Origin of the sequence: Spongiibacter tropicus DSM 19543 (assembly GCF_000420325.1) — a bacterium.
Lineage (GTDB): Bacteria > Pseudomonadota > Gammaproteobacteria > Pseudomonadales > Spongiibacteraceae > Spongiibacter > Spongiibacter tropicus.
Genome location: NZ_ATUS01000006.1, coordinates 174,578 through 218,170, shown reverse-complemented (window position 1 = coordinate 218,170; position 43,593 = coordinate 174,578). Strand labels below are relative to the sequence as shown.

The 43,593-nt window shown below is 59.4% G+C and carries 45 protein-coding genes and 1 pseudogene (1 of these 46 running past the window's edge); 11 read left to right on the top strand and 35 right to left on the bottom strand.

Features of this window, described 5'->3' with window-relative positions; genetic code table 11:
• Positions 1 to 30 precede the first annotated feature (30 nt).
• Positions 31 to 1,008: an IS1595 family transposase gene (locus tag G411_RS0118675; RefSeq protein ID WP_022959703.1), complete on the bottom strand. Its 978-nt coding sequence runs from the start codon at positions 1,006 to 1,008 to the stop codon at positions 31 to 33.
• Positions 1,009 to 1,128: 120 nt separating this feature from the next.
• Here G411_RS0118675 and G411_RS22485 point away from each other — a divergent pair, with 120 nt between their 5' ends.
• Positions 1,129 to 1,404 (top strand): site-specific integrase, encoded by a 276-nt coding sequence (locus G411_RS22485; RefSeq protein WP_245542402.1) that lies wholly within the window; start codon positions 1,129 to 1,131, stop codon positions 1,402 to 1,404.
• Between the two features lie 53 nt (positions 1,405 to 1,457).
• Positions 1,458 to 2,060 (top strand): annotated as a pseudogene (locus tag G411_RS22480) (integron integrase).
• Between the two features lies 1 nt (position 2,061).
• Here G411_RS22480 and lipA read toward each other — a convergent pair.
• The 16 genes from lipA to mpl form a co-directional block, all read right to left on the bottom strand.
• On the bottom strand, positions 2,062 to 3,054 hold the full coding sequence (gene lipA / locus G411_RS0118660) for a lipoyl synthase (protein WP_022960709.1): 993 nt from the start codon (positions 3,052 to 3,054) through the stop codon (positions 2,062 to 2,064).
• Between the two features lie 22 nt (positions 3,055 to 3,076).
• Positions 3,077 to 3,733: a lipoyl(octanoyl) transferase LipB gene (gene lipB / locus G411_RS21200; RefSeq protein WP_022960708.1), complete on the bottom strand. Its 657-nt coding sequence runs from the start codon at positions 3,731 to 3,733 to the stop codon at positions 3,077 to 3,079.
• A complete protein-coding gene (locus G411_RS0118650) occupies positions 3,733 to 4,002 on the bottom strand; it encodes an HP0495 family protein (protein ID WP_022960707.1) in 270 nt (89 codons plus the stop codon). The genes lipB and G411_RS0118650 overlap by 1 nt, the downstream gene beginning before the upstream one ends.
• Positions 4,003 to 4,010: 8 nt before the next feature.
• Positions 4,011 to 5,168 (bottom strand): D-alanyl-D-alanine carboxypeptidase family protein, encoded by a 1,158-nt coding sequence (locus tag G411_RS0118645; protein WP_028968603.1) that lies wholly within the window; start codon positions 5,166 to 5,168, stop codon positions 4,011 to 4,013.
• Positions 5,169 to 5,222: 54 nt separating this feature from the next.
• Positions 5,223 to 6,032, bottom strand: coding sequence for a septal ring lytic transglycosylase RlpA family protein (locus G411_RS21195; protein ID WP_022960705.1), 810 nt, complete (start codon positions 6,030 to 6,032; stop codon positions 5,223 to 5,225).
• Positions 6,032 to 7,051, bottom strand: a complete 1,020-nt coding sequence (gene mltB, locus G411_RS0118635; RefSeq protein WP_022960704.1) for a lytic murein transglycosylase B — start codon at positions 7,049 to 7,051, stop codon at positions 6,032 to 6,034. The genes G411_RS21195 and mltB overlap by 1 nt, the downstream gene beginning before the upstream one ends.
• 73 nt (positions 7,052 to 7,124) lie before the next feature.
• Complete coding sequence (rodA, locus tag G411_RS0118630; RefSeq protein ID WP_022960703.1) at positions 7,125 to 8,270, bottom strand: rod shape-determining protein RodA; 1,146 nt, start codon at positions 8,268 to 8,270, stop codon at positions 7,125 to 7,127.
• On the bottom strand, positions 8,263 to 10,140 hold the full coding sequence (gene mrdA, locus G411_RS21190) for a penicillin-binding protein 2 (RefSeq protein WP_022960702.1): 1,878 nt from the start codon (positions 10,138 to 10,140) through the stop codon (positions 8,263 to 8,265). The genes rodA and mrdA overlap by 8 nt, the downstream gene beginning before the upstream one ends.
• A gap of 2 nt (positions 10,141 to 10,142) precedes the next feature.
• A complete protein-coding gene (gene rlmH / locus G411_RS0118620; protein ID WP_022960701.1) occupies positions 10,143 to 10,610 on the bottom strand; it encodes a 23S rRNA (pseudouridine(1915)-N(3))-methyltransferase RlmH in 468 nt (155 codons plus the stop codon).
• Positions 10,600 to 10,944 (bottom strand): ribosome silencing factor, encoded by a 345-nt coding sequence (gene rsfS / locus G411_RS0118615; protein ID WP_022960700.1) that lies wholly within the window; start codon positions 10,942 to 10,944, stop codon positions 10,600 to 10,602. The genes rlmH and rsfS overlap by 11 nt, the downstream gene beginning before the upstream one ends.
• A gap of 30 nt (positions 10,945 to 10,974) precedes the next feature.
• The gene (gene nadD / locus G411_RS0118610) at positions 10,975 to 11,628 is read right to left on the bottom strand and encodes a nicotinate-nucleotide adenylyltransferase (RefSeq protein ID WP_022960699.1); all 654 of its coding nucleotides are present in this window, start codon (positions 11,626 to 11,628) and stop codon (positions 10,975 to 10,977) included.
• 9 nt (positions 11,629 to 11,637) lie between these two features.
• A complete protein-coding gene (locus tag G411_RS0118605) occupies positions 11,638 to 12,933 on the bottom strand; it encodes a glutamate-5-semialdehyde dehydrogenase (RefSeq protein ID WP_281168413.1) in 1,296 nt (431 codons plus the stop codon).
• A gap of 81 nt (positions 12,934 to 13,014) precedes the next feature.
• A complete protein-coding gene (locus G411_RS0118600) occupies positions 13,015 to 13,617 on the bottom strand; it encodes an LON peptidase substrate-binding domain-containing protein (protein WP_028968602.1) in 603 nt (200 codons plus the stop codon).
• Positions 13,607 to 16,174: an efflux RND transporter permease subunit gene (locus G411_RS0118595; RefSeq protein ID WP_022960697.1), complete on the bottom strand. Its 2,568-nt coding sequence runs from the start codon at positions 16,172 to 16,174 to the stop codon at positions 13,607 to 13,609. The genes G411_RS0118600 and G411_RS0118595 overlap by 11 nt, the downstream gene beginning before the upstream one ends.
• A gap of 53 nt (positions 16,175 to 16,227) precedes the next feature.
• Positions 16,228 to 16,827 (bottom strand): flavin prenyltransferase UbiX, encoded by a 600-nt coding sequence (locus G411_RS0118590; protein WP_022960696.1) that lies wholly within the window; start codon positions 16,825 to 16,827, stop codon positions 16,228 to 16,230.
• Positions 16,824 to 18,191, bottom strand: coding sequence for a UDP-N-acetylmuramate:L-alanyl-gamma-D-glutamyl-meso-diaminopimelate ligase (gene mpl / locus G411_RS0118585; RefSeq protein ID WP_022960695.1), 1,368 nt, complete (start codon positions 18,189 to 18,191; stop codon positions 16,824 to 16,826). Before mpl ends, G411_RS0118590 begins: the two co-directional genes overlap by 4 nt.
• Before the next feature lie 162 nt (positions 18,192 to 18,353).
• Here mpl and ppa point away from each other — a divergent pair, with 162 nt between their 5' ends.
• The 3 genes from ppa to G411_RS0118570 all read left to right on the top strand — a co-directional run bounded on the left by ppa (position 18,354) and on the right by G411_RS0118570 (position 20,490).
• Positions 18,354 to 18,881 carry an inorganic diphosphatase gene (gene ppa, locus G411_RS0118580; protein WP_022960694.1) on the top strand — a complete coding sequence of 176 codons (528 nt, stop codon included), beginning with the start codon at positions 18,354 to 18,356 and terminating at the stop codon, positions 18,879 to 18,881.
• Between the two features lie 155 nt (positions 18,882 to 19,036).
• Positions 19,037 to 19,468 (top strand): Zn(2+)-responsive transcriptional regulator, encoded by a 432-nt coding sequence (gene zntR, locus G411_RS0118575; RefSeq protein ID WP_022960693.1) that lies wholly within the window; start codon positions 19,037 to 19,039, stop codon positions 19,466 to 19,468.
• On the top strand, positions 19,465 to 20,490 hold the full coding sequence (locus tag G411_RS0118570; protein ID WP_022960692.1) for an SO_0444 family Cu/Zn efflux transporter: 1,026 nt from the start codon (positions 19,465 to 19,467) through the stop codon (positions 20,488 to 20,490). Before zntR ends, G411_RS0118570 begins: the two co-directional genes overlap by 4 nt.
• A 3-nt stretch (positions 20,491 to 20,493) precedes the next feature.
• On the opposite strand, the gene G411_RS0118565 is transcribed toward G411_RS0118570, so the two are convergent.
• From G411_RS0118565 to G411_RS0118555, 3 genes are all read right to left on the bottom strand, one after another.
• A complete protein-coding gene (locus G411_RS0118565; protein WP_028968600.1) occupies positions 20,494 to 20,973 on the bottom strand; it encodes a hypothetical protein in 480 nt (159 codons plus the stop codon).
• Between the two features lie 159 nt (positions 20,974 to 21,132).
• Positions 21,133 to 21,891, bottom strand: a complete 759-nt coding sequence (gene cysE, locus G411_RS0118560; protein ID WP_037510072.1) for a serine O-acetyltransferase — start codon at positions 21,889 to 21,891, stop codon at positions 21,133 to 21,135.
• 29 nt (positions 21,892 to 21,920) lie between these two features.
• Positions 21,921 to 22,658 carry a M15 family metallopeptidase gene (locus tag G411_RS0118555; protein WP_022960689.1) on the bottom strand — a complete coding sequence of 246 codons (738 nt, stop codon included), beginning with the start codon at positions 22,656 to 22,658 and terminating at the stop codon, positions 21,921 to 21,923.
• 88 nt (positions 22,659 to 22,746) lie between these two features.
• Here G411_RS0118555 and G411_RS21185 point away from each other — a divergent pair, with 88 nt between their 5' ends.
• Positions 22,747 to 23,796, top strand: coding sequence for a patatin-like phospholipase family protein (locus G411_RS21185; RefSeq protein WP_022960688.1), 1,050 nt, complete (start codon positions 22,747 to 22,749; stop codon positions 23,794 to 23,796).
• Positions 23,793 to 24,128 carry a Rieske (2Fe-2S) protein gene (locus G411_RS0118545; RefSeq protein WP_022960687.1) on the top strand — a complete coding sequence of 112 codons (336 nt, stop codon included), beginning with the start codon at positions 23,793 to 23,795 and terminating at the stop codon, positions 24,126 to 24,128. The genes G411_RS21185 and G411_RS0118545 overlap by 4 nt, the downstream gene beginning before the upstream one ends.
• Here G411_RS0118545 and sfsA read toward each other — a convergent pair.
• The gene (gene sfsA / locus G411_RS0118540; protein ID WP_022960686.1) at positions 24,125 to 24,829 is read right to left on the bottom strand and encodes a DNA/RNA nuclease SfsA; all 705 of its coding nucleotides are present in this window, start codon (positions 24,827 to 24,829) and stop codon (positions 24,125 to 24,127) included. The genes G411_RS0118545 and sfsA overlap by 4 nt on opposite strands.
• Before the next feature lie 115 nt (positions 24,830 to 24,944).
• On the opposite strand from sfsA, the gene G411_RS0118535 reads away from it, so the two are divergent.
• Positions 24,945 to 27,653 carry an AsmA family protein gene (locus G411_RS0118535; protein ID WP_022960685.1) on the top strand — a complete coding sequence of 903 codons (2,709 nt, stop codon included), beginning with the start codon at positions 24,945 to 24,947 and terminating at the stop codon, positions 27,651 to 27,653.
• Here G411_RS0118535 and G411_RS0118530 read toward each other — a convergent pair.
• The 4 genes from G411_RS0118530 to G411_RS0118515 form a co-directional block, all read right to left on the bottom strand.
• Positions 27,650 to 28,690 carry a class I SAM-dependent methyltransferase gene (locus G411_RS0118530; RefSeq protein ID WP_022960684.1) on the bottom strand — a complete coding sequence of 347 codons (1,041 nt, stop codon included), beginning with the start codon at positions 28,688 to 28,690 and terminating at the stop codon, positions 27,650 to 27,652. The genes G411_RS0118535 and G411_RS0118530 overlap by 4 nt on opposite strands.
• The gene (gene rsuA, locus G411_RS0118525; protein ID WP_022960683.1) at positions 28,690 to 29,418 is read right to left on the bottom strand and encodes a 16S rRNA pseudouridine(516) synthase RsuA; all 729 of its coding nucleotides are present in this window, start codon (positions 29,416 to 29,418) and stop codon (positions 28,690 to 28,692) included. Before rsuA ends, G411_RS0118530 begins: the two co-directional genes overlap by 1 nt.
• Positions 29,419 to 29,570: 152 nt before the next feature.
• Positions 29,571 to 30,122: a hypothetical protein gene (locus G411_RS21180; RefSeq protein ID WP_022960682.1), complete on the bottom strand. Its 552-nt coding sequence runs from the start codon at positions 30,120 to 30,122 to the stop codon at positions 29,571 to 29,573.
• A gap of 185 nt (positions 30,123 to 30,307) precedes the next feature.
• On the bottom strand, positions 30,308 to 31,894 hold the full coding sequence (locus G411_RS0118515) for a peptide chain release factor 3 (RefSeq protein WP_022960681.1): 1,587 nt from the start codon (positions 31,892 to 31,894) through the stop codon (positions 30,308 to 30,310).
• Between the two features lie 231 nt (positions 31,895 to 32,125).
• Between G411_RS0118515 and G411_RS0118510 the strand changes: the two genes are divergently transcribed.
• Positions 32,126 to 33,409 (top strand): DEAD/DEAH box helicase, encoded by a 1,284-nt coding sequence (locus G411_RS0118510; RefSeq protein WP_028968597.1) that lies wholly within the window; start codon positions 32,126 to 32,128, stop codon positions 33,407 to 33,409.
• Positions 33,410 to 33,451: 42 nt separating this feature from the next.
• Here G411_RS0118510 and G411_RS0118505 read toward each other — a convergent pair whose 3' ends face one another.
• From G411_RS0118505 to G411_RS0118495, 3 genes are read right to left on the bottom strand one after another with little or no spacing between them, the layout of a single operon-like run.
• Positions 33,452 to 33,874, bottom strand: coding sequence for a group II truncated hemoglobin (locus G411_RS0118505; RefSeq protein WP_028968596.1), 423 nt, complete (start codon positions 33,872 to 33,874; stop codon positions 33,452 to 33,454).
• A 20-nt stretch (positions 33,875 to 33,894) separates the two neighbouring features.
• Positions 33,895 to 34,629, bottom strand: coding sequence for a sulfite exporter TauE/SafE family protein (locus G411_RS0118500; RefSeq protein ID WP_022960680.1), 735 nt, complete (start codon positions 34,627 to 34,629; stop codon positions 33,895 to 33,897).
• Positions 34,626 to 35,783, bottom strand: a complete 1,158-nt coding sequence (locus G411_RS0118495; RefSeq protein WP_022960679.1) for a hypothetical protein — start codon at positions 35,781 to 35,783, stop codon at positions 34,626 to 34,628. Before G411_RS0118495 ends, G411_RS0118500 begins: the two co-directional genes overlap by 4 nt.
• Before the next feature lie 195 nt (positions 35,784 to 35,978).
• On the opposite strand from G411_RS0118495, the gene G411_RS0118490 reads away from it, so the two are divergent.
• On the top strand, positions 35,979 to 37,079 hold the full coding sequence (locus tag G411_RS0118490) for an Rv3169 family protein (RefSeq protein WP_022960678.1): 1,101 nt from the start codon (positions 35,979 to 35,981) through the stop codon (positions 37,077 to 37,079).
• A 55-nt stretch (positions 37,080 to 37,134) separates the two neighbouring features.
• Here the strand turns inward: G411_RS0118490 and G411_RS21730 are convergent, their stop codons facing one another.
• The 7 genes from G411_RS21730 to G411_RS22235 all read right to left on the bottom strand — a co-directional run bounded on the left by G411_RS21730 (position 37,135) and on the right by G411_RS22235 (position 42,344).
• On the bottom strand, positions 37,135 to 37,503 hold the full coding sequence (locus tag G411_RS21730) for a nuclear transport factor 2 family protein (RefSeq protein WP_022960677.1): 369 nt from the start codon (positions 37,501 to 37,503) through the stop codon (positions 37,135 to 37,137).
• 62 nt (positions 37,504 to 37,565) lie between these two features.
• Positions 37,566 to 38,216, bottom strand: coding sequence for a YoaK family protein (locus tag G411_RS0118480; protein WP_022960676.1), 651 nt, complete (start codon positions 38,214 to 38,216; stop codon positions 37,566 to 37,568).
• Between the two features lie 24 nt (positions 38,217 to 38,240).
• Positions 38,241 to 39,629: an ATP-dependent RNA helicase DbpA gene (dbpA, locus tag G411_RS0118475; RefSeq protein WP_022960675.1), complete on the bottom strand. Its 1,389-nt coding sequence runs from the start codon at positions 39,627 to 39,629 to the stop codon at positions 38,241 to 38,243.
• Positions 39,630 to 39,769: 140 nt separating this feature from the next.
• Positions 39,770 to 39,976, bottom strand: a complete 207-nt coding sequence (cspE, locus tag G411_RS0118470) for a transcription antiterminator/RNA stability regulator CspE (protein WP_028968593.1) — start codon at positions 39,974 to 39,976, stop codon at positions 39,770 to 39,772.
• Between the two features lie 216 nt (positions 39,977 to 40,192).
• A complete protein-coding gene (locus G411_RS21170; protein ID WP_022960674.1) occupies positions 40,193 to 40,468 on the bottom strand; it encodes a hypothetical protein in 276 nt (91 codons plus the stop codon).
• Positions 40,465 to 42,045: a PepSY-associated TM helix domain-containing protein gene (locus G411_RS21165; protein ID WP_022960673.1), complete on the bottom strand. Its 1,581-nt coding sequence runs from the start codon at positions 42,043 to 42,045 to the stop codon at positions 40,465 to 40,467. Before G411_RS21165 ends, G411_RS21170 begins: the two co-directional genes overlap by 4 nt.
• Positions 42,042 to 42,344: a hypothetical protein gene (locus G411_RS22235; RefSeq protein WP_211218375.1), complete on the bottom strand. Its 303-nt coding sequence runs from the start codon at positions 42,342 to 42,344 to the stop codon at positions 42,042 to 42,044. Before G411_RS22235 ends, G411_RS21165 begins: the two co-directional genes overlap by 4 nt.
• Before the next feature lie 259 nt (positions 42,345 to 42,603).
• Between G411_RS22235 and doeB2 the strand changes: the two genes are divergently transcribed.
• A protein-coding gene (gene doeB2 / locus G411_RS0118450; protein ID WP_022960671.1) for a N(2)-acetyl-L-2,4-diaminobutanoate deacetylase DoeB2 crosses the window boundary here: on the top strand, positions 42,604 to 43,593 show its 5' portion. Its footprint extends 177 nt past the window's final position; 990 of the gene's 1,167 nt are visible here — the first part of the coding sequence; it begins with the start codon at positions 42,604 to 42,606; the stop codon falls past the right edge of the window.

Below are 43,593 nucleotides of genomic sequence, written 5' to 3'. Positions count from 1 at the left end.
AAGGGGTATCCATTTAGCTCCACCTCTCATTTATTCCTCCTTAGCCTTCCTCACAACGACGTTCTCGTAAGTCACCGGTTCAGTTGCAACAGCCTGCTGCAACAATCGGTAAAACAACATCCCTCGCGATCTTGAAGAACGGCGATTAAATCGGAACACGAACTCATCAAGGTAAGCGTCAAGTTGTTCGGGCCGAACAGCCCCATGATGGGTGCCAAGTAGCCAGCGTTTAATCAGTGAAGCGACACGGTGTACGCCCGGCATTGAGGTATGTGCAGGCGTTTCCGAACCCAGCATGACTTTTCGATCATGCTGGTAACCGAGCTCATGTAGCTTCACATACATACCCGCGCCATCGGTGCGGACATGGCTGCCGGTTTCTATTGAGTTCTGGATAAAGGGCAGGACATTACCCTTCGTGTCATCATCAATGCGACGCAAGCGAATCCGACCGAAGCCTTGGGGCTCCTTTATCTCCACCGCAAGAATGATAAGTACGCGCTGTGTATGGCTTTTCCGCTTGCTTCTATCCCCCGGCCGGCCATCAGTCATATCCAGATAGGTCTCATCGACCTCGACCAAACCGTGCAGTTTTTCTCTACCCGGCCTGATCATCGCCCGGCGATACCGATGCAGAATCATCCAGGCTGTCTGGTAGCTTCCCAAGCCTAATACCCGCTGCAAGCCAAGCGCGCTTACACCTTGCTTCTGATTGGTCAGATACCATGCTGCCGCCAGCCACACTCGGAGTGGTGTTCTCGTCTTGCTAAAAATCGTACCGGCAGTAACAGAGCTTTGATAACGACAGTGGCGACAAATCAATCGACCGCGATTCGCTCTATGCGGCTTCCCCGCCAGGGCACAGGATGGACACACGAAGCCTTCTGGCCAACGGAGTTTTTCGAGATAAGCAAGACAGGCATCCTCAGTGGAAAACCAGTCCAGGAATGCATTCCAATTTTGGGGGTAGTCTTTGCCGGCAATCGGGGATAAAGTATGGATATCCATCCAGTAGTTATACGCTATGTGGAGCTAAATGGATACCCCTTATATACATACATACTACTGACAGGGATTGTCATTATGAGCGCTTCACCATTCCTTCGGTCATTGCGGGAGCACATGCTAGTGCGTCGCTACAGTTTACGTACAGTAAAGTCGTACAGCTATTGGATCAAGTTTTTCATTCTCTTTCATGGCAAGGTCCATCCGGCTGAGCTAGGTGGCGCAGAGGTCGAGGCTTTTCTTAGTTATCTCGCCTGCGAACGCCGCGTTTCTGCGGCAACACAAGCCATCGCGCTCAACGCATTGGCATTTCTCTATAACCAATACCTTGAACAGCCCCGGGGAGTATCGGTCGATTTCGTCGTGCTCAGCCGCAACGCAAGCTGCCAGTGGTATTGACCCGAAATGAGGTTGCAAGCCTGCTCAATCCGCTGGAAGGCACACCGAAATTGATGGTGTCGATGCTCTACGCTTCTGGACTTCGCCGTATGGAGCTATTGCGCCTGCGCGTTAAGGATATCGACTTCGATAATTTGCAGCTTCAGATATGGCAGGGCAAAGGTGGAAAGCACCGTCTGGTGACTCTGGCGCCTGAGCTGATACCGGCGCTGCGCCGACAGATGGTCGTTGTTGAACGCTAATTAATCGCCGATATAGCCGACACGCGTTTTGCTGGCGTTTGGATGCCTGATGCGTTGGCAAGAAAGTACCCCAACGCCAACAAGAGCCTGGCGTGGCAGTATCTGTTTCCCGCCAGCAGACTCAGCATCGACCCCTACGAGAAATTGATTCGGCGCCACCATTTCGACGAGTCGGCCCTCAACAAGCATATTCGCGCTGCCGCGTTGCGCGCCAAATTGCGCAAGAATGTAACTTCACACACGCTGCGACATTGTTTCGCCACCCATTTATTGCAGGCAGGTGCGGATATTCGCACGATGCAACAACAGCTGGGCCACAGCGACGTTAAAACTACGGAAATCTACACCCATGTATTGAAACAGGGCGCACACGGTGTGCGCAGCCCCTTAAGCGGCCTGTTTACAGAAGCTTGAGCTATTTCAGCAGGCTGAGGTCGACTTGTTTGTCGGCGTGGTAAGACGAGCGCACCAGCGGGCCGCTGGCCACGCTTTTGAAGCCGAGTTCTTCGGCGATACGGCCAAATTCGTCGAATTCTTCCGGGGTGACAAAGCGGTCGACGGGCAGGTGATCGCGACTGGGCTGGAGGTACTGGCCGAGGGTGATCATGTCGATGTTGTGAGCGCGCATGTCTTTCATGACTTGAATCAGCTCGTCAGCCGTTTCACCCAGCCCCAGCATCAGGCCGGATTTGGTCAGCACATCGGGGCGACGCTCTTTGTATTTTTTCAGCAGGTCGAGTGACCACTGGTAGTCAGACCCTGGACGGATTTTTTTGTAGAGACTCGGCACGGATTCCAGGTTGTGGTTGAACACATCCGGCGCTTCTTTTTCGAGAATATCCAAAGCGACATCCATGCGGCCACGGAAGTCTGGTACGAGCACTTCCACGCGAATACCGGGGGTACGGGCGCGGGTTTCGCGAATGCAGTTGGCGAAATGCTGGGCACCACCGTCGCGCAGGTCATCGCGGTCAACCGAGGTGATTACCACGTATTTAAGCTGCATTTCAGCAATGGCTTCGGCCAGCTCAACGGGCTCGTTTTCATCCAGGGCGTTGGGGCGCCCATGGGCAACATCGCAGAAGGGGCAGCGGCGGGTACAGATTTCCCCCATGATCATGAATGTGGCGGTACCGCCACTGAAGCACTCACCCAGATTGGGGCAGGCAGCCTCTTCGCACACCGAGGCGAGCTTGTGCTTGCGCAGAATTTGCTTGATGCGGCTGATTTCCGGGCTGGCAGGCAGCTTGGCGCGAATCCATTTGGGTTTGGCGGGCAGTTCAACGGTGGGAATGACCTTGACCGGGATGCGGGCAACCTTGTCGGCGCCGCGCAGTTTTTCACCCTGTACGACTTTTTTTACGGCGGGGCGTTTGCTTACGGCGCTGTCTTGGCCTTGCTCACTCATTGCTTGCCTCAGTGCCTGGGTATCAGGCGGGTAGTTGTGTGTCGTCCAGCACGGGGCTGGCACTGTAATCCAGCCGCGTTGATAGATTGGCGGCCAGACTGTCCATCAGTTGTGTTTGCGTGGCGGCGTTTGCATCGCGCTCACTGCGAATATCGGTGACGGCCATGCCGATATGGCCGCAGGGGTTGATACGCTGAAAAACGCTGAGGTCCATATCGACGTTCAGGCTCAAACCGTGAAAGCTGCAACCGCGCCTGACACGCAAACCGAGCTGGGCGATTTTGGCACCGCTTTCGACGTAAACCCCCGGTGCGTCGGCACGCGGGTGAGCGGGAATCCCCAGATCAGCCAGGGTCTCTACGATACTCTCTTCAATGGCGGTAACCAAATCCCGAACGCCGATACCGCGTCTTTTCAGGTCGATCAGCACATAACCCACAAGCTGACCGGGACCGTGATAGGTAACCTGCCCACCGCGATCGACCTGCACCACGGGAATATCGCCCGGCATAAGAATGTGCTCGGCCTTGCCCGCCTGCCCCTGGGTGAACACAGCATCGTGCTCCAGAAACCAGATTTCATCGCGGCTGTGCTCGTCGCGCTGGTCAGTGTAGGCCTGCATGGCACGCCACACCGGCTCGTAGGCCTGACGACCCAAACGTCGCTGATACAGCTCCATCACAGCACCATTTTCACGACGCCGGTCGCTTTCAGATCAACGTGGATACTCTCCAGTTGCTCCACTCCGGTGGCGGTAATGGTGATGGTCATCGACATGAAGCGGCCTTCACGGCTCAGGCGCTCACTGACGCAGTTCTCTGCCAGCGGCGCGGCGTGGCGCTGCATGACGTCCATGACCAGGCCACGGGCCTCGTCATGGTTGTCGGCGATAACCTTGATGGGGTAATCGCAGGGAAATTCAATTTTCGGGGGTTCTTGCTGACTCACGCGGCCTCTCAGGACACCAGATTGAGGAAGAACAGCACAATGCTGTCCCACAGGCGTTTGAAAATGCTGCCTTCCTCGACGTTTTTCAAGGCCACGAGCGGGGCGCGAACCTTTTCTTCGCCATCAAGGCTCACGACCAGTTCGCCGTATTCACTGTCGGCGGTGATCGGCGCGGTCAGCACATCATCGACAATCAACTGGGCGTTGAGAGCGTCGACTTTGCCGCGCGGGATGGTCAGGTAGACGTCGTCGCGCAGTCCCAGCGACACATTGGCCTCCTCGCCTTTCCACACTTTGGCATTGGTCAGCTCCGTACCGGCTGAATACAGGTGATGGGTTTCAAAGTAACGGAAGCCGTAGGACAGGAGTTTTTGCGTTTCGCGCTCGCGGCTGCGTTCGCTCTTGGTTCCCATGACCACAGAGATCAGGCGCATACCTTCACGCTTGGCGGAAGACACCAGACAGTAGCCGGCTTCGCTGGTGTGGCCGGTTTTCAGACCATCGACGGTGGGGTCGGTCCACAACAGGCCATTGCGGTTGTTCTGGCGAATCCCGTTGAAGGTGAACTCCTTGTCGCTGTAGAGCGCATACTCCTTGTCAAAGCCGATAATCGCCCGAGCGAGAATGGCCAGATCGCGGGCCGAGGTAAAATGCTCGGGATGCGGCAGGCCGTGGGAGTTCATGTAATGGGTATTTTCCAGACCGAGCATGTCGGCATGGCGGTTCATAATATCGGCAAAGGCCTCTTCACTGCCCGCCAGGTATTCCGCCACGGCAACACTGGAGTCGTTACCGGAGCTGATCACCACGCCTTTGTGCAGGTCGCCCAGGCTTACCTGCTTGCCGACTTCGATCCACATCAGTGAGGAACCGGCAAAAATCGGGTTCTGAGCCCAGGCGTTTTTGCTGATTGTGACCATGTCCTGATTGCTGACCTGACCGCGTTCCAGCTCGTAGCTCAGCACGTAGCTGGTCATCAGCTTGGTCAGACTGGCCGGGGGAAGGCGCTCATCGGCATTGTGCTCAATCAGCACTTCGCCACTGTCGGCATCCATCAGCAGGTAAGCAGAGGCGGCCACGGCGGGCGGCGCCGGAACCAGATTGGGTTGGGCCAGGGCGCTCACCGAGGTGAGTACGGCGACGAGGGCAAACACTAAGCGTTTCAAAACGGGACCTTTCTTCCTATTGAGGTTGCTGTGGCAGTTCGTGCTGCTTCGGAGTTAACGGCGCTCATCCACGATCAGGCTGGGTTCTCCGGTCCAGCGGCTGCGCAACGCCTGCTTGGCCGCCTGTACCGAGGGGTAATCGGGCAGCGGTCCGATGCGCACCCGGTGAATCGCGCGTTCGGCCGACTGCTGACTGGCCACCATAACCGGATACGGCAAGCCGCTGCTGAGCGAGGCCTCTAACTGCTGGGCCGACGTCAGTTGCGAAAACGCCGCCACCTGAAGGTAATACTGGGCGTCGGGGGCGCCGTCTTTGCTGCCGATATTATCCGTGTCAATGACTTCAATTTCCACCGGCGCCGTGCCCTTCTCGGCAAAGCCCAGTTTCACCGCCGCCGCGTAGGACAGATCAATGATCCGCCCTTCGTGGAAGGGGCCGCGATCATTGACTCTGACCACGGCCTCGCGCCCGTTATCGAGATTCTTCACCCGAACGTAGACCGGAATCGGCAGACTGCGATGGGCCGCCGTCATGTCGTAGAGGCTGTACACCTCGCCATTGGCCGTGCGCTGACCGTGAAACTTGGTGCCATACCACGACGCTACGCCGCGCTGGGTAAAGCCACGGTGATCGTCGACCAGTCGATAGGTTTTACCCAACACCGTGTAGGGGTTGGAGTTGCCTGCCAGACGAATCACCTCGGGCTGAGGAACCGCATCGGCAATGCTGTTGGGGTCGAGAATATCGGCGGGGGCGCCGTCTTTTTCTGTGGGGACCCAAACCGGCCCCGAGTCGCTTACGCGAGTGGGCTGCTGGCTACAGGCGGCCAGCAGCGCTAGAGCAACAATCAGCAGTGTACGCATCAGTTGGAGGCAACCTCACTGTGGTATTTCGCCGCCACCATCTGACTGAGCTGGTGCGCCGCCATGGCATACATGGCACTGTGGTTGTAGCGGGTAATCACATAGAAATTATGCAGGCCCACCCAGTATTCGTCGCCGTCGTCACCGTCCAGTTTCATGGCGGTCGCCTTGGCATCGGCGGCCAGTTTACGATCGCTGCCAATACCGGCTTTCTTCAAGTCTGCAATGGTTTTTACCGGCTTCAGGCCGGCATTGAACAGGCTGTCATCGACGCTCTCTGACAACACGGCACCGGCAACCACCGGCTCGCCATTGCGCCAGCCGTGACGGGCGAAGTAGTTGGCAACACTGCCGATGGCATCGACCACATTGGTAACAATGTCGGCCTGACCGTCATCGTCAAAGTCCACCGCGTAAGCGCGATAGCTGCTGGGAATAAACTGGCCGTAGCCCATGGCACCGGCGTAGCTGCCCTTGAAGCTGAGCGGATCAAAATCCTGCTCGCGCACCATCAGCAGATACTGCTCGAGCTGGCCGAGAAAAAACTTGCTGCGGCGTGGAAAATCAAAGCCCAATGTCGCCAGCGCATCGACTACACGGTAGCTGCCTTTGTTGCGGCCATAGCGGGTCTCGACACCGATGATGCCCACAATCATTTCAGCGGGAACACCAAATTCCTTTTCGGCACGGGCCAGGGTATCCGCGTGTTCTTTCCAGAATGCCACGCCCTGATCGATGCGGGAGTCCTGGATGAAAATTTTGCGGTAGCGTCCCCAGGTCATCACCGACTCTGCGGGACGCTCCATCGCATCAATAATGGATTGCTTCTTCTCGGCCTCGGCGAGAATGCCTTCCACCCAGTCGCGGTCGAAGCTGTGTTCCTCGACCATTTTGTTCACAAACTCATCGGCCAGCGCATGCTGGCGGTAATCGGCACTGGCCAGTGCAGGCAGCGCCAGCAGTGTGGCGGCGAAGGCGTGGCGCAGACGCACCGCAGACATCAGATTTAGAAATTTCACCGTCGTTATCTCTCTTTATTTCGGACTGTTCGATCTGCGCTAAGTCAGACCCCTTGCGCGGGCGCAAGACTGGTTATTGGTGCACCAGCCGCTCGTCGGCACAGATTCCCATCAATATGCCAAAACCCACCAACAATGTCACAAGGGAGGTGCCCCCCTGACTGACCAGCGGCAGTGGAACCCCCACCACCGGCAGCAGCCCGGAGACCATACCCATGTTAACGAATACGTAGACAAAGAAAGTGAGGATAATACTCCCGCCCAACAAGCGTCCGAAGCAATGTTTTGCCTGAGTGGCAATCCACACACCGCGCCCGATGATCAGGCCGTAGAGCAGCAACAGCAGCAAGACCCCGCGCAGGCCGTGTTCTTCCGCCAGTACCGCAATGATGAAGTCGGTGTGGCTTTCCGGCAGAAAATCGAGATGCGACTGGGTGCCCAACAGCCAACCCTTGCCTTCAAAGCCCCCGGAACCGATGGCCGTTTTGGACTGAATGATGTTCCACCCCGCCCCCAGCTTGTCACTTTCGGGATTCAGCAGGGTGAGAATCCGCTGGCGCTGGTAATCGTGCAGCACAAAGTGCCACATCGGCCACGCCGCCGCCGCCAGCAGCGCCATACACGAGGCCACAAACGCCCAGCTAATACCGCCGAGAAACAGCACGAACACCCCGGAGGTGGCAATAAGAATCGAGGTCCCCAGGTCCGGCTGCGTCGCCACCAGAACCGTGGGGACAAGGATCAGAATCAGACTCACCGCCGTGTGTCGCCAGCCCGGCGGCAGCGGATGAGAGGACAAATGCCACGCCACCGTCATTGGCATGATCAACTTGGCCAGCTCCGAGGGCTGAAAGCGGAAGCCACCCAGCGACAGCCAGCGCTGCGCACCTTTGGCCCCCACCCCGACAAAATCCACCGCCAGCAGCAGAATGACCACCCCCGCAAAGGCAAAGGGCGCCCAGCGCTGAAGCTGCTCGGCGTGAAGCTGCGCGACCAGCAACATCACCACAAAGGCGACGGACAGGAAGCGTCCCTGACGCAGCACCACGGCGCTGTTCTCATCGCTGGCGCTGTACAGCACCGCCAGTCCCACACCGCTCAGGATCAACAGCAATACCAGCAAAATCGGATCGATACGCAGGCGCTGAGACAGGCTGCGCTGGCTGTGCATAGGCCCGGCGCCACCGGGTAACTGGCGCAGGAAATCGGAATTATTCATCGCTCTTTACCTCGGGAACCGGCGCCACTTGATCGGCACCACTCAGGTAGGCATCAATGACCGCCCGCGCGACCGGGCCAGCCACCCCGCCACCGCTCTCGCCGTTCTCAACTATAACCGCCACCGCGATCCGGGGGTCTTCCACCGGTGCGAAGGCCACAAACAGGGCGTGGTCGCGCTTGCGCTTCTCCAGTGCCTCGGAGTCGTACTTTTCACCCTCGGCGATACTCACCACCTGCGCGGTACCGGTTTTGCCCGCCAGGCGGTAGTCGAGGCCACGGCGCAATGACCGGCCCGTGCCGCGCACGCCGTAGATCACTTCCTCCATGCCGCGTACGACAGCATTCCAGGCGCTCTCGGGCACATCTTCCATTTTGCCCAGCAGCGGCGCTTCAACCGGCTCTCCCGCCACAGACGCCAGCAGGCGCGGCGCACGCAGCTCTCCACGAGAGGCAATCACCGAGGTCGCCACCGCAATCTGCAGCGGCGTGGCCAGCATAAAGCCCTGACCGATGCCCACGTTGATGGTCTCGCCGGGATACCAGTGGCTGCCACGGGTCGCCTCTTTCCACGCTCGCGATGGCAGCAGCCCGGCACGCTCGTTGGTATTGTCGATGCCGGTCACATTGCCCAGACCGAAGCGCGTGCCAAAGTCATAAAGACGGTCAATGCCGAGTTTGTAGGCCAGTTCGTAGAAGTAAACATCGCAGCTTTCTGCAATCGCCTCGTTCATGTCGACATAGGCGCCGTGGCCGCCGCGCTTCCAGTCGCGATAGCGGCGGGTGTCATTAGGCAGACTGAACCAGCCGGGATCCGCAAAGCGGGTCGACGGGGTCACCACACCGTAATACAAACCGGCCAGCGCCCAGACCGGCTTGATGGTTGATGCCGGGGGGTACTGGCCCTGCAAAGAGCGGTTGTACAGCGGCAGGTCGGGGTCTTCCTGCAGGGCGCGGTAGTTTTTGCTGCTGATGCCGTTAACAAAGAGGTTGGCGTCGTAACTGGGCGAACTGACCATCGCGATGACCCCGCCGGTAGCGGGATCGATCGCCACGACCGCGCCGCGTCGCCCCGCCATGGCTTTCATGGCAATGCGCTGTACACGGGCATCGAGGTGTAAGCGAATATCACCGCCGGGCAGCGGGTCATGGCGCTCCAGCACGCGCAAAATTCGGCCGTGGGCGTTGCTCTCCACGTTTTGATAGCCGACGGTGCCGTGCAGCAGATCTTCGTAGTATTTTTCCAGACCGATTTTGCCGATGTGGTGAGTGCCGCTGTAGTTGACCGGGTCGATCTCGTCGACCTCGCGCTCGCTGATACGCCCGACATAACCCAACACGTGGGCAAAGAGTTCACCGTGCGGATAGTGGCGCACCAACTGGGCATTCACTTCAACGCCGGGAATTCGGTGGCGGTTGACCGCGACCACCGCGATTTCTTCTTCGGTGAGGCGGAATTTAAGCGGCACTTCCTCATAGGGGCGACGACGGCTCAACCGCTTTTCAAACTGCTGAATGTCATCGTCATCGAGTTCGATCAGCTCGGCGATAATCGCCAGCGTGTCATCCAGCGATTTCACCCGCTCGCGAACAACGGTGAGCGTATAGCTGGGAATATTCTCGGCCAGCAGAATGCCGTTGCGATCAAAGATAAGACCGCGCTTGGGGGCGATGGGCATCAGCTGAATGCGGTTGCGATCCGACTGGGTTTTGTACACGTCGTAGTCGATGATCTGCAGCAGGGTATAGCGGTAGACCAGCACCCCGGTCATCATCACCAGCATCACTGCGCACACCAGCATGCGGCGCTTGTAAATGCTGCGCTCGCGGTAGGTGTTTTTAAGCAACTGCCGTCGGTGTCGTCTGGCCATTATCAGCGGTGGTAGGGGTGATTGGCGAGTATCGTCCAAGCGCGATACAACTGCTCGGCGAACATAACTCTAACCAGTGGGTGTGGCAAGGTCATTGCCGACAGCGACCATTTTTCTGCGGCCGCCGACAGGCATTCGCTGGCGAGGCCGTCGGGACCGCCCACCAGAATACTCACGTTGTCGCCGTCCATACGCCATTGATCCAGTGAACTCGACAGCGACTCGGTGCTGATCGAACGCCCTTTCACATCCAGCGCAATAATGCGATCACCCTTGCCCACGGCGGCCAGCATGGCCTCGCCTTCCTGGGTAATCGCACGGCGAATATCGGTGTTCTTGCCGCGCTTGCCCAGCGGCAATTCGCGGATGTCCAACTGCACGTCGGCGGGCAGGCGTTTGCGGTACTCGGCAACACCGGCCTCGACCCAGTCGGGCATTTTACTGCCGATACAAATCAGGCTAACTCTCATCACCGCCGCCAGCCGGAACTTGCCAGAGGCGCTCCAGATCGTAGAACTGACGGGCTTCGGGCAACATGACGTGAACCACCAGATCACCGAAGTCCACCAGAATCCAGTCGGCGCTCTGCTGACCTTCCATACCCAGCGGCGTATAGCCGGCCTTTTTGGCCTCGACCCAGACATTGTCGGCCAGAGATTTAACATGGCGGGACGAGGTGCCGCTGCACACCACCATGTAGTCGGTCACACCACTGATGCCTCGCACATCCAGGGTGGTGATATCGCGCCCTTTCACATCTTCAAGAGCGTCGATGACCCGCTTTTTCAATTCCTCAACGGCCATTAATTTAGGCTTCCTGTTTTACTGGTTTGCTTACTTGGTTTGATAAAGGCCCCACCGGGCAATGTGTGCTGCCACAACATCGGGCAGCAAATAGCGAATCGAACGGCCGCTGGCGACACGCTCGCGAATATCGGTGGCAGAAATCGGCAGCTGGCGCAGGCGAACACTGGCAAACTTGCCGGCGGGCTCACTTGCCAGATCAGCCACATGCGACACCCGGCGCGCATTCATCGCCATCGCCACTTCCGGCGCCGCCTCGAGCGGGTAATCGGCGCGTTCCAGCACCAGCAGATGGGCGTAATCAAGCAGGGATGACCACTGCTGCCAATGTTGCAGCCTAGCGTAGGCATCGCTGCCCACGACCATGGTCAGGGTCACCGCCTCACCCAGCTCGGCGCGCAAGTCGCGCAAACTTTCTACGGTGTAGGAGGCCGCATCCCGCCCCAATTCGCGATCATCCACCCGAAAACCGGGCTCACCCTCTACCGCCGCCTGCACCATGGTCAGGCGCTGTTGGCTGCTCGCCCCCGGCTCGCCGCGCAGCGGAGGACGGTGACTGGGCATCAGGCGCAGCTCGTCTGCGCCCAGCAGTTCCTTCAGTTCGATCGCCGAACGCAGGTGGCCGTGGTGAATGGGGTCAAAGGTGCCGCCAAACACCACAATGTGGCGATGTGGAGTCGTCATGAGCGGCGCTTAGCTGCGCACGTGTCCGTCGCCGAACACGATCCACTTCTGGGAGGTCAGGCCTTCCAGCCCCACCGGACCGCGCGCGTGAATCTTGTCAGTGGAAATGCCGATCTCCGCACCGAGGCCATACTCGAAGCCGTCGGCAAAGCGGGTGGAGGCATTGACCATCACTGAGCTGGAATCCACCTCACGCAGGAAGCGACGCGCCAGCGTGTAGTTCTCAGTAACAATCGACTCGGTGTGGCCGGAGCTGTAGCGGTCGATATGATCCATGGCTTCGTCGATACCGGCGACAACTTTGACCGACAGGATCGGCGCCAGGTATTCCGTCGCCCAGTCCTCGTCACTGGCTTCCACGGCACCCATCAGCACCTGACGAGTGCGGGGGCAACCGCGCAGTTCCACGCCCGCCGCCTGCAGATCTTCCGCAATGGGCGGCAGCACTTCTTCAGCGCGACTCTCGGCAACCAGCAGGGTTTCCAGCGTATTGCAGGTGCCAAAGCGTTGAGCCTTGGCATTCAGCACAATGGCCCGGGCTTTGTCGGCATCGGCTTCATCATCGATATACACGTGGCAAATGCCGTCCAGGTGTTTGATCACCGTCACCTTGGCATCGCGGGATATGCGTTCAATCAGTCCCTTGCCACCGCGCGGAACAATCACGTCGACATACTCGGGCATGGTGATCAGCTCACCCACCGCCGCGCGATCGGTGGTTTCCACCACCTGTACCGCCGACTCAGGCAAGCCGGCCTGACTGAGGCCGGTCGCAATACAGGCGGCCAGCGCCTGATTGGAGTGAATGGCCTCGGAGCCGCCACGCAGAATGGCAGCATTGCCCGATTTCAGGCAGAGACTGGCCGCCTCGGCCGTCACATTGGGACGGGACTCATAAATAATGCCCACCACGCCGAGGGGCACGCGCATTTTACCGACCTGTATGCCACTGGGGCGGTAACTCATATTGCTGATTTCACCCACCGGGTCCGGCAGCGCCGCAACTTGCTTCAGCCCTTCAATAATTCCGTCGATACGCGCCGGGGTCAGCGCCAGACGATCCAGCATCGCGGCATCCAGACCCGCGGCTTCACCGGCTTGCAGATCTTTCTGATTGGCCTCGGCAATGGCCTGGCGCGAAGCGTCCACAGCCTCGGCGATCGCCGCCAGAGCCCGGTTTTTGGCGCCGCTGTCTGCAGCAGCCAGAACACGCGCAGCGGCGCGGGCCTGCTGCCCGAGCTGTTGCATATATTGTTTGATGTCCATCGACGCAAATCCCCTTGAAACAGTGCGCGTGGCGGGTATTGAGAAAAAGGCAGACAGTATACCGGAATGGGCGGGGACTCACTACGCGCCAGGGGCGCGCAGTGCGCGGACGGGCCCGACCTAGCCGGAGACGCGCTCCAGCAGTTCGTGCAAAACATCGAGGCGCTGCAGCGGATCATCCACTTCCAGCAAGGGGTACACATCGGCAGGTTCAAGTGGCAGCAGTTGTGCGAGCCGATTGACGAGGTCGCCTGTGCCGCTGACCTCGCCACTCATCCCCATGCGTTGCACGTGGGGGTGATCGAGCAACTGCGACAGCAACGCCGCCAACTCATCGGCCTCTTCGGGCAAAGGAATATCCTCGACTTCGTCGAGCCACTCCACGGTCCCGCGGTGGAGACCGCTGGCATCCTGCGCACTGCTGTGCAGACGGAAACGGCGACCGCCTTCCACCACCAGCCCCAGTAATCCATCATCAGTCTGATCCCAGTCGACAATGTGGGCCTCGCAGCCGACCACGGCCAGTTGCGGGCGCTGGTCGTCGCCGTTGACTTCACTGCCCTGGTGAAGGTGAATCACCCCAAAGCTGGCTTGCTCCCGCAGGGTGCTACGCACCAAATCGAGATAGCGCTGTTCGAAAATCCGCAGCGCCATGCGCCCGCCCGGAAACAGCACCGAGCGCAAGGGGAAGAGCGGATAGTCTTGTTGGCGATCAGCGGCCATTGGCGTCTTCCGCCCCCAGCGGTTTCACCAGCAGAATCAGCTTGGGCAGCAACAGCATGGCGCCCATCAGCGCCGCCACCATCGCCAAGCCGGTGAGCAGGCCAAAGTAGATACTCGGCGTGAAGTTGGACAACGCCAGAATACTGAAGCCGAACACGATGATGACCGAGGTGTAGTACATGGCCTTGCCGATACTGCCGTGACAGCGGTACATGGTGGCGAGATAGTTACGGTCTTTAGGGAATTCCGAACGGAAGCGATGCACGTAGTGGATGGTATCGTCCACACCGATGCCGACAGTGATCGCCGCGATGGTAATGGTCATCATATCCAGAGGAATACCCACCAGCCCCATGCCGCCGAGCACTGCACCGGCGGCCAGCAGATTGGGCGTCAGCGCAATCATGGCCAGACTGAAGCTGCGGAACAGCACCACGAACATGGCGAGAATCGCGACAAATACCGCCGCCAGCGTCAATATCTGCGAGGTAAACAGGCTTTGCAGCATATTGTTGTACAGCACCAGCAGGCCGGTCAGGCGCACCTGATCTTCCTCAAAACCCAGTTCGTCAATCAGGTGTTGACGAACGTCTTTCAGCAACTGGTCGCGGTGCAGGCTGTGGCTGGTTTCTTTCACGCGCAGACTGATCCGCGCCTGGTCGGCTTCTACCGACAGATAGGGATCGACCAGAATATTGGTGATCGACTCGGGCAGCGAACGCTGCGCCAGTGCCAGTTGCAGGTCATCGACATTACCCATGACAAGCTGCATCAGTTCATAGAAGGTCGCCAGCGACAGCACTTTGCCGGTTTCGGGCAGGCTATCGAGGTAATCGTGCACCTCCTTGATCCGGCGCATACCGGCCACAGTAAACCACTCGCTCTGCGGAGAGCTGGCAGCGCCACCGCCAAAGTCATCCCCGAAGTCCTCGCCAAAATCGTCGGCGAAATCATCTTGCGGCGGGGCAAAATCGTCGGCATTGCTGAAGTCTTCGGAGAAGGCGTCGTCGAATTCACCGCCGTCGGACGGCGCCGATGCCACATCAGGGCGATCCAGAATCACATCCAGACCAATGGTGCCGCCCAGTTCGGCGTCGATGGTCTCCATGCCCTGATAGATTTCGGTGTCTTCGTGGAAGTAGTCGATAAACCGGTTTTCCACTTTCAACTGGCTGATGCCCCAGGCACTCGCCACCAGCATCACCAGCGACACAGTGATAATGGTACCGCCGAAACGTTCAGTGGCACGGGCAAAATACAGCGTCAACGATGCGTCGCCACTGTCGCCGCCTTTTTCATCGCGGGTCGGCAGCAGCATGAGAATACAGGGCAGGATCAGGAAGCTGAGCAGCAGCGCTGAGGTCACCCCCATCGTCATCATCCAGCCAAAATCGATCACCGGACGAATACCGCTGATCACCAGCGAGGCGAATGCCACCAGCGTTGTCAGCGCGGTGTAAAAACAAGGCTTGGCCATCACGCGCACGGTTTCGCTGACCCGCTCCATCTGGCTGCTACTGGGCGACAGCGCGGCAATTTCGCGGTAGCGCACCACCAGGTGAATGGTGATCGCCAGCGTGATGATGAGCAGCAGTGCGACAAAGTTGGCGGAGATCACCGTCAGTCGCCAATCGAGGAAGGCCAGCAGCCCCATCATAAAGACCACGGTGGCCACACAGTTGAGCAGAGGAATGAGTACCCAGCGCGGACTGCGGAAAATCACCAGCAGCAGGAAAATAATGAAGGCGAGAATGCCACTGCCGAACACCTTCAGATCGCTCTTCACAAAGTCGATCATGTCGACAGAGATCATCGGCACACCACCGAGGAACAGGCGGGCACCGTCGCGATAGCCATCCAGCACGTCGCGCGCCTTGGCGACCAGCACCTCCTGACGCTCGTGCACCTCGGTGACATAGTCGTCGAAGATATTTTCGACCCGCTCCAGCTCTGCCTGCTGCTCCGGGCTCAGCGTTTCAAGCTTGGCCTGCTGACGCAGGGCATCGCGTTCGTTTACCAGTTCAAAGTAGCGCTCGTCACGCTGCAGATTGACCTGCAGGGCGGTGGTACTGCCGTCCGGGCTGGTCAACAGGGAACGGTAGATCGGGCTATTGGCAAACTCTTCCCTCGCCATTTCCACATCGGCAGTGCCCTTGCTGAGCATCGGGATATTGCCGGAGGTCACATCGCTGATACTGACCGGCGGGCTCTGCAACAGCGGCACATCGAGAATCGAGTTGATGCTCGACACGCCCGGCAACTCTGCCAGCTCATCGCGCAACTTTGCCAACGTATCCAGCGTTTCCGGCGCGTACAAATCCGCCTCGGGCTGATAGGTCACCAGCAGGAATTCTTCGGTCTGATAGCGCTTGCCTATCTCCCGAAAGAAATCCAGCGAGGTATCACCCTCCAACACCAGTGCTTCGGAGGACGCGTCCAGCTTCATCTGGGGAACATAACTGCCCAGAAACGCAATCAGGCCAAACAGCAGAATCAACACCCACAGGGCATTGCGCAGAATAAGCGTTTGGTAAAGGCCGGCGAGGCGCGCTGTCATTGTCGTTCCTTATTCTCTGTAAGCGGGCTTGGCAGCGCCCATGGCGAGTCGGTTTATTCCCCCCAACGGGGTACCAGGCTCTGTTCAATATCGAGGTGGTCGAGAATTCGCGCCACCACAAAATCCACGATGTCGTCCACCGACTGCGGACGGCGGTAAAAGCCGGGAGACGCGGGCATGATCGTCGCCCCCATCTGGCTGAGGCTGAGCATATGTTGCAGATGAATGCTGGACAAGGGCATTTCCCGCGTGACCAGAATCAGCTGCCGCCGCTCTTTGAGCGCGACATCTGCGGCGCGTTCAATCAAATTATTGCTGGCACCGCAGGCAATAGCCGAGAGCGTGCCGGTGCTGGCCGGGCAGACCACCATCCGCGTCGGCGCACCACTGCCCGAGGCTACAGCCGCCATCCAGTCTTCCGGACCGTGAACCTGCAACTGCTCAGGCGGGCAGGCAAAACGCTCGACAAGATACGCATGCAGGGCCTGTGGCTTTGCGGGCAGCGTGTGGTCAGTCTCGGTGGCCACCACCAGCAGCGCGGCCTTGGAAATCATGAAATGCACCGGGCAGCCCGCCGCCAGCAGACACTCCAACAGGCGCAGACCGTACTGTGCGCCCGAGGCGCCGGTGATGGCGAGCGTGACAGCCTTCATGCCGTTTTCCTGTTGCGGAGCGATTCCAGCAGGCGCTGATGAACGCCGCCAAAACCGCCGTTACTCATTATCACCAGATGATCGCCCGGCTTGAGCGCCGCCGTCAGGCTCGCGACACAGTCATCGAGATCCGTACTCAAGCGAGCGGGCACCTGACTGCCCGCGATAACCGCATCCAGCGACCAATCCAAACCGGGCGGCTGATACCAAAGCACCTCGTCCGCCGCCGCAGTCGAGGCCGCCAGCCGGTCGCGATAAATACCCATACGCATGGTATTCGAGCGCGGTTCAATCAACGCAAAAATCCGACCGCCATCCTGCACCCGCCCACGCAGCCCCTGCAAGGTGGTTTCGATAGCCGTCGGGTGGTGGGCAAAATCGTCATACACCGAAATACCGTCGATACAGCCGAGCAGCTCCATACGCCGCTTAACACCCTGAAAACGGTTTAATGCGGCAATGGCACTTTCGGGTGGCACGCCGACATGACGTGCAGCGGCAATCGTCGCCAGCGCATTGGCGACATTGTGTGCGCCGGTATGAGACCAGCAGACTTCACCCAATGGCTGCCCTTTAAAGCAGACCGTAAAGCGCGAGAAGTCGGCACTGGCATCGCGGCTCTGCCAGTCATCATCGCAGGCAAAACGCTCGACTTCGCTCCAGCAGCCCATCGCCAGCGTTTCGTCGATAGACGCGACCTTATCCGGAGCGATGATTCGCCCGGTGCCCGGCACCGTGCGCACCACGTGGTGAAACTGGCGCTGAATCGCGTGCAGATCATCAAAAATATCGGCGTGGTCAAATTCGAGGTTATTGATAATCAGGGTACGCGGGCGGTAGTGAACAAACTTGGAACGTTTATCGAAGAAGGCGCTGTCGTACTCGTCGGCTTCAATGACAAAAAAATCGGACTGACCCAGACGGGCAGACTGACCAAAATCGGCGGGCACGCCGCCAATCAGAAAACCCGGCTGGTAGCCGCAATCTTCCAGCACCCAGGCCAGCATGCTGCTGGTGGTAGTTTTGCCGTGGGTGCCGGAACAGGCCAGTACCCAGCGGTCTTGCAGCAGTTGCTCACTCAGCCACTGAGGGCCGGAGGTATAGCGCAGGCCGCGCTCGAGCACGTACTCCACCGCCGGGTTACCTCGCGACATGGCGTTACCCACCACCACCAGATCCGGCGCCGGATCGAGATGACTGGGATCATAGCCCTCCATCAAGGTAATACCCTGCGCTTCGAGCTGTGTGCTCATGGGCGGGTAGACATTGGCATCGGACCCGGTCACGCGGTGCCCCAGCTCCCGCGCCAGAATAGCGAGGCCACCCATAAAGGTGCCGCAGATTCCCAAAATATGAATGTGCATTGCGTCTGCTTCGGCCGATAATCGTGGTGGGCATGGTATCACCGGACCCGAACAAGCTCTACGGCCCACAGCGTGCGCCAATTTTGGTAATCACCCTCGCAGCAGTTTATAATCCTCGCGAATTTTTCAACCCCGCAATCTCACAAGAAACGGACGACCACCATGAGCTACAACTCTATTCCGGCAGGCAAAGAGCTGCCACACGACATCTTTGTTGCCATCGAAATCCCCGCTAACAGCAGCCCCATCAAGTACGAAATCGACAAGGATTACGACGCACTGATGGTTGACCGCTTCATGGCAACCCCGATGTTCTACCCCGCCAACTACGGCTACATCCCCAACACCCTGTCTGAAGATGGCGACCCACTGGATGTACTGGTTGTTACCCCTTACCCCGTGGTTCCCGGCTCTGTGATTCGCGCCCGTCCTATCGGCATCCTGAACATGAGCGACGAAGCTGGCCAGGACGCCAAACTGCTGGCCGTTCCCCACGACAAGCTGAGCGTACTGTACAAAGACGTCAAAGAGCCTTCTGATCTGCCCGAGCTGCTGATCCAGCAAATCGAGCACTTCTTCGAGAACTATAAAGACCTCGAAAAAGGCAAGTGGGTGAAAGTTGACGGCTGGGCAGGCAGCGCCGAAGCCATGGCCGAAGTGGAAAAAGCCGCTGCAGCCTATAAAGGCTAAGCGACACACCACGCAAAAGCCCGGCACACCGCGAGGTCTGCCGGGCTTTTTTTTGGGCCGCGACAATTTGCCTCTTTCCACCGGACAACCCTTGACCCTATAGTAATCTACAAGGTTTATGCTTGGCCCATGTTCCCCACTTTCAGGAGCGCACCATGAGTCAACTTCGTATCGGCGAACTCGCTAACCGCCTGGGCTGCAGCGTGGAAACACTGCGCTACTACGAGCGCGAGGGCCTGCTTCAGGCCACCGGGCGCAGCGGCAACGGCTACCGTTTTTACAACCATCAATCTGAGCGCCAACTGGCCTTTATTCTCCGCGCCAAAACCATGGGCTTCAGCCTGGAGGATATTCGCGAATTGCTGGCAATTCGCGTTGATCCCACCGCCAACTCCTGCGGCGACGTGCGTAGCATTGCCGAGAGCAAGCTGGCTCAGGTCGATCGCAAACTTGCCGAACTGCAAGCCATGCGCGACGCACTGAGCAAAGTCGTTCACGCCTGCTGTGGCGGCGATGTCCCCGCCGACCACTGCAGCATTCTTCACGCCCTAGAACCTGAAGAGCCCGCAATGGAGCGCGCCCGATGATGGCATTTCTGGAAAACCTCTACCTGCTCAGCCTGGACGCCGCGCCCCTGCTGGTCTTCGGTCTGATTCTCGCCGGTTTGATGAAAGCCTGGCTGCCCACGGCGATGCTCGAGAAACAGCTCGGCGGACCCGGCGTCGGCCCGGTGGTCAAGGCCGCATTGCTGGGCGCCCCCATGCCACTGTGCAGCTGTGGCGTTCTGCCGGTGGCATTGGGGCTGCGACGGGCTGGCGCCTCCAAGGGGGCCACCACGTCGTTCCTGATCTCCACACCGGAAACCGGCGTCGACTCGATTTCCCTGAGTTATGGGCTGCTCGGTCCTGTGCTGACCATCGCTCGCCCTGTCGTTGCCGTGATTAACGCAATAGCCGCAGGTCTGCTTACCGGCTGGGCCGACCACAGTGCCCCGGTCAAACAGCAAGAGGAGCAATCCTGCTGTTGCAGCAGCAAGAAAGCCGAAGCCGCATCCAAAACCAGTTGGAAGCAGGGACTGAGCTTTACCTTCGGACGTCTGCTGGAAGATATGCTGCCCTGGCTGCTGGTCGGGATGTTCTTTGCCGCGGCCGTTCAGACCTTCGTGCCCGAGGCCTGGCTGGCCGAATGGGGACGCGGTCCGCTGGCAATGATTGTGATGGTGCTGATCGGCATTCCCATGTACATCTGCGCCAGCGCCTCAACGCCGATCGCGGCGGGCCTGCTGCTTGCAGGGGTCTCTCCGGGTGCGGTACTGGTCTTCATGCTGGCGGGCCCCGCCAGCAATATTGCAGCCGTAGGCATGGTCTACAAGGAGTTGGGACAGCGAGCGCTGATCGCCTACCTCGGTACGGTATCGACGCTCAGCATTGCCGCGGGATTGATTCTGGACGCCCTGATCGCACAGTTCGGCTGGGAAATTGCGGTTGCCCACGGCAGCCACAGCGCCATGTTGCCGCAATGGATAGCGATTGGCTCTTTGCTGCTGCTGGCGGTGGCCGCCGTCAAACCGCTTCGCCAGCGCAGCCTGGACCGCCTGCTGGCGGCCTGAGGTCTAGCTGGCGACGTTGGGCTTGGCCTTTAGCAGGCGCTGATACAGTTTGGAGTTTTTGTGAATGGATTTGTGTCTCGCGTAGGCTTCAACCGCCTTCTGCCAGGCCTCTTCACTGCCATGCGCATTGAGCGAGAAGCTGGTACACACGGTTTTGTTTTCCAGCTTAGAGGCAACGCCCACCTGAAAAATAGGGGTGAGATTGCCACTCTTCTCCGTTTTCAGCAGATAGCTGATGCCGCGAACCGTACCGTCCGGTTTGAAACAGCGGTCTTCCTTGGTTTCTTCCAAAAAGCGTCGCTGTTGGGCTTCTAGCTCTTCATCCCGGGCAATGGCTTCCTTTTCCACAACTTTCATGGCACGACCATCCAGTCGCTTGCCGTCTTTTTTCAGCGAAAAATATTCCTGATACAGTTCGCCGGCAACGGTACGGCGTACTCTGTAGCCGTAAAAAGCCTTGTTATCCAGTAGCTTAACGCTCACAAGCACCTCGTCTTTTTTGCTTTTCTTATTATGGGGTCAGTCGACAACGCTGCAGGCAACTGCGCAACGTCACAATACAAAACATGTGTAATCTAACCGCTCTGACGAAATAATCAAGCCGCTATGCCGAATTCCGTGATCTGGGTTCAAAAAGCGGGGTCAGCCGTCGCCGTTGATCTGCTGATCCATATTCAAGGCGGGAATGTCTTTGGACGTCGTGCCCACAGGCCGAGCGGGAACGCCCGCAACGGTGGTGTGTGGCGCCACGGCATTGAGCACCACACTGCCGGCAGCAATTTTGGCGCCCTCACCAATGCGGATATTGCCCAGCACTTTGGCACCGGCAGCAATCAGCACCCCGTCGTCAATCTGCGGGTGTCGGGGCCCGCGGCCACTGCCGCAACCACCCAGCGTAACCGAGTGCAGCATGGAGACGTTATTGCCGATGACCGCGGTTTCTCCAATCACCACACCCGTGGCGTGATCCACCATGATACCGGCGCCAATGCGGGCAGCCGGGTGGATATCGACATCAAACACCGTTGCAATGCGGTTTTGAAGAAACAGCGCCAGAGATTCGCGCCCCTGTCTCCAGAGCCAATGGGCAATACGCTGGCCCTGTATTGCCTGAAAGCCCTTGAAGTATAAAAACGGCATGCCGTAGTTGTCGCAGGCGGGATCGCGATCGTAGTGTGCACAGATGTCAGCGACCGCCGAGGCCAGCACATCGGGATCGGCCACATAGACCTCGGCGGCCACATCGCGGATCAGCATGGCGGGCACAGAGTCGCAGCCCAGCTTGGAGGCAATCTGAAAACTCAGTGCACGGGCAAAGCTGCCGTGATTGAGGATGCTGGCATGGTAGAAGCTGGCCAGTACCGGCTCGCTGCGCCCAAAGGCTTCCGCCTCGGCCAACATCGCCGTCCAAAGCTGTTCTACGGTCAAACTCACTCCCTTTCTCCTTCCACCAGCAGTGGTGCGTACGCCGAGGGGTAGACTTCAGCAGGCACCGACACATACCGGCGAAACAGCTCATCCAGCCGTGCCAGTACATTCGCCTTCAATAGCAATTCACTGTCTTCGAGCTGCTGCCGCAAAACGGCGGGACGCAGCGCCGCCTCACAACGCGCAGACAGTGGCGCGTAACTCAGGTGCCAGCGCTCCGGCGCGATGCCGCCACGATCTTCGTTATACGGCCGAAAAAAGCCGTATCCGGCACCGTTGCTCAACTGCTTGTCCAACCAGTCATGCATGGGTGCGAAGGGACCGTCATCTTTTACTTCAGCGGGCGTGAGCTGCACTTCGTAGTCATCCGGCACAGCGGCCGCATCAATCACGTCAATGTCGCTGCCCCAGTGATGGCGGGACGCGCCGGGCAGCGCCGACCAACGCAGTATGCAATCAACCAGCGCCGATTCGTCCAGCGTTTCAAAGGCAAGTTCACAACCACGACTGTCCAGCAGCGTCCGCTGGCCGCTGGCCTTGGCATTCCAGATCGCCAACTGGCGATCAAAACTGCGGAAACCGCTGACGATGCGCAAGTCAAAGCCGGCACGGGCAGCATCGTCACGCAGTGCCTGGAACGGTGCCACCAGGGCACGATGCACCGGACGGTCCAACACCCCGACCATAACGGCATCATCGCGCCCGGTCAGCAGCGCTTTACTGAGTTGGTAGTCGCTCATTCCCGCCCGTATTGATTAGCGTGCCCGTTTACTGTCGTGGCATCATACTACCGGCAACGATACCGCCGCAAAACCGGGAGAGCATTCTGTGGAATCACACACAGGCAGCAGTAAGAAAATTGCCTTGGCGCTGGGCAGCGGCTCAGCGCGGGGTATGGCTCACATCGGCGTTATACAGCGTCTGGAAGAACTGGGGATTCGCCCCGACATTGTTGTGGGCACATCGATTGGCTCGGTGATCGCCGGTTGCTACCTCACGCGGCATCTGAACGATTTTTCTGAATGGATACAATCGTTGAGCAGTACCCAGGTCTTTCACTACATGAGCGTCAGCCTGACCGCCGCCGGTGGCGTCGCCCACGCGACACGTCTTATCGAATACTTTATGGCAGAGTACGGCAATCCCGACATCGAAGACTTGCCATTACCCTTCGCCGCCGTCGCCACGGATTTGTATCGGGGCCGAGAGGTCTGGATACAGCGTGGCCCCATCTGGGATGCCGTGCGGGCCTCGATGGCGATCCCCGGCATTTTGACGCCGGTGCGCTACCGCGACTCCTGGCTGGTTGATGGCGGACTGGTGAATCCTGTGCCCGTTTCTGTATGCCGCGCACTGGGCGCGGATATCACTATCGGCGTCGACCTGAACAGCGATCTGGTAGGACGCCGCAAAGTTGACCGGGACAGCCGCGCGCCCGAGACCAGCAAAGCCGAAGAGCAGGTAGAGGAAGAGGAGTCCGAAGACGAACTGCCCCCCCTGCCCGATGGTGACGAGGAATCGCAATTCGCCGCGGCATTCTCTCGCTTTGCCAACAGCGTAAAGGAAGCCGCCAATAACTGGCGTTCGCCGACCGAGAAAAAGCCGGAGCCGCCGGGCACCCTCGGGGTCATGATGAGCTCTATCAATATTATGCAGGATCGGATTACCCGCTCGCGTCTTGCCGGGGAACCCGCCGACATAATGCTTTGGCCGCGACTCGGTCATATTGGATTGCTGGATTTCGGTGGCGCCGCCGAAGCGATTGCCGAGGGCCGCGAGGCCGTCGATCGCATGTTGCCCGCGATCCGCCACGCCTTTGCCCGGGAGCGCGAGCTGGGTATCGCCTCGCCCGAACCCGCCGGAGATGAAGACCTGTGACCACACTGTGCCAGATTGAGGATATTCCCGACCCCGGCAGCAAGAGCCTGGAATACGAAGGACACGCGCTGTTCGCGGTGCGACAGCACGGCGAGGTCTACCTGTACCGCAACCGCTGCCCGCACCTCGGTATCGAACTGAATTGGCAGGAAGATCAGTTCCTCGACGTGGAGGAAACCCTGATTCAATGCGCCACCCACGGCGCGCTGTTTCTGATTGAAAACGGCGAGTGCGTATCCGGCCCCTGTGTCGGCGATGCCTTGCAAGCACTGCGCTGCCGGGTTGAAAACGGCGCCCTGCTACTGGACGAAATTCTGAGCGAGGCGGGCTAAAGCGCTACCGGCACCGCCGTCGTCAGACGCATCCCCGTAACGGGATCAATACTCGCCCGGTACGCCAGCACCTTCACGCCGGCCTTGGCGGCTGATGCCAGCGCTTCGGCATAGGCGGGGTCGATCTCCGCCGCCGGCGCGACCGACTCAATTCCCTCATGCAAGACGGCAAACATCAATCCCGCCGCCTCACCGGTTTCCGCCCTGGCCTGCAAACCCAGAACGTGACGTCGGGCGCGCTGGCTCACGGCATCGGGGAAACGCCCCTCGCCACCACCGACATGCAGCGTGACCGACTTTACTTCCAGTGCACAGGCCGCCAGTCCCTTGCCATGAAGAAGGAAATCCACACGACTGCCCTCCTTTAAACGCTGCTCGCGGCGATAGCCCTCATAACCCGCCAATTCGCCAATGACACCCTCATCCAGTGCCTCCGCCACCACCGTATTGGCCAGTGCAGAGTGAATACAGATGCGCTGTCCCGCCACCTCGACCAGCTGCCAGGTGTACGCGTATTTGCGCTTGGGATTATCGCTGTGACTGATCCAGACGCGACTGCCGGGCAAATCACACCCGGTCATCGCCCCCGTGTTGGGGCAGTGAACGGTCAGCACTTCGCCGTTATCCAGTTCGATATCAGCGAGGAAGCGCTTGTAGCGTCGCAGCAGGCGACCTGAAAGCAGAGAACTGGGCCAAAGCATGGTGAATTCCGCGAGCTAAGATAAGACACAGGAGGGCTATTGTATTGCACATCGCCCTGCGAGCTTACACACTGTTGGCTCGCACTACCGGCAATGGCAACACAAGACGATCATCATGTTGAAAAAAATTCTACTGGGTATCGGCATTACCCTGCTGCTGATACTGGCCGCCATCACCACGGTTCTGATTAAACCCAATCTGCTGCGCGGTGCGATCCACGCCGGTGGCGAGCGTTTCGCGGGGCTCGACATTGAAATTGACTCGCTTGACTCACACCGTTCTCCGCTGCGATTGAATATTGACGGGCTGAAAATCAGCAACCCCAACTGGCCCGAGCCCACGCTGCTCACCCTGGACTCCCTGTCCCTGCAATTGCTGGCCTCACCGTTTCGCAAAGGTCCATTCTGGGCCGTCGAAAGCGAGGGCCTTAATGTTCGGGTAGCCACCAACGACAAGGGCGAGGTGAACTGGCTGACGGCAACCCTGCAAGCGTCCTCCGACGAAACGGCAGACACTGAGGACAGCGAGCAAAGCGAAGCACCCTCCCCCATTACCCTGCCCGGCGATTTCAGCTTTGACCACATATTACTGCGCGATACGCAGCTGCAATTTACCAGCGCCAATGGCGAGCATTATCAACTGACCCTGCCCGAAGTTCGCGGTGAACGACTGGAGCAGGGCAATGGCGAACTGGTCGTGGAACTGGACTACCGAAAGCAGCGCTTTACCCTGCGCGGCGACATTATTCTCTTCGACCCGATGGCCGCCATTCTGGATTACAGCCTCAGCCTCAGCCACGCCGATGCCGAGCTGAGCAGTGAAGGCCGCCTCGATCTCGGCCCGACACTGGAAGGCAGCCGCATCGATCTGGCACTGAAGCTTGAAAAGCTCGATCAACTGGCGACACTGGCAGATATCGACGCCCCGGCCCTGCCCCCCAGTCGGCTCAGCACCACGCTGACGATTCTGCCCGACTATGAGTTAAAGCCCCTGAAGCTGGCGGTGGGAGAAAATCAGCTCAGTGGAGAACTGCGCCTGTCACCGGACCTCAATACCATCAGCGCCCTGCTGAGCAGCCCCAAACTGGATATCGATGCACTGTTGTCGGCCTTCAGTCCCGCGCCGGACGACGAAAACAGCGAAGCGCCAGCCGCTGAGTCAGGCGACGATGATTCAGAGGCGCCCATGGACTGGGCATGGATGGACAATCGCCAAGTGGCTCTCACGCTGGATGTCGCCGCACTGAGTGCCAGCGGCTGGACAGTCAGCGAGCTGCATAGCGAAGTGGCCATTCAAGATGCCATAGAGGTCAAACTGAAAGCGGCAGAGCTTGTTGAAACAGCAACCGATCGCCGCGTTCCCGACCTGGACAGCACGCTGACGCTGACGCCACTCTCCACAAAAACGGAGGGGGCGGACGCCAAGTTGGCACTGGATCTTCGCCAGCAGGCCCTGACACTGAAAGCCGACGGCGAGGTCAATCTGAACGGCCTGCCCGGCAACAGTCTGAAACTGGACACCAAAGCCCCGCGCAGTGCGGAAGTCTGGGCGCTGGCCCTGCTGCCCTGGCAGGAAGCCGGGGCACTGGCAATAGACGCCGACGTGGAAACCGACAACGGCGAATATCGGCTGACCGGCAGCGCCGAGCTGGGAGAGCAGAGCACCGAGCTGAGCGTGACGTACCAGCCGGGCAACGAGGATAAACTGGCGTTGCTGAAGGGCAAGCTTTCATTGAGCAATGCCTCGATGGACTTCCTTCAGGACCCGAACGCCACAGCGACAGCAGACACGGCCGACGAAGATAAAAGCAGCGAAACCCAAAGCGCCAAGAACGGTAAGCTGCTCAGCAAGGAGCCGCTGGTACTCGATGCGCTTCAGCAGATGAATGCCGAGCTGGACATTTCGCTGAAAGACGTCGATACCGGCTATCTGGTGATCAACAAGGCGGAGCTCAAACCCACCCTGAATAACGGCGTGCTGCAACTGGACGACAGTCGACTCTATGTGGACGGCGGTGAAGCCTTTATCCGCGCCCGCCTCGACGCCAACGGAGAGCAGCCGACAATCAGCACCGAATTAAAAATTGATGGCAGCAACTACGGTGCTCTCGGTTTGGAAAAGGCGGCGGGTATCCGCAACGGCAAGGGTAAAATCCGCATTAAACTCGACGGCAAGGGGAATAGTCCCGCCGCACTGGCCGGCTCACTGGACGGGCAGCTCGACATCAAAATTACCGACCTGGAAGCCAAGGGTAACGCCCTTAACCTGATCGGGAGCGACGTACTGACCGAGACCTTCGACAAGCTTAACCCTTTCAGTGAAAAGCGGGAAAACACCGACATTGAATGCGTCGCGGTGCACTTTAAAGGGAAAAATGGTCGCTTCGTCAGTGAGGACGGCATCGCACTGGAAACCGATGGCAGTAAAATCATCGGCACCGGCCACATCGATCTTGCCAAGGAAGAGTTGCGGCTGGGCGTCTCGCCGATTGCCCGTAAAGGGGTGGGTATCAATGTGGGCGCAGCGGCCGGCCTGGTTCGCCTCGGCGGCACGTTCAGCCGTCCCAGAGTGGAAGCGGACCCCAGCGGCATGTTCACCGGCGGTCTGTCGACCGGCGCCGCGATTTATACCGGCGGGCTGTCACTGCTCGCTCAGGGACTGGTCAAACGCGCGCTGTATGCAGGCAGCGCCTGCGACGGAGAGCTGGACGAAATCCCCACTGCCGAGGAGATTCCCGACGAACTGCTGAATCCCCCAGCCCCTGAGGGAACAGCACCCGCAGATGGCGCTGCGCCGCTTGAAACCCCCGCTCCGCAGGCTTAAACCTGCGGAGCACTCAGGCCATACACACGAAAGCCGTCCTGCTCACAGAGCAGCTTGCACTGCCCGAATAGTGCCTCGGCATAACGCGGCAGTGGAATGAACTGGTTCACCACAAACAGCGCCTGCCCAGTTGGCGTCAGCAGCCGTGCAGCACCTTGCAGGAAACGCTCGGTCAGCCCACCTTCAATGGCAAAGCCCTGATGAAACGGCGGGTTGCACAGCAGTACATCCACCGGCCCGCTCACCCCGTCGGCGCAGTCGGTGAGCACACACTCAGCCACCATTCCATGGGCGGCCATATTCTTCTCACACGCCAGCAGCGCGGTCGCATTGTTATCAGTCAGCAGCCATTGCGCATTCGGGAAATATTCATTGGCAGCCACACTCAGATAACCGTAGCCACAGCCCAGATCGGCAATGCGATGAACCGGCGTCGTCAGACCTTCCACAAAGTCTGGCAACTGTGAGATCAGCAGGCGACTGCCGCGATCAATTTTTTCCCAACCGTAAATACCGGGTTTACTGTACAACAGCGGCTCCTCACAGATCGGCCGCAACTGCCGGTAGTCTTTATCGGGCAGCCGCGCCGCGCTGTCGGCGCGCTTGGTAATTTCCGCGAGGTAGGCACCGCTATCGCCTTTTCTGACCACGCGCTCGGCGGCAAAGGTTTTCGCAGTTTTGTCCGCATAGCCTTTCAAACCATCGTTCTTGTAGCCGCTGAGCAACAGACGCCCGCCAACCGGCAGTGCCGTCATCGCGGCGTTGATCAGCATATTCACCAAGGGCCGTTCCTTGGACACCCGATACACCACCGTCTGCGGTTTCAATGGGGCCTGTTCAACAGCAAAGTCGCCGAGATGCACGACAAAACCGGCGGTCCTCAGCGCCTCGGCAGTATCCACACGGTTGCAGAACACCTGCACATCTTCGCGGGCGCGCGGCAATGGCGCGACAACCTGTTCATCGGCAAACCACCACACCGGCCCGTCAGCCTCGGCCAGCGCCCGGTGCAGGCAGTTGAGTACTTCGTCACTCATTATCCATCGCTCCACACGCTGTCGCGCTCTGTCGTCGTCAATGGACGATATTCGCCTTCGGCCAGTGCCTCATCCAGCTCAATATCGCCAATGGCCTCGCGGTGCAGCTCGACCACCGCATTGCCCAGTGCGCCAAACATGCGTTTGACCTGATGATAACGCCCCTCGGACAATCGCAGACGGGCTTCGCAGGGGCCAATAATCTCCAACTCGGCAGGCTGCGTGCGCAGCTTGTCATCCTTGAGAAACACGCCCTTGGTAAAGCGCGCCACGGCGCTTGCGTCGATCGGCTCAGCGGTGCGCAGCCAGTAGCGTTTCCAGCACTGTTTCTTGGGGGAGGTGATAGCGTGGGACCAGTTGCCATCGTCAGTGAGCAATACCAAGCCGGTGGTGTCGATGTCCAGCCGCCCGGCCACGTGCAGGCGCTCCGGATTATCCTCGTCGAGGAGGTCCAGCACGGTTAAGTGCCGGCGATCCCTCGCAGCACACACGTAGTCCACGGGCTTGTTCAGCATAAAGTAGCGCGGCTCTGCACTGCGCAGTGACTGTCCGCGCAAACGCACATCGGCGTCGGCGTCCACGCTTTGTCGCGGGTCGCTCAACACTTCGCCATCCAGCGTAATGTCGCCATTCTTGATCAGCCGCTTGGCTTCGCTGCGGGAATAGTCCGTCACCGTCGCCAGAAAACGATCGAGGCGCAGCGAGGTAGACGGGGAAGATTTGCTCACGGGAGGGCTTCCGGTAAAAGCCGCTATTGTCGGGAATTGGCGATAACGGTTCAAGCCGCGCCACCAAGCAAAAAGGGCTTCCGCATCGGGAAGCCCTTTTTGTTTTCTCTACACCATCGAAGGATTCAGAGGATGACGCGAGATAAAGGCGATCACTTCGCCTCGACGTTCACTTCAGCATTCACTTTCATATCGCCCGCTTTCTTCAGGGCTTCTTTGCGCGCTTCCATTTCCGCCTTGGCTTTGGCCTTGCGCTCTTCGCGAGCTTTGGCATCCGCCTCAGCCTGGGCTTCGCGGGCCGCTTGACGCGCTTCTGCTTCGCGCTTCATCTCTTCGCGCTTGGCCTTGGCTTCTGCCTTGCGAGCCTCAGCTTCCTGTTTCATCTGTTCGCGCTTGGCTTCAGCAGCCGCTTTGCGTTGCTCACGCTCAGCATCGGCAGCGGCCTGACGGGCCTCAGCATCGGCCTGAGCCTGGGCCTGACGAGCTTCGGCGTCTTTTTGCATCTCTTCTTTCTTCGCCTTGGCTTTCTCCAGCTTGTCGCCAATGCCAAGATTGACGTTGGCGTCGACGTTCGCCGATGCCTCGCCGTCACCGGCTTTACCGCCCAGTCCCAGCTTGCCACTGAAACCACCATCGGCCATGGCCAGGCTTCCAACAGCCATCAGCAGCACTGCCAGCGCACTGTTCTTCACGGAATTTTTCATCGGATTCTCCATCTGTTTTATCTGTCTGCAGGGGCTGCCTGCACCGGGCTAATTGACCGTGGTACAGGATAGAAGCACAGCCTTAACCCTATGTGAACGAATGTCGTCCACCGGCTTTTGCAAACTGGTAAAACATCACATTTCCAGCGAGTCGTGTCGCGACTCACTGAACTTTCAGACAGACATCAGTGCTCGCGGGTCGCGCGGAAACGCACTTCAGGATGGCGTTCCTCAGTGAGCGACAGGTTAACGCGGGTCGGCGCCAGATAGGTCAGGTGACCGCCACCATCAATGGCGAGGTTGTCCGCGCATTTGCGCTTGAACTCTTCAAAGGCCTTGGGATCATCGCACTCCACCCAGCGGGCAGTGTGGATGTTCACCGGCTCGTAGATGGCCTCAACCTTGTACTCGTCTTTCAGACGGTAGGCCACCACATCAAATTGCAGCACCCCGACCGCGCCGACGATCAGGTCACTGTTACGCTGAGGCATAAACACCTGTGTGGAGCCTTCCTCGGAAAGCTGCTGCAAGCCCTTTTGCAGCTGCTTGGATTTCATCGGGTCTTTCAGGCGAATGCGGCGGAACAGTTCCGGGGCAAAGTGCGGGATACCGGTGAAGGTCATCGCCTCGCCTTCGGTGAAAGTATCGCCAATCTGAATGGTGCCGTGGTTGTGCAGACCGATAATGTCCCCGGATACCGCCTCTTCCACCAGCTCCCGATCCCCGGCCAGAAAGCTCACCGCATCGGCGATTTTCACATCCTTGCCAAGGCGCACGTGGCGCATTTTCATGCCCTTTTTATAGGTGCCCGAGCAGATGCGCATAAAAGCAATACGGTCCCGGTGCTTGGGGTCCATATTGGCCTGGATCTTAAATACAAAGCCGGTAAAACCCGATTCGGTCGCCTCAACCTCACGCACATCGGTGCTGCGATTCAGCGGTGCGGGCGCCCAGTCGACAAAGCCATCAAGCATTTCCCGCACGCCAAAATTCGCCAGCGCGGTGCCAAAGAACACCGGCGTGAGTTTACCGGCCAGATATGCCGCTTGATCAAATTCGTGGCTGGCGCCGCGCACCAGTTCAATTTCGTCGAGGTAGTTATCGTACTCGTCGCCCAACAGCGCTTTTGCCTCATCGCTGGCCAGCCCTTCAATGCGAATATCTTCGGCTACCACGCTGCCTTTACCGGGCTGAAACACATGCAAGGTGTCGGTGTAGAGGTTGTAAACGCCCTTGAACTCGCTGCCCATCCCCATCGGCCAGTTGATCGGAGCGGCTTCAATACCGAGCACCTCCTCCACTTCGTCCAACAGTTCGATGGGGTCGCGGATATCCCGGTCCATCTTGTTCACGAAACTGAGAATGGGGGTATCGCGCAGGCGACAGACGTTCATCAGTTTGATGGTGCGGTCCTCGACACCCTTGGCACCGTCAATAACCATCAGCGCCGAATCCACGGCGGTCAGGGTGCGGTAGGTGTCTTCCGAAAAATCCTCGTGCCCGGGTGTATCCAGCAGATTGACCGTGCGTCCTTTGTAAGGGAACTGCATCACCGAGGAAGTGACCGAGATGCCCCGTTCTTTCTCCAGGCTCATCCAGTCCGAGGTCGCCGACTTGTCGTTCTTCTTTCCCTTGACGGTGCCCGCGACCTGAATCAGTTGTCCCAGCAGAATCAGCTTTTCGGTGATGGTGGTTTTACCGGCGTCGGGGTGCGAGATAATCGCAAAGGTACGGCGCGTATTGATGTCGTTGACGAGCTGGGCGTCGGCCATGGTGCTGAATCCTGTTTTGAGGCGGGCGCTAGGGGCATGCGTGCGCCGAAGAAGCGGCGTATTCTACCCGAAGCCCCGGCGGCGATAAATTCCAGTCAATGGGAATGTTGCTGGCAGCGAGGACGCGAATCCAGTAAGCTGCCCCGCCCCGTGCCGCCGATCAGTTTATCTTGGTTGTCAGCACACTGACGCGGTGAGGCGCCAGACGCCCACCTCACACCGAGAGATTCTATGCAGTTTGATTCCCTGGGCCTGTCGGCCCCGATTCTCAGCGCCGTTAACGACAGCGGCTACACGACCCCTTCACCGATTCAAGCCAAAGCGATTCCCCCCGTACTTGAGGGACGCGACGTGATGGCCGCCGCCCAGACCGGCACCGGCAAAACGGCCGGCTTCACCCTGCCGATTCTGGAAATGTTGTCCAAAGGCAAACAGGCCTCGCCCAACCAGGCGCGCGCGCTCATCCTTACCCCTACCCGCGAGCTGGCGGCGCAGATTGGTGAGAACGTCCAGAAATACGGCAAAAACCTGCCACTGCGCTCCACCGTGGTATTCGGTGGCGTGAAGATTAACCCGCAGATGATGAAGCTGCGCAAAGGCGCCGACATTCTGGTCGCCACCCCCGGCCGACTGCTGGACTTGTATCAGCAAAATGCTGTGCGTTTCAGCGAGCTGGAAGTGCTGGTACTCGACGAAGCCGACCGCATGCTGGACATGGGCTTTATCCACGACATCCGCAAGATCCTTGCCCTGCTGCCCGCCAAGCGCCAGAACCTGATGTTCTCGGCGACCTTCTCCGACGATATTCGCAAGCTCGCCAAAGGCATTGTGAACAATCCGGTGGAAGTGTCGGTGACACCGCCGAACAGCACCGCCGAACGCGTCGAGCAGTGGATTTGCCCGGTAGACAAGAAACGCAAACCGGCCCTGCTGGCCAAGCTGATTGAAGAAAACGGCTGGCATCAGGTGCTGGTGTTCTCGCGCACCAAGCACGGCGCCAATAAACTGAGCCGCTTCCTCGACGAGCGCGGTATTCCCTCGGCGCCGATTCACGGCAACAAGAGCCAGAATGCCCGCACCAAAGCCCTAGCCGATTTCAAAAGCGGCAAAATTCAGGCACTGGTGGCCACCGATATCGCCGCCCGAGGCCTGGACATCAATCAGCTTCCCTATGTGGTGAACGTCGACCTGCCCAATGTGCCGGAAGACTATGTGCACCGCATTGGCCGCACGGGCCGCGCGGGAGCCGCCGGTCAGGCGGTTTCACTGGTCAGCGCCGATGAATTCGATCAGCTCTCGGCCATTGAACGACTGATTAAGCAGACACTGCGCCGGGAAGAGATCGACGGTTTCGAAGCGGTGCACAGCCTGCCGGAATCTCGCCGCCAGCCGGCTCCGGGCAAAGCGAGACGCCCGCAGCAGGCGCGCCGCCCTCACAGCGAACACCGCGATGGGCAGCGTCCCCCCGCGGCACGGCGACGCCGTCGTCGCCCGGCCAACAAGCCCGCGCCCTGAGTAATACCGTCTACGCCAATAGCCCCAGTGATACCACTGGGGTCAAGGCTCTGCGTGCAACGCGCAGCGCTGCACAATCCGCTCTGCCGGCACGCATAGCTGCCGGTAGAGATACTCTTTGAAAGCGACCGGATAAGGCTGCTGGTCAATTGCCTGCTGCATACACCACAACCAGGCATCGCGTTCAGCGGTCCCGATCTTCATATGCTGATGCACAGCGGGAATCCCCAAACCTCGTCCGTAACGCTCTGCATAGCGCTTGGGGCCACCCAGCCAGCCACTGAGAAAGCAGCTCAGTTTGTCTCGCGCCTCGCTCAGGTCCGCCGCGTGCATGGCGCGAATATCACCAGCCATCGGCGCGCTGTCCATCACATCGTAAAAGGCATTGACCAGCGCACAGATGCCCTCCCAGCCGCCAGCGGCCTGATAGGACGCATCGCCCTGTCCGTATGGCGCATCTGTCATTGCGGTTCTCCTAAAGCGTTTCAGCGCAGAAAAAACACGGCGGCCATGACCAGCCCGGAGGCGACAATAAACGCCCTGAGCGGTCCAGCGGGCAAGCGATAAGCCAGCGCGGCGCCAACATAGCCACCCATCAACGCGGCCAGTGCCATCAGCAGTAATGGCTTCCAAACCAACAGCCCTGCCGCCGCGTAGACCCCCACCGCCACCAAAGTCAGCAGCGCCGAGACGGCATTTTTCAGACCGTTCATACCGTGCAGATCATGCTGCCCCAGCAAACCGAATGCCGCCAGCAGCACAATCCCAACACCGCCATTGAAATAGCCGCCATAGGCACACACCAACAGCAGGGTCAGTGCGGCAAGCCACGTCGGCGCCGTTGCCCGGTTCTTCAGCAGTCGCGGCGAGAGCGCAAAAATCACACTGGCCAACAGCATCAACCAAGGGACCAGCGTACTGAATAGTTGCTCACTGCTCAGCAATAACAACAGTGCGCCTGATACCGCGCCAACCAGCACGAGAAGCAGCAGCCCCCACAGCGACAGATCGCCCGGCATGCGAATATCGCCACGAAAGCGCCAGGCGCTGGCCATATACCCCGGCAAAAGGGCCGCAGTACCACTGGCATTGGCCATCAGCGGCGGCAGGCCCAGCGCCACCAGAGCAGGCAAGGTGAAAAAGCTGCCGCCTCCGGCGACGGCATTCAGCGCCCCGGCCAGCAGGCCCGCGACCACCAGCAACAGGGCATCGGTGATCACGGCTGGTTCCCGCCTGCCGGGGATACAGCGCGCCCGGAAAAATAGCGGCTGTGGTCGGCTTCATAGAACAAGCGGTCGTTCGGCCGGGGAATCGCCGACGGCAGGCCCGAGGCACGGCGGGTGCGGGCCGCGCTGTACTTGAACCCCGGCCCGGAAAGCTGCTCATCACACCACAGGCAATCATTGAGCTTGCCGGTCTGTTCGTTGTCCAGCGGACAGCCCCGCGCCTCCAGCACGTCGCGGGTCGCGGCATCCTCACTCTCCACACTGGCCGGACAGGCGCTGTACTGACCGCGCAGAATATTGATCCCCCCCTGCAGCAGGGCGGGCAGGGGACCGGCGCGACCATAGCTGCGCATACAGCGCCCGGCACACTCCGCGCCGGTGTGCACCGCGTTATAGGCCCAACTTTCCGCACAGGCGGGCGTGAAACCGACCGCCTCGATAATGCACTGCTTCACCTCATCGAGCTTGCTGAGTTGACCGCGGCCCCGCTGCGAGCAGGCCCGAACCGGCTGGGTCATGTCGGGAATGGCGATATACGCCGCCAGGTCCCGCAGGCTTGAACAGCTTCCGCAGCGGTACTGGTGGGTAATCTGCCAGCCCGCCTGCAGGGCGGCATCGACCGTCGGAAAGGTTTTCAGCCGGTAGCGACGCCCATCGGCGTCCATGGCCACCGCGCAAACCTCTTCCGCCGCCGCACCGCCGTTGCGCAGCTCGCTGAACCAGCGACTGACCGCTGCCTGTTGGTAGAACGCCGGCTCGCCATCGACCATCTCGTAACCCTCGGCGGGCTGTGGGTATTGCTCGGGATTCTGAATCAATTCCCCGTTTTGCATGACCGAACGAGCCGATGGCAGGGGCACATCGCCAGCTTCCGCACGGGGGTAATAGGGGTTGATCACGCTAAAACCATCGCCCTGGGCGCCGCTGGCATCCAGCTCCTGCGCCGCCAGAACCTCATCCAGATTCAGCAGTTCACTCGCATAAAGCTGCTCGATCAGTACCCGTGTCTGTGAGGCATCCAGATCGGTGCCGGTCTGCGGGTTACGGTAGGTCAGCGTCAGACTGTCGACCGAGGTCTGGCCAATACGCGTGTCAGCCTGAGTGATGGCGGGCGCCATCGCGAGAAACAGCATCATCCAGCGAAACATGTTCTGTCCTTATTCATATCATTCGGCGAGTTTACCCGAATGCAGCAGACACCGCGGCCTGCACGCCAGTTACGGCACCTTAACTTTCTGTCATGCTTTAACGGTTGTCGCGCTCCCGGCGACTCACTACAGTAAAGTCGGGCGGCCATTGCCGTCACACAACAACGATAACAATTACCCAGACAGGAGCCCGCCATGCTGAGCACCATGGACGACTATCCACTACACCAGATTGCTGATGTCATTCGTCACACCGGCACCAGTGACCGCAACTTCTACGATCGCTATTACTTCAATATGCACAATGCAGGCGATGAATTGTTCGTCGTCTTTGGACTGGGCCAGTACCCCAATCTCGGTGTGCAAGATGCGTTTCTGCTGGTGCGCCACAAGGATAAACACCATGTCATTCGCGCCTCTCGTCCCCTGAGTGATCGCGGCGATATCTCGGTTGGGCCACTGCGTATCGAGGTTATCGAAGGTCTTCAACGCCTGCGGATTGTCTGCGACGACGCCGAGAACGGCATTACCATGAACGCGACCTGGCAGGGTGAGCACTTCCCCTTTCTGGAGCCACGCCACTACATCCGCAAGGAAGGCCGCGTTCTGTTTGACACCATGCGTTTCGCACAACTGGGGCGCTGGCAGGGCGAACTGACCGTAGACGGCCAGCACTTCGCAATCACCCCCGAGGATTTTATCGGCAGCCGCGACCGCTCCTGGGGAGTGCGACCGGTAGGCGAAGCTGAACCGGCAGGTATCCATGCGGGGACACCGTCAATGGAGGGCATGTGGAATTACTTCCCGGTGCTGTTCGATGATTTCGCGCTGCTCTACATCATCAACGAAACGGAAGGCGGCCAACGCAGCATTGAAGAAGCGATGCGCGTATGGAAAGACCCCAGCCGTGAACCTGAGTGGCTGGGACGGCCCGAGCACGAGCACCGCTTCAACGTGGCTCAACCGTTCCTCGCCGACATTGCCGAGGGCGTCGTTCACTTCCCCGATGCCCCCGGCGGCGCGCTTACCCTGCGCGGCAGGCCCACGAAGCTACAAACCTACCTCACCACCGGCACCGGCTATGGCCTGGAGCCCGATTGGCGGCACGGCATGTATCAGGGGCCGGAAACTGTTGTGCAACGCGAGACGCTTGACTACACCCAAGATCAGGGACGCATGCTGGGTCTGGTGGAAGTTCCGTCGACCTTCACCCTCAGCGGCCCCGACGGTGAACAGCAGGGCGCCGGGATGATGGAATTCGGCTTCTGGAGTTCACTGTCTCGGTACACGGGCTAAGTGAAAACGGGCGTGGGCACCGCTGTGCTCACGCCCTGGCAAGAACCGCGCTGACTTACAGCGCCGCAATATCCGCCCGCAGGATGCGACCGTCGCGCAAGCGATACTCTGCCAGCAGATTCAGACTGAACTGCTCGCCCGGAGCAAAAGCGCGGCCCATAAACTCCGCGACGTCGACCTTTGCCGTGAAGTTGTCGAGAATACGCACTTGGGTATGGTCACTGCGCTCGCGAATATCCAGCGGGGTCATGTGATCGCTGAACTGAGCCGTAATTCCCCGGTATACCTCCAGCACCGCCTCCACACCGCGAATCACGCCCTGAGCCGAATGCAGCTCCACGTCGGGATCGTAAAACGCCCTCAGCGCATCGGGGTCTTCACGGTTGTACGTCTGGTAATACGCTTCAAAAAACGCCTTACTCATCGGGTCGTCACTCCTGGCAGTACTGTTTATTATTCTATGTCGGGGCGCTGGCAAACCGGGGCTCAGTTGCCCGAGCGCAGCAGCCGATACGCCGCAGCGAGCATGAAACATAACATGGCGGGAACCAGCAAAGCGAAGAAGCCCCAGCGTGCATAGAACAGCGCGCCCGCCGTACCGCCGAAGACAAAGCCCGCAATAATCAGGCAGAACAGCCCCGCCTTGCGGCGATCAAAGCCCTCCCCTCGCAGTGCGGCGCCCAACATAATACCGAGGTCAGTAAACAGGCCGGTGACATGGGTCGTTCGCACCACCGCCCCACTGTAGCGGGTTGCCAGCGCATTCTGTAAACCGCAGGCGGCGGATGCAAAGTAATGTCCCGAGCTGTGCTGCTCACGGAGCAGCGCAATGGCAACCAGCAAGAGCAGCCCCTCGATTACTAACAGCGTATCGTAGTGGCGCCCCAAGGTGAGGGATTCACTGATATTGAGATAGCCCGATACGGCTGCGCCAAGCAGAAAGCTGAGCAGGATCACCGCGAGGTGCCAGGCATCGCTGCCCTGCAGCAGTGCCGCGCCCAGCAAGCTGGCCGTGCCGGAGAGATGGGAAATTGACTGATGGGCAAACCCCAGGAGCCCGACGGCGTTGACGGTTCCCGCCAGCCAGGCCAGGGTAAACGCGCCGAGTTCCAGCCAGCGGGGCAGGCGTCGGATCATCGAGACCACTCCCTGTAAGAAGGATTAACGGATCTTTCGGGCCCTCACACTGCGCCCCTTCAGTTTGCCGGCACTGAGTACCCGCAGCGCCTCATCGGCGGCGCGGCGTTTTACCGCCACATAGGCGCACTGATCAAAGATATGGATTTTGCCGACATCCGAACCCGCCACACGCTCGCCCCGGGTCAGCGCCCCAAGGATATCACCCGGACGGATTTTCTGTTTTTTGCCCACATCCAGTTGCAGACAGTGCATCGGGGGCGAGTAGGCAGGCCCATCCAATACGGCCGGGTGAGGAAGTTCTCCCATTAACAGCTCCACCCCGTCCGCTTCCAGTCGCGCCAGTTTGTGCTGTTCTCGCTCGGTAAACAGGCTGGCGGCTTCGCCACTGGCACCCGCGCGACCCGTACGGCCCACACGATGCGTGTGCACCTCGGCATCGCGAGCAATATGGTAGTTAATCACCATATTCAAATCTTCAATATCCAGCCCCCGGGCGGCAACATCTGTTGCCACCAGCACCGAAGCGCTGTGATTGGCAAAACACACCAATGCACGATCCCGCGCACGCTGGTCCAGCTCGCCATGCAGAGCGATGACATTCAAGCGGTAATCACGCAGAACGGAAGCCAACTCCTCGGTATCGCGGCGGGTGTTGCAGAACACCACGGCGGAATCGGGGCGACGGTCCAGCAGCAAACGCGCCACAGCATCGGCGCGGGCCTCATTGTTTTCCACCTGGTAAAAACGCTGATCGATGGTGCTTCGCCGGTGTTGCTCGGCAATCTTCAACAACTCGGGGTCACGCATCACCCGACGGGCAATCTGCTGGATTTGCTCGGGGTAAGTGGCACTGAACAGCAGGCTCTGACGACTGGCGGGCACCTCGGCAACAATCGCGTCAAGCGTCTCCTGAAAGCCCATTTCCAGCATGCGATCGGCTTCGTCCAACACCAGGGTATGCACCTGCTCCAGCTTCAGATTGCGCTTGCGCAGGTGGTCGTGCACCCGACCCGGTGTACCGACAATGATATGGGCGCCGTGCGCCAGTGAACTGACCTGTGGGCCAAAGGGCATACCGCCACAGAGAGTGAGAATCTTGACGTTGTGCACGCCACGCGCCAGCTTGCGCAGCTCTCTGGCAACCTGATCGGCCAGCTCGCGCGTGGGGCATAACACCAAGCCCTGCACAGCGAAGCGTTTGACCTCAAGCTTATTGAGCAAGCCGAGGCCAAAGGCGACCGTTTTACCGGAACCGGTTTTCGCCTGTCCGACCAAATCGCTGCCCGCCAATATGCGCGGCAGTGCCGCGGCCTGAATCGCGGTCATATCGCGATAGCCCAGCGACGCCAGATTATCGAGTAGGCCCGCCGCCAATGGCAGTGTGTGAAAGCTCGTCTCGCTCAAGTTCATTCCAACTGTGTGATGCCTCGGAGAGATCATACCGAAATCAGGAGGCCATAAACGAAAAAAGGCAGAACCCGATGGTTCTGCCCTTTCTCTACAGGCTGACCGTAGCCAGTGCAGTTTCCCGCAATGCGCGGGAGTCGGCCTTACAGGACGACGATGTTCTCAGCCTGAGGACCTTTCTGGCCTTGGCTAACAGTGAACTCAACTTGCTGACCTTCAACCAGGGTTTTGAAGCCTGAGCCGCTGATCGCGCTGAAGTGAGCGAATACGTCGGGGCCGTTTTCCTGAGCGATGAAGCCGAAGCCCTTAGTTTCGTTAAACCATTTAACAGTGCCGGTTACAGTAGACATAATGTGTATTCCTGAATCTTTCAGTAAATAAGTTGCCTCTCATGAGGCGGCCATGCTGGAAGTGTTTCTATTACTTATGAATCAGGACGAGAACTGAACAGAACATCGAAATGGTGTGCATAAATAGTAGTGCTACGTTCTAGCGCCACGCACTATAGCGGGAAAAAACAGCGCGGTATAGCATTTTCGCACGGCACAGGCCCGCTATAGGGATAATTACTGTGACTCGGAGTGAGCAGGTGTCGCCAGCCACAGCGCGCAAAACCACCCCGTCACAAACACCCCCGACAACCAAATCAGTGCCGCTGCCGCATTCCCCAGCAAGAAAACCAGCGGCAGAGCCACGGCAATCGCCAGACACCGGCGCTCAAGGACGGTGGCCTGACTTCGCTGCCGTCGACTGCGCAGACGCTTCGGGTCGCGTATTGCCAGCAACAACAGAGGCAGCGCGCTGAATGCAATGGCCAATCCCGCCAGGAGCTCGGTACTCATGACTTCAGCGCCTCGGGTTCTGACTCTGTCTCAAGCATGGCAGGCGCTGGCGCACGGCGCTGTGTCCACAGCAGCCAGGCCCCGCTGACCAGCAGTAAACCGTCGATCGTCAACACGGCTGGCAAGCCGCCAGAGATCGCGGCCTGCCATCCCAAACCACCGCCCCAGTATCGCGCCGCCGGCAATGCCAGCATTACCAGCGCCATCGCTCGCAGAATACCCCTGCGGCTGCGCGCCGCATCACGCTGCGCAAAGCCGTAAAACGCGGTAAGAGCCATTGCCGCCAGAAAGACGCTCAGCAGGTCGTAAAATGCGGCACTGGGAACCGGCCGACGGGTCACATACACGGCCGCATTGATCAGCAGTGCCAGCGGCAAGCCATAGCCGACGATCACCGTCAGCTTTTCCAGCCAATGCCAGCCCGGCTCGGCCTGTCGACGCCGAGTCCACAACATGAGCCCGGTGAGGGCTACGTAGGCACTGGCAAACCCCATGGCGAACCACAGTATTTTCGAGGCGATACCCGCAAAATTTCCGAAATGCAGCGGTGACATCAGGCTGACCAGATCGCCACCGAGCGAGGGGGCATTCCCCAGCGCCGGGCGCAAACCCAGAAACTCGCCGGAAGCGCCGGCATACGCGACCGCGGATGGCAGCAGTTCACCGTCTCCATTATTCAGGCCGACAAGCAGGCTCGCATCTGCTCGCCCCCAGTGATGAATCTGCAAACTGCTGGGCTCAGCCCCGGTTCGTCGCGCGGCATCCTGTATCATCGCGTCGATATTCGCGAGCGGCGATGGACGATCATCCTCAGCCATAATCGGCGCCAGCAACTCCTCACTGACGGTTTCCACATCGCCACCAAACGCGACGTAGGCGATTGCGGGCAGCCCGATGGCCCCGCCAAAGCTGAAGAACGCACCAGTGAATGACAGCAGAAAGGCAAACGGCAAATTCCAGCTGCCCGCCAGCGCATGGCGGTCGCGCGCAGTGAGCAATCCCCCTTTGCGACGCAGTGTGAACAGCTCTTTGAGCAGGTGGCGGTGGATCAGCAGGCCACTGACCGCCGCGACCAGCATGGCAAACCCCAATACGCCCGTCGCCAGTAACCCCCAGCGCCCCGGCAGCAGCAAATTCACGTGCAGGTCGACCAGAAAATCCCGAAGCGCCCCCACACCCAACTGCCGAAAGACATCCGGCGACAAACCCTCAACCTCGCGAACCACCCGCTGCTGTGCCGGATCAATCAAAAACAGCATTGCCGGTTCTGTACCGTCGTCACCATGGTAGTGAAACAGCGCCCGCAGGTGTTCGCCGGTCCCGGAGAACAGGAAAACCTCATCGAGATAGGCGGGGTCAATTCGCGCAGCAATGTCGGCCATCAGGGCGCCGGTGCCGTTGGGAATCTCCTCAACGGGCGCCACTGGCATGGGATCCGCCCACACGCCAATCGCATCTTCGAACACCGCCAGCGTGCCGGTAACAATCACCGCGTACAACAGCAAACCGAGCGCAACGGCTGACCATCCGTGGATGGCCAACAGGGTTTTGCTGCGCGCCTGCGACAATCGAATCACGCGGCACCTCTGAGCATCAGCTGCCAGACAATCAGTACCAGATGTGCCACCGTTAACGCGCCCACGACAAGATAGGTCCGTCCCAGACGCCCCAGGCAGCTGTAGAAAAACAACACACCCCAAACCGCAGGAAACAGCACCAGCGGGATCGCCACATTGTCGATACGCGCGGGCCCTTCGGGCAACCAGATCGACGCGCCCGCCATCATCACAAAGGCACAGAGAAAGCATAGCGGCCCGGCAAGCAGCCAGCGCGGCCACATCGCATCTGATGAACTCCCTGCCTTCTGTACTGTCACTTTTTTAGGCTCCCGGCCACACGCTTGAAAAGCGCAAGAATACGAAATCAGCCTGCGAATCGCAATTAAGATTCATTTTCAAACAAGGATAGCCGGAGCAGTCTGGCTCGGAACTTGCTGAGACTAAACTTGCTCAGGCTAAAGAGCCCAGCTCGGGCAGAGTGGATCGACACTGGCGCATTGCGCCGCGAGCCACTAGGCTGGAGTAGCAGCGCGGAAACGCTAGCCGCGTATTCCTCACAGCAACGGCAGGAGGACCATGTCTACGGTTTGGCAAGACATTGTGCGCAACGCCATATCACTGCGCCGAGAACTGCACCAACACCCCGAACTGGGCTGGCAGGAGCAGGGTACCGCCGAACGTATCCGCCAGCAGCTCACCGCTCTCGACATCCCCTGGCGGGTCTGCGCCAAAACCGGCACTGTGGCCTGTTTGAATGCCGGCAGCTCCGGCCGTCATATCGCCCTGCGAGGCGATATCGATGCCCTCCCCATTGTTGAGCAAACCGAACTTGACTGGGCCTCGCACACCTCTGGCTGCATGCACGCCTGTGGGCATGACGGCCATACCGCTACGCTCATTGCGACCGCCAGCTGGTTAAAGGCTCACGAAGCCGAACTGCCCGGCCCGGTAACACTGATTTTCCAGCCCGCCGAGGAAGGGGGGCACGGTGCCCGGGAAATGATCCACGACGGTGCATTGGAAAATGTCGATGAAATCTTCGGCTGGCACAATTGGCCCGCCCTTGCCTTTGGTGAACTGATCTGCCCCGACGGCATTGTGATGTGCGGCAACGGCACCTTCAGCATCCGCGTTATCGGACAGGGCGGCCACGCCAGTCAGCCCGAACTCTGTCGCGACCCGGTACTGGGCGCCAGCGCCATTACCCTGGCCCTGCAACAGGTAGTAAGCCGCCGGCTGGCACCACAGGCCAGCGCCGTGCTCAGCATCACCAGTATTGAAGCCCCCAGCGCCGCTACCGTTATCCCCGGCGAGGCCAAGCTGGGTGGCAGCATCCGCGTTCCCGACGAAAACACCCGACAACAACTGAATCAGCTCATAGAGGAGATCGCCCAACAGACAGCCACTGCTTACGGTCTGCAGTGTGAGGTGGAATGCCACCCCCGCTATCAGGCCACCATCAACCATGCCGATGCCGCGAGTCGCGTCCGCCATTGCTGGCGACAACTCTACGGCAGCGACGCCATCAACCACAGCCTGCCGGTGCCGATTATGGCCTCGGAAGAC

What these genes read in the sequence shown, in the direction of transcription:
- G411_RS0118490 (WP_022960678.1), top strand. Translation starts at nt 35,979, where the DNA reads ATGCTGAGCACCATGGACGACTATCCACTACACCAGATTGCTGATGTC.
- G411_RS21195 (WP_022960705.1), bottom strand. Translation starts at nt 6,032, where the DNA reads ATGCGTACACTGCTGATTGTTGCTCTAGCGCTGCTGGCCGCCTGTAGC.
- G411_RS0118570 (WP_022960692.1), top strand. Translation starts at nt 19,465, where the DNA reads ATGATGGCATTTCTGGAAAACCTCTACCTGCTCAGCCTGGACGCCGCG.
- dbpA (WP_022960675.1), bottom strand. Translation starts at nt 39,629, where the DNA reads ATGAACTTGAGCGAGACGAGCTTTCACACACTGCCATTGGCGGCGGGC.
- sfsA (WP_022960686.1), bottom strand. Translation starts at nt 24,829, where the DNA reads ATGCTTTGGCCCAGTTCTCTGCTTTCAGGTCGCCTGCTGCGACGCTAC.
- G411_RS21180 (WP_022960682.1), bottom strand. Translation starts at nt 30,122, where the DNA reads ATGAAAAATTCCGTGAAGAACAGTGCGCTGGCAGTGCTGCTGATGGCT.
- G411_RS21170 (WP_022960674.1), bottom strand. Translation starts at nt 40,468, where the DNA reads ATGAGTACCGAGCTCCTGGCGGGATTGGCCATTGCATTCAGCGCGCTG.
- G411_RS0118495 (WP_022960679.1), bottom strand. Translation starts at nt 35,783, where the DNA reads ATGTTTCGCTGGATGATGCTGTTTCTCGCGATGGCGCCCGCCATCACT.
- ppa (WP_022960694.1), top strand. Translation starts at nt 18,354, where the DNA reads ATGAGCTACAACTCTATTCCGGCAGGCAAAGAGCTGCCACACGACATC.
- lipB (WP_022960708.1), bottom strand. Translation starts at nt 3,733, where the DNA reads ATGGAGCTGTATCAGCGACGTTTGGGTCGTCAGGCCTACGAGCCGGTG.
- G411_RS21730 (WP_022960677.1), bottom strand. Translation starts at nt 37,503, where the DNA reads ATGAGTAAGGCGTTTTTTGAAGCGTATTACCAGACGTACAACCGTGAA.
- G411_RS0118675 (WP_022959703.1), bottom strand. Translation starts at nt 1,008, where the DNA reads ATGGATATCCATACTTTATCCCCGATTGCCGGCAAAGACTACCCCCAA.
- G411_RS0118555 (WP_022960689.1), bottom strand. Translation starts at nt 22,658, where the DNA reads ATGAGCGACTACCAACTCAGTAAAGCGCTGCTGACCGGGCGCGATGAT.
- G411_RS0118505 (WP_028968596.1), bottom strand. Translation starts at nt 33,874, where the DNA reads ATGACAGATGCGCCATACGGACAGGGCGATGCGTCCTATCAGGCCGCT.
- G411_RS0118530 (WP_022960684.1), bottom strand. Translation starts at nt 28,690, where the DNA reads ATGAGTGACGAAGTACTCAACTGCCTGCACCGGGCGCTGGCCGAGGCT.
- cspE (WP_028968593.1), bottom strand. Translation starts at nt 39,976, where the DNA reads ATGTCTACTGTAACCGGCACTGTTAAATGGTTTAACGAAACTAAGGGC.
- G411_RS0118510 (WP_028968597.1), top strand. Translation starts at nt 32,126, where the DNA reads ATGCAGTTTGATTCCCTGGGCCTGTCGGCCCCGATTCTCAGCGCCGTT.
- G411_RS0118590 (WP_022960696.1), bottom strand. Translation starts at nt 16,827, where the DNA reads ATGAAGGCTGTCACGCTCGCCATCACCGGCGCCTCGGGCGCACAGTAC.
- mrdA (WP_022960702.1), bottom strand. Translation starts at nt 10,140, where the DNA reads ATGGCCAGACGACACCGACGGCAGTTGCTTAAAAACACCTACCGCGAG.
- cysE (WP_037510072.1), bottom strand. Translation starts at nt 21,891, where the DNA reads ATGTTGGCCGAGGCGGAAGCCTTTGGGCGCAGCGAGCCGGTACTGGCC.
- zntR (WP_022960693.1), top strand. Translation starts at nt 19,037, where the DNA reads ATGAGTCAACTTCGTATCGGCGAACTCGCTAACCGCCTGGGCTGCAGC.
- lipA (WP_022960709.1), bottom strand. Translation starts at nt 3,054, where the DNA reads ATGAGTGAGCAAGGCCAAGACAGCGCCGTAAGCAAACGCCCCGCCGTA.
- G411_RS0118595 (WP_022960697.1), bottom strand. Translation starts at nt 16,174, where the DNA reads ATGACAGCGCGCCTCGCCGGCCTTTACCAAACGCTTATTCTGCGCAAT.
- rodA (WP_022960703.1), bottom strand. Translation starts at nt 8,270, where the DNA reads ATGAATAATTCCGATTTCCTGCGCCAGTTACCCGGTGGCGCCGGGCCT.
- G411_RS0118535 (WP_022960685.1), top strand. Translation starts at nt 24,945, where the DNA reads ATGTTGAAAAAAATTCTACTGGGTATCGGCATTACCCTGCTGCTGATA.
- G411_RS0118480 (WP_022960676.1), bottom strand. Translation starts at nt 38,216, where the DNA reads ATGATCCGACGCCTGCCCCGCTGGCTGGAACTCGGCGCGTTTACCCTG.
- nadD (WP_022960699.1), bottom strand. Translation starts at nt 11,628, where the DNA reads ATGACGACTCCACATCGCCACATTGTGGTGTTTGGCGGCACCTTTGAC.
- rsfS (WP_022960700.1), bottom strand. Translation starts at nt 10,944, where the DNA reads ATGGCCGTTGAGGAATTGAAAAAGCGGGTCATCGACGCTCTTGAAGAT.
- mpl (WP_022960695.1), bottom strand. Translation starts at nt 18,191, where the DNA reads ATGCACATTCATATTTTGGGAATCTGCGGCACCTTTATGGGTGGCCTC.
- G411_RS0118600 (WP_028968602.1), bottom strand. Translation starts at nt 13,617, where the DNA reads ATGGCCGCTGATCGCCAACAAGACTATCCGCTCTTCCCCTTGCGCTCG.
- rlmH (WP_022960701.1), bottom strand. Translation starts at nt 10,610, where the DNA reads ATGAGAGTTAGCCTGATTTGTATCGGCAGTAAAATGCCCGACTGGGTC.
- G411_RS0118515 (WP_022960681.1), bottom strand. Translation starts at nt 31,894, where the DNA reads ATGGCCGACGCCCAGCTCGTCAACGACATCAATACGCGCCGTACCTTT.